Annotated in this window: 54 protein-coding genes (2 of these 54 running past the window's edge); 52 read left to right on the top strand and 2 right to left on the bottom strand. The window is 43.2% G+C overall.

Features of this window, described 5'->3' with window-relative positions; translation table 11 throughout:
• The 18 genes from ACIQ0C_RS09415 to pyrE all read left to right on the top strand — a co-directional run.
• Nucleotides 1-399, top strand: the 3' portion of a protein-coding gene (locus ACIQ0C_RS09415) for a YggS family pyridoxal phosphate-dependent enzyme (RefSeq protein ID WP_402839673.1). Its footprint begins 273 nt before the window's first position; the window shows 399 of its 672 coding nt (coding positions 274-672); its start codon lies beyond the left edge, outside the window; the stop codon is at nucleotides 397-399.
• 21 nt (nucleotides 400-420) lie between these two features.
• Nucleotides 421-885: a cell division protein SepF gene (locus ACIQ0C_RS09420; RefSeq protein ID WP_402839670.1), complete on the top strand. Its 465-nt coding sequence runs from the start codon at nucleotides 421-423 to the stop codon at nucleotides 883-885.
• Nucleotides 886-891: 6 nt separating this feature from the next.
• Nucleotides 892-1,158: a YggT family protein gene (locus tag ACIQ0C_RS09425; RefSeq protein ID WP_053534342.1), complete on the top strand. Its 267-nt coding sequence runs from the start codon at nucleotides 892-894 to the stop codon at nucleotides 1,156-1,158.
• 134 nt (nucleotides 1,159-1,292) lie between these two features.
• Entirely contained in the window at nucleotides 1,293-2,066 is a 774-nt protein-coding gene (locus ACIQ0C_RS09430) for a YlmH family RNA-binding protein (RefSeq protein ID WP_403059230.1), read from the top strand.
• 85 nt (nucleotides 2,067-2,151) lie between these two features.
• Complete coding sequence (locus ACIQ0C_RS09435; protein WP_402839664.1) at nucleotides 2,152-2,667, top strand: DivIVA domain-containing protein; 516 nt, start codon at nucleotides 2,152-2,154, stop codon at nucleotides 2,665-2,667.
• 394 nt (nucleotides 2,668-3,061) lie between these two features.
• On the top strand, nucleotides 3,062-5,830 hold the full coding sequence (gene ileS, locus ACIQ0C_RS09440; RefSeq protein ID WP_403059444.1) for an isoleucine--tRNA ligase: 2,769 nt from the start codon (nucleotides 3,062-3,064) through the stop codon (nucleotides 5,828-5,830).
• 198 nt (nucleotides 5,831-6,028) lie between these two features.
• Nucleotides 6,029-6,499: a signal peptidase II gene (lspA, locus tag ACIQ0C_RS09445; RefSeq protein WP_034313851.1), complete on the top strand. Its 471-nt coding sequence runs from the start codon at nucleotides 6,029-6,031 to the stop codon at nucleotides 6,497-6,499.
• Complete coding sequence (locus ACIQ0C_RS09450; RefSeq protein ID WP_402839660.1) at nucleotides 6,492-7,409, top strand: RluA family pseudouridine synthase; 918 nt, start codon at nucleotides 6,492-6,494, stop codon at nucleotides 7,407-7,409. The genes lspA and ACIQ0C_RS09450 overlap by 8 nt, the downstream gene beginning before the upstream one ends.
• 195 nt (nucleotides 7,410-7,604) lie before the next feature.
• Nucleotides 7,605-8,147 carry a bifunctional pyr operon transcriptional regulator/uracil phosphoribosyltransferase PyrR gene (pyrR, locus tag ACIQ0C_RS09455; RefSeq protein ID WP_402839658.1) on the top strand — a complete coding sequence of 181 codons (543 nt, stop codon included), beginning with the start codon at nucleotides 7,605-7,607 and terminating at the stop codon, nucleotides 8,145-8,147.
• Between the two features lie 176 nt (nucleotides 8,148-8,323).
• Nucleotides 8,324-9,613 carry a solute carrier family 23 protein gene (locus ACIQ0C_RS09460; protein ID WP_402839655.1) on the top strand — a complete coding sequence of 430 codons (1,290 nt, stop codon included), beginning with the start codon at nucleotides 8,324-8,326 and terminating at the stop codon, nucleotides 9,611-9,613.
• 199 nt (nucleotides 9,614-9,812) lie between these two features.
• A complete protein-coding gene (locus ACIQ0C_RS09465) occupies nucleotides 9,813-10,748 on the top strand; it encodes an aspartate carbamoyltransferase catalytic subunit (RefSeq protein ID WP_403059232.1) in 936 nt (311 codons plus the stop codon).
• The gene (locus ACIQ0C_RS09470) at nucleotides 10,711-11,997 is read left to right on the top strand and encodes a dihydroorotase (protein ID WP_403059234.1); all 1,287 of its coding nucleotides are present in this window, start codon (nucleotides 10,711-10,713) and stop codon (nucleotides 11,995-11,997) included. Before ACIQ0C_RS09465 ends, ACIQ0C_RS09470 begins: the two co-directional genes overlap by 38 nt.
• Nucleotides 11,994-13,100 carry a carbamoyl phosphate synthase small subunit gene (locus ACIQ0C_RS09475; RefSeq protein WP_402839647.1) on the top strand — a complete coding sequence of 369 codons (1,107 nt, stop codon included), beginning with the start codon at nucleotides 11,994-11,996 and terminating at the stop codon, nucleotides 13,098-13,100. The genes ACIQ0C_RS09470 and ACIQ0C_RS09475 overlap by 4 nt, the downstream gene beginning before the upstream one ends.
• A complete protein-coding gene (gene carB, locus ACIQ0C_RS09480; protein WP_403059236.1) occupies nucleotides 13,079-16,285 on the top strand; it encodes a carbamoyl-phosphate synthase large subunit in 3,207 nt (1,068 codons plus the stop codon). The genes ACIQ0C_RS09475 and carB overlap by 22 nt, the downstream gene beginning before the upstream one ends.
• Complete coding sequence (locus ACIQ0C_RS09485) at nucleotides 16,282-17,061, top strand: dihydroorotate dehydrogenase electron transfer subunit (protein WP_048684621.1); 780 nt, start codon at nucleotides 16,282-16,284, stop codon at nucleotides 17,059-17,061. The genes carB and ACIQ0C_RS09485 overlap by 4 nt, the downstream gene beginning before the upstream one ends.
• Nucleotides 17,058-17,999, top strand: a complete 942-nt coding sequence (locus ACIQ0C_RS09490; RefSeq protein ID WP_403059239.1) for a dihydroorotate dehydrogenase — start codon at nucleotides 17,058-17,060, stop codon at nucleotides 17,997-17,999. The genes ACIQ0C_RS09485 and ACIQ0C_RS09490 overlap by 4 nt, the downstream gene beginning before the upstream one ends.
• Nucleotides 17,971-18,687, top strand: coding sequence for an orotidine-5'-phosphate decarboxylase (pyrF, locus tag ACIQ0C_RS09495; RefSeq protein ID WP_402839635.1), 717 nt, complete (start codon nucleotides 17,971-17,973; stop codon nucleotides 18,685-18,687). Before ACIQ0C_RS09490 ends, pyrF begins: the two co-directional genes overlap by 29 nt.
• Nucleotides 18,681-19,316, top strand: a complete 636-nt coding sequence (gene pyrE / locus ACIQ0C_RS09500) for an orotate phosphoribosyltransferase (RefSeq protein WP_402839632.1) — start codon at nucleotides 18,681-18,683, stop codon at nucleotides 19,314-19,316. Before pyrF ends, pyrE begins: the two co-directional genes overlap by 7 nt.
• A 46-nt stretch (nucleotides 19,317-19,362) precedes the next feature.
• On the opposite strand, the gene ACIQ0C_RS09505 is transcribed toward pyrE, so the two are convergent.
• Nucleotides 19,363-21,084: an Rqc2 family fibronectin-binding protein gene (locus tag ACIQ0C_RS09505; RefSeq protein WP_403059241.1), complete on the bottom strand. Its 1,722-nt coding sequence runs from the start codon at nucleotides 21,082-21,084 to the stop codon at nucleotides 19,363-19,365.
• A 412-nt stretch (nucleotides 21,085-21,496) separates the two neighbouring features.
• Here ACIQ0C_RS09505 and ACIQ0C_RS09510 point away from each other — a divergent pair, with 412 nt between their 5' ends.
• The 17 genes from ACIQ0C_RS09510 to spoVM all read left to right on the top strand — a co-directional run bounded on the left by ACIQ0C_RS09510 (nucleotide 21,497) and on the right by spoVM (nucleotide 39,480).
• Nucleotides 21,497-24,175: a calcium-translocating P-type ATPase, SERCA-type gene (locus ACIQ0C_RS09510; protein ID WP_403059447.1), complete on the top strand. Its 2,679-nt coding sequence runs from the start codon at nucleotides 21,497-21,499 to the stop codon at nucleotides 24,173-24,175.
• Nucleotides 24,176-24,331: 156 nt separating this feature from the next.
• Nucleotides 24,332-25,207, top strand: coding sequence for a YicC/YloC family endoribonuclease (locus ACIQ0C_RS09515; protein ID WP_402839626.1), 876 nt, complete (start codon nucleotides 24,332-24,334; stop codon nucleotides 25,205-25,207).
• Between the two features lie 53 nt (nucleotides 25,208-25,260).
• Nucleotides 25,261-25,524, top strand: coding sequence for an extracellular matrix/biofilm regulator RemA (gene remA, locus ACIQ0C_RS09520; protein ID WP_034313813.1), 264 nt, complete (start codon nucleotides 25,261-25,263; stop codon nucleotides 25,522-25,524).
• Nucleotides 25,525-25,534: 10 nt separating this feature from the next.
• Nucleotides 25,535-26,149 (top strand): guanylate kinase, encoded by a 615-nt coding sequence (gene gmk, locus ACIQ0C_RS09525; protein ID WP_034313809.1) that lies wholly within the window; start codon nucleotides 25,535-25,537, stop codon nucleotides 26,147-26,149.
• A 3-nt stretch (nucleotides 26,150-26,152) separates the two neighbouring features.
• Nucleotides 26,153-26,356 (top strand): DNA-directed RNA polymerase subunit omega, encoded by a 204-nt coding sequence (gene rpoZ / locus ACIQ0C_RS09530; protein ID WP_076366615.1) that lies wholly within the window; start codon nucleotides 26,153-26,155, stop codon nucleotides 26,354-26,356.
• A gap of 221 nt (nucleotides 26,357-26,577) precedes the next feature.
• Entirely contained in the window at nucleotides 26,578-27,786 is a 1,209-nt protein-coding gene (gene coaBC, locus ACIQ0C_RS09535; RefSeq protein ID WP_402839620.1) for a bifunctional phosphopantothenoylcysteine decarboxylase/phosphopantothenate--cysteine ligase CoaBC, read from the top strand.
• Nucleotides 27,787-27,792: 6 nt separating this feature from the next.
• Nucleotides 27,793-30,204, top strand: coding sequence for a primosomal protein N' (gene priA, locus ACIQ0C_RS09540; protein WP_403059243.1), 2,412 nt, complete (start codon nucleotides 27,793-27,795; stop codon nucleotides 30,202-30,204).
• A 95-nt stretch (nucleotides 30,205-30,299) separates the two neighbouring features.
• Nucleotides 30,300-30,785 (top strand): peptide deformylase, encoded by a 486-nt coding sequence (def, locus tag ACIQ0C_RS09545; RefSeq protein ID WP_403059245.1) that lies wholly within the window; start codon nucleotides 30,300-30,302, stop codon nucleotides 30,783-30,785.
• Nucleotides 30,782-31,741: a methionyl-tRNA formyltransferase gene (fmt, locus tag ACIQ0C_RS09550; protein ID WP_403059247.1), complete on the top strand. Its 960-nt coding sequence runs from the start codon at nucleotides 30,782-30,784 to the stop codon at nucleotides 31,739-31,741. Before def ends, fmt begins: the two co-directional genes overlap by 4 nt.
• Nucleotides 31,728-33,080 carry a 16S rRNA (cytosine(967)-C(5))-methyltransferase RsmB gene (gene rsmB / locus ACIQ0C_RS09555; protein WP_402839610.1) on the top strand — a complete coding sequence of 451 codons (1,353 nt, stop codon included), beginning with the start codon at nucleotides 31,728-31,730 and terminating at the stop codon, nucleotides 33,078-33,080. The genes fmt and rsmB overlap by 14 nt, the downstream gene beginning before the upstream one ends.
• Nucleotides 33,080-34,174 carry a dual-specificity RNA methyltransferase RlmN gene (gene rlmN, locus ACIQ0C_RS09560; protein ID WP_402839607.1) on the top strand — a complete coding sequence of 365 codons (1,095 nt, stop codon included), beginning with the start codon at nucleotides 33,080-33,082 and terminating at the stop codon, nucleotides 34,172-34,174. The genes rsmB and rlmN overlap by 1 nt, the downstream gene beginning before the upstream one ends.
• 4 nt (nucleotides 34,175-34,178) lie before the next feature.
• Complete coding sequence (locus tag ACIQ0C_RS09565) at nucleotides 34,179-34,928, top strand: Stp1/IreP family PP2C-type Ser/Thr phosphatase (protein ID WP_063596293.1); 750 nt, start codon at nucleotides 34,179-34,181, stop codon at nucleotides 34,926-34,928.
• A 5-nt stretch (nucleotides 34,929-34,933) separates the two neighbouring features.
• Nucleotides 34,934-36,967 carry a Stk1 family PASTA domain-containing Ser/Thr kinase gene (gene pknB / locus ACIQ0C_RS09570; RefSeq protein ID WP_403059249.1) on the top strand — a complete coding sequence of 678 codons (2,034 nt, stop codon included), beginning with the start codon at nucleotides 34,934-34,936 and terminating at the stop codon, nucleotides 36,965-36,967.
• 23 nt (nucleotides 36,968-36,990) lie between these two features.
• On the top strand, nucleotides 36,991-37,872 hold the full coding sequence (gene rsgA / locus ACIQ0C_RS09575; protein WP_403059251.1) for a ribosome small subunit-dependent GTPase A: 882 nt from the start codon (nucleotides 36,991-36,993) through the stop codon (nucleotides 37,870-37,872).
• A 1-nt stretch (nucleotide 37,873) separates the two neighbouring features.
• Nucleotides 37,874-38,521: a ribulose-phosphate 3-epimerase gene (rpe, locus tag ACIQ0C_RS09580; RefSeq protein WP_402839596.1), complete on the top strand. Its 648-nt coding sequence runs from the start codon at nucleotides 37,874-37,876 to the stop codon at nucleotides 38,519-38,521.
• Between the two features lie 102 nt (nucleotides 38,522-38,623).
• Nucleotides 38,624-39,277 (top strand): thiamine diphosphokinase, encoded by a 654-nt coding sequence (locus ACIQ0C_RS09585; protein ID WP_403059253.1) that lies wholly within the window; start codon nucleotides 38,624-38,626, stop codon nucleotides 39,275-39,277.
• A gap of 122 nt (nucleotides 39,278-39,399) precedes the next feature.
• The gene (gene spoVM, locus ACIQ0C_RS09590) at nucleotides 39,400-39,480 is read left to right on the top strand and encodes a stage V sporulation protein SpoVM (RefSeq protein ID WP_034313769.1); all 81 of its coding nucleotides are present in this window, start codon (nucleotides 39,400-39,402) and stop codon (nucleotides 39,478-39,480) included.
• Between the two features lie 185 nt (nucleotides 39,481-39,665).
• On the opposite strand, the gene rpmB is transcribed toward spoVM, so the two are convergent.
• Nucleotides 39,666-39,854: a 50S ribosomal protein L28 gene (rpmB, locus tag ACIQ0C_RS09595; RefSeq protein ID WP_034313767.1), complete on the bottom strand. Its 189-nt coding sequence runs from the start codon at nucleotides 39,852-39,854 to the stop codon at nucleotides 39,666-39,668.
• A gap of 252 nt (nucleotides 39,855-40,106) precedes the next feature.
• Here rpmB and ACIQ0C_RS09600 point away from each other — a divergent pair, with 252 nt between their 5' ends.
• The 17 genes from ACIQ0C_RS09600 to ACIQ0C_RS09680 all read left to right on the top strand — a co-directional run.
• Complete coding sequence (locus ACIQ0C_RS09600) at nucleotides 40,107-40,469, top strand: Asp23/Gls24 family envelope stress response protein (RefSeq protein ID WP_048684651.1); 363 nt, start codon at nucleotides 40,107-40,109, stop codon at nucleotides 40,467-40,469.
• A 17-nt stretch (nucleotides 40,470-40,486) separates the two neighbouring features.
• Nucleotides 40,487-42,157, top strand: coding sequence for a DAK2 domain-containing protein (locus tag ACIQ0C_RS09605; RefSeq protein WP_402839590.1), 1,671 nt, complete (start codon nucleotides 40,487-40,489; stop codon nucleotides 42,155-42,157).
• Between the two features lie 207 nt (nucleotides 42,158-42,364).
• Nucleotides 42,365-43,027: an L-serine ammonia-lyase, iron-sulfur-dependent subunit beta gene (gene sdaAB / locus ACIQ0C_RS09610; protein WP_098371044.1), complete on the top strand. Its 663-nt coding sequence runs from the start codon at nucleotides 42,365-42,367 to the stop codon at nucleotides 43,025-43,027.
• A gap of 37 nt (nucleotides 43,028-43,064) precedes the next feature.
• Nucleotides 43,065-43,949 (top strand): L-serine ammonia-lyase, iron-sulfur-dependent, subunit alpha, encoded by an 885-nt coding sequence (sdaAA, locus tag ACIQ0C_RS09615; RefSeq protein ID WP_403059255.1) that lies wholly within the window; start codon nucleotides 43,065-43,067, stop codon nucleotides 43,947-43,949.
• Entirely contained in the window at nucleotides 43,946-45,997 is a 2,052-nt protein-coding gene (gene recG / locus ACIQ0C_RS09620) for an ATP-dependent DNA helicase RecG (RefSeq protein ID WP_403059257.1), read from the top strand. The genes sdaAA and recG overlap by 4 nt, the downstream gene beginning before the upstream one ends.
• A gap of 118 nt (nucleotides 45,998-46,115) precedes the next feature.
• The gene (gene fapR, locus ACIQ0C_RS09625) at nucleotides 46,116-46,673 is read left to right on the top strand and encodes a transcription factor FapR (protein WP_034313744.1); all 558 of its coding nucleotides are present in this window, start codon (nucleotides 46,116-46,118) and stop codon (nucleotides 46,671-46,673) included.
• A 24-nt stretch (nucleotides 46,674-46,697) separates the two neighbouring features.
• Nucleotides 46,698-47,684 (top strand): phosphate acyltransferase PlsX, encoded by a 987-nt coding sequence (gene plsX / locus ACIQ0C_RS09630; RefSeq protein ID WP_402839577.1) that lies wholly within the window; start codon nucleotides 46,698-46,700, stop codon nucleotides 47,682-47,684.
• A gap of 27 nt (nucleotides 47,685-47,711) precedes the next feature.
• Nucleotides 47,712-48,659 carry an ACP S-malonyltransferase gene (gene fabD / locus ACIQ0C_RS09635; RefSeq protein ID WP_402839574.1) on the top strand — a complete coding sequence of 316 codons (948 nt, stop codon included), beginning with the start codon at nucleotides 47,712-47,714 and terminating at the stop codon, nucleotides 48,657-48,659.
• Complete coding sequence (fabG, locus tag ACIQ0C_RS09640; protein ID WP_402839571.1) at nucleotides 48,656-49,399, top strand: 3-oxoacyl-[acyl-carrier-protein] reductase; 744 nt, start codon at nucleotides 48,656-48,658, stop codon at nucleotides 49,397-49,399. The genes fabD and fabG overlap by 4 nt, the downstream gene beginning before the upstream one ends.
• A 57-nt stretch (nucleotides 49,400-49,456) precedes the next feature.
• The gene (locus ACIQ0C_RS09645; protein WP_034313729.1) at nucleotides 49,457-49,690 is read left to right on the top strand and encodes an acyl carrier protein; all 234 of its coding nucleotides are present in this window, start codon (nucleotides 49,457-49,459) and stop codon (nucleotides 49,688-49,690) included.
• Between the two features lie 262 nt (nucleotides 49,691-49,952).
• Nucleotides 49,953-50,696 (top strand): ribonuclease III, encoded by a 744-nt coding sequence (gene rnc / locus ACIQ0C_RS09650; protein WP_403059259.1) that lies wholly within the window; start codon nucleotides 49,953-49,955, stop codon nucleotides 50,694-50,696.
• A gap of 20 nt (nucleotides 50,697-50,716) precedes the next feature.
• On the top strand, nucleotides 50,717-54,280 hold the full coding sequence (gene smc, locus ACIQ0C_RS09655) for a chromosome segregation protein SMC (protein ID WP_403059261.1): 3,564 nt from the start codon (nucleotides 50,717-50,719) through the stop codon (nucleotides 54,278-54,280).
• A gap of 27 nt (nucleotides 54,281-54,307) precedes the next feature.
• Nucleotides 54,308-55,324, top strand: coding sequence for a signal recognition particle-docking protein FtsY (gene ftsY / locus ACIQ0C_RS09660; RefSeq protein WP_034313721.1), 1,017 nt, complete (start codon nucleotides 54,308-54,310; stop codon nucleotides 55,322-55,324).
• A gap of 218 nt (nucleotides 55,325-55,542) precedes the next feature.
• A complete protein-coding gene (locus tag ACIQ0C_RS09665) occupies nucleotides 55,543-55,875 on the top strand; it encodes a putative DNA-binding protein (protein ID WP_403059264.1) in 333 nt (110 codons plus the stop codon).
• A gap of 11 nt (nucleotides 55,876-55,886) precedes the next feature.
• Nucleotides 55,887-57,227, top strand: coding sequence for a signal recognition particle protein (gene ffh / locus ACIQ0C_RS09670; protein WP_034313716.1), 1,341 nt, complete (start codon nucleotides 55,887-55,889; stop codon nucleotides 57,225-57,227).
• A gap of 153 nt (nucleotides 57,228-57,380) precedes the next feature.
• Nucleotides 57,381-57,653, top strand: coding sequence for a 30S ribosomal protein S16 (rpsP, locus tag ACIQ0C_RS09675; RefSeq protein ID WP_048684918.1), 273 nt, complete (start codon nucleotides 57,381-57,383; stop codon nucleotides 57,651-57,653).
• A 13-nt stretch (nucleotides 57,654-57,666) separates the two neighbouring features.
• A protein-coding gene (locus ACIQ0C_RS09680) for a KH domain-containing protein (protein ID WP_048684915.1) crosses the window boundary here: on the top strand, nucleotides 57,667-57,671 show its 5' portion. It continues 226 nt past the right edge of the window; 5 of the gene's 231 nt are visible here — the first part of the coding sequence; it begins with the start codon at nucleotides 57,667-57,669; the stop codon falls past the right edge of the window.

Genomic DNA, 57,671 nt, shown 5'->3' on the forward strand with positions numbered 1-57,671 from the left:
ATTTCATATATCCATTCATTGGATCGCATTTCTTTGGCAGAAGAAATTCAAAAACGCGCAAATGAGCCGATAAACTGTTTAGTGCAGGTGAATGTTTCAGGTGAGGAATCAAAACATGGTCTGAATCCTGAGGCGACAATTGATTTCATAAAAGGGTTATCTGATTTTGATAAGGTGAATGTTGCAGGATTGATGACGATGGCTCCATTGACCGATGATGAACAGATTTTGCGGGAATGTTTCCGGAAACTGAAAGGCATCCAGGTTGAAATACAAGATTTAGAGTTGAAGCATGCCCCCTGTACTGAATTGTCCATGGGTATGTCCAATGATTTCATGATTGCCATTGAGGAAGGCGCTACAATGATAAGGATTGGTACAGCACTTGTTGGCGAATAATTTTAAGGAGGTACGCTATAGATGTCGTTCGTATCAAAATTTAAATCTTATTTCGCGCTGGATGATGAGTACGAGTACAGGGATGAAGTGGTGGAAGAAGAGGAGGCTGAACCGAAAGTCGTGAAGTCAGCTAAACAGCAACAGTCCGCTTCTGCAGGGAATAATGCCAATCAGAATATCGTAAGTTTGCAAAGCGTACAGAAATCTTCTAAAGTAGTATTATTGGAGCCGCGTGCTTATGCAGAAGCCCAGGAGGTAGCTGACCATTTGAAAAACAGGCGCGCAGTAGTCGTGAACCTTCAACGAATCCAGCATGACCAAGGAAAGCGAATCATCGATTTTCTAAGTGGGACTGTTTATGCAATCAGCGGGGATATCCAAAAAATCGGAACAGATATATTCTTATGTACCCCGGACAACGTCGATGTTTCCGGTAATATTACCGGCTTCGCCGCCGAAGAGGAGTACGAAGAAGCGAGGTGGTAATGGTTAATGGGTTTAGTGCTTCAGGGTTTATATTATTTAATTGAAATTTATTCAATGGCATTAATCGTTTACATATTGATGTCATGGTTCCCCAATGCAAGGGAGACATCAATCGGTCAATTTTTGGAAAAAATTTGCGAACCGTATTTAGAACCGTTCAGAAAGTTCATTCCGCCGCTTGGCATGATTGACCTTTCACCTCTTGTGGCCTTGCTGGTTCTTAATTTTGCCAGCGGTTATGGAATCCATTACTTACAGACCTTAATAGGATGATCAGCAATTAACCTGACATGCATCTTACTACACAGCCGGAACATTTTCCGCTGTGTAGTTGCAACGCAGAATGAGTTTAATCAATTCCTTATGATCGACCATTAATTTGATAACTAAGGAGCATTTATTCAATCATGAGTATTTATCAGCATTTCAGGCCGGAGGAAAAAGATTTTATTGACCAGGCTTTGAATTGGATTGATCAGGTTAAAAATTCCTACGCTCCGAAACTATCTGATTTTCTTGATCCGCGTCAGCAGGAAATCCTTACTTCCCTAATGGGGAATGATCCGGAAGCGAAACTGCAATTCAATGGCGGGAGCGATTTCGTAGAGCGAAAACGTGTGCTCATTTACCCTGATTATTACTCTCCTGAACCATCTGATTTCAATATCTCCTTATACGATATCTCCTATCCAAAAAAATTTGTAACGCTTGAACATAGGCAAATACTTGGAACCTTGATGTCACTAGGGGTAAAACGTGAAAAATTTGGTGATATAATAGTGACGGATGAGCATATTCAATTTATAGCTGCCGAAGAGATGGATTCATATCTCGTTGGGAATCTGGATAAAATAGGTAATGCTTCCGTTTCCATCAAACGGCTTCCAATCGAGAATATCGTCCAAGTTAAGGAAAAATGGGAAGAGCAAGTAACCACCGTCAGTTCTCTTAGGCTTGACAGTGTGCTATCGGCCGTCCTGAATTTGTCCCGTCAAAAAACCCAGTCCTTGATAACGTCAGGAAAAGTAAAGGTGAATTTCAAGCAAACGGAAAGCGTCTCGGAAGAATGCCGTGAAGGTGACACACTTTCCATCCGAGGTTTTGGCAGATGTAAAATAGCTTCGATCGATGGGAAAACCAAGAAGGATAAGTGGAGAATCTCGTTAGGCAGACAAAAATAATTCAAGAAAAAGCAGGATTCATAAATATATTGTCGAATATAGAGTTTTAACATACAAGAGTAGAAACCGTTCTGGAGGTGCCGTAATGCCCTTAACCCCGATAGATATACATAACAAGGAATTTAGCAAAGTATTTCGAGGGTATGATGAAGATGAAGTAAATGAATTTCTCGACCAGGTCATTAAGGATTATGAACTGATTTTGAGGGAGAAGAAGGAACTGGAAGATAAACTGAACGAGACTTTTGATCGTTTGGGACATTTTACGACAATTGAGGGTACACTTAACAAGTCGATTATTGTCGCTCAAGAAGCAGCCGAAGAATTAAGGCGCAATGCCCAAAAAGAAGCGAAACTGATCATAAAGGAAGCAGAGAAAAATGCTGACCGGATTGTAAATGAGTCACTTGTGAAAGCAAGGAAAATAGCGATGGATATCGAAGATTTGAAAAAACAATCCAAAGTATTCCGGACACGTTTCAAAATGCTTGTCGGTGCACAGTTGGATTTGCTGGACAATGACGATTGGGATCATCTTCTGGATTATGAAGTGGATGCGACTGAAATAGAATTAAATGAGAGAGTGGAAGAGGAAATTTAAACGATTCCTTGACTTTGAACACTTTTTTCGCATATAATTTTTTAACAATACTATTCATTATGAAATTAGACGATGACAGGGAAAGTAAATTCTTCACACACTTATTTTTAGCGAACCGGGGATGGTGAAAGCCCGGAATAAGCGAAGATATTGAAGATCACCCTTGAGTTCTGAGTTGAACCTGCTTTTGCAGTAAGTAAATGAAGCGTTTCATTCACGTTACGAATGCTCGAGAGGTTGGATTCACTTCGTGAATCTTTCTAGCCAGGGTGGTACCGCGGGAAGCAAAGCTTTCTCGTCCCTTATTTAGGGATGAGAGGGCTTTTTATTTTGGCCGGATATCAAGTCATCGGTTCGAATGAATTTTTTTAAAAGACGGATGGAGGATTTTATGATGGAATACAAAGATACCTTATTGATGCCTAAAACTGAATTTCCAATGCGGGGGAATTTGCCGAAACGTGAACCGGAAATCCAAGAAAAATGGAAAGAAATGAACATCTATAAAAAAGTGCAAGAACAAACTGAAGGACGTCCTTTATTCATTTTGCATGATGGACCTCCATATGCCAACGGCGATATCCACATGGGCCATGCAATGAATAAGGTTTTAAAGGATTTCATTGTCCGATTTAAATCGATGAGCGGTTTTCAAGCACCGTATGTACCTGGCTGGGATACACATGGGCTTCCAATCGAAACGGCATTGACGAAAAAAGGCGTGAAACGGAAAGAAATGAGCGTTGCCGAATTCAGAAAGCTTTGTGAAGAGTATGCTTATGGTCAGATTGACAATCAACGTGAGCAGTTTAAGAGAATAGGGGTCCGTGGTGATTGGGAAAATCCTTATATCACATTGAAGCCTGAATATGAAGCACAGCAAATCAAGGTATTCGGTGAAATGGCGAAAAAAGGCTACATTTATAAAGGGAAAAAACCTGTTTACTGGTCCCCATCAAGTGAATCAGCGCTAGCCGAAGCTGAAATTGAATATCAAGACAAACGCTCTGCGTCGATCTATGTTGCTTTTGAAGTCACAGATGGCAAAGGTGTAATCGATGAAGGTGTCAAAATCATCATCTGGACGACAACTCCATGGACGATTCCAGCTAATCTTGGTATCTCATTGCATCCGCAATTAAATTATGTAGTGGTGGCTGTCGAAAATGAAAAATTCTTACTTGCTGAGGCACTGCTTGAATCGGTTACGGAAACATTAGGCTGGGAGAACCCGTCTATCCAAAAAACAGTAAAAGGGAGCGAGCTTGACCGTGCTGTTGCCAAACATCCTCTTTATGACCGCGAATCTTTAGTGATGTTAGGTGAGCACGTAACGACTGAAGCTGGAACGGGTTGTGTTCATACTGCACCTGGTCATGGTGAAGATGACTTTATCGTTGGGCAAAAATATGGCTTGGACGTACTTTGTCCTGTAGATGAAAAAGGGGTCATGACGGAAGAAGCAGGGGAATTTGCCGGATTATTTTATGATCAAGCGAATAAACCGATTACCGAAAAATTAACTGAAGCAGGCGCGTTATTGAACTTGACGTTCATCACGCACTCATACCCACATGACTGGCGGACGAAGAAGCCAACGATCTTCCGTGCAACAGCACAATGGTTCGCGTCGATCAAGGACTTCCGTAATGAACTTCTGGAAGCGATTGAAGAAACGAAATGGGTACCGGCTTGGGGCGAAACGCGCCTATTCAATATGGTCCGTGACCGTGGGGATTGGTGTATATCCCGCCAACGCGCTTGGGGCGTTCCAATTCCAGTGTTTTATGCAGAAAATGGCGAGCCGATCATTACGGATGAAACCATCGACCATATTTCAAACCTATTCCGCGAACAGGGTTCAAACATCTGGTTTGAGCGTGAAGCGAAAGATCTTCTGCCTGAAGGCTATACACATGAAGGCAGCCCGAATGGTATCTTCACGAAAGAAACGGATATCATGGACGTATGGTTCGATTCCGGATCTTCTCATCAAGCGGTACTTGAAGAAAGAGACGACTTGCAACGCCCTGCTGACCTTTATTTAGAAGGGTCCGATCAATATCGCGGCTGGTTTAACTCATCACTTTCAACAAGCGTTGCGGTTACAGGCAAAGCACCATATAAAGGTGTACTTAGCCACGGGTTCGCATTGGATGGCGAAGGCCGTAAAATGAGTAAGTCGATTGGGAACGTTGTACTGCCATCCAAGGTCATGAACCAACTTGGTGCAGATATCTTACGCCTTTGGGTAGCTTCGGTGGATTACCAATCGGATGTCAGGGTTTCCGATCCTATTTTAAAACAAGTTTCGGAAGTTTACCGTAAAATCCGTAATACATTCCGCTTCCTGTTAGGGAACTTGGATGGATTCAATCCAAAAACCGATAAAGTGGCAGTTCAAGAATTGCCTGAAGTCGATCGATACATGCTGGTTAAATTAAATAAACTGATCAAACAATCGAAGCTAAGTTATGAAAATTATGAGTTTGCTACTATTTATAATATGGTCAATAATTTCTGTACACAGGATTTAAGTTCGTTCTACCTTGATTATGCAAAAGACATTCTTTATTGTGAAGCACCAAATGGTAAAGAGCGTTTGGCCATTCAAACGGTCCTTTACGAATCATTGGTCAGCTTAACCAAATTGGTGTCACCGATCCTCTCTCATACAGCTGATGAAGTATGGGCGTTCATTCCGGGTGTAACGGAAGAAAGTGTACAGTTGACATTGATGCCTGAAGAGATTTCCATTGATGATGCTGAGGTCATTGAGTCAAAATGGACGGCGTTCATGGATGTCCGTGATAATGTTCTGAAAGCATTAGAAGAAGCCCGTAACCAGAAGGTCATCGGAAAATCACTGAACGCTAAAGTGATGGTATATGTTAATGAAGAAACGAAGAATCTGCTTGATGGCATCAAGGAAAGCTTTGAACAGCTATTCATCGTATCCGAATTCGAAATCGCTGGCGATGTGGCAAGTGCCCCGGCAGAAGCGGTTAAACTTGAGGATATAGCGATCCTTGTTACAAAAGCAGAAGGTGAAACGTGTGAACGTTGCTGGAATGTTTCGAAGGAAGTAGGCCAAGTGGAAGATCATCCAACACTTTGCCCACGTTGTGCTACAGTCGTGAAAAAGCATTACGTGAATCAATAATTCCTGCAAAAAAGCCGGTCCCTATATGAAGGGCCGGCTTTTTTGTGGTAATGAAAACTAAAACCCCAAACGGGAATTTTGCTTTTATCCAACCTTCCCGATATTCTTCAGGTACAGTTCTGTTTTTCGGATTAGTCATTATTTCTAGTTTATGCTACAATTCAAAAGTGAAGATTTGATTAGTTTGGGGGAAAAAATGTGTTTTATTATTTGATTGCCCTTTTGGTCATAGCTCTCGATCAGCTGACAAAATGGATGATTGTGAAAAAAATGGAGTACGGAGAAAGCATTGAAATTATTGAAAACCTTCTATATATCACCTCGCATCGTAATCGTGGGGCAGCATGGGGAATTCTACAAGGTCAAATGTGGTTTTTCTACATCATCACCATCGCTGTCATTATTGGACTTGTCTATTATATTCAGAAAATGGCGAAGGAAAGCATTTTGCTTGGAGTTGCACTTGGTCTCATGCTAGGCGGTGCGATTGGTAATTTCATCGATCGTGTTGCTCGTCAGGAAGTAGTGGATTTCGTTCATACCTATATTTTCAGCTACAGTTTCCCTGTATTCAATGTTGCTGATGCCGCGCTTTCAATTGGTGTCGGACTGCTCGTGATTCATATGTTTTTAGAAGAAAAAAACGCTAAGGAGAAAGATAATGGATAAAAGGTTATACAGCATCGATGAAACACTAAAAGGAGTTAGGATTGATAAGGCCCTTTCCACTTTGAATGAGGAATGGTCTCGCACTCAGGTCCAGCAATGGATCAAGGATGATCATGTTTTGGTAAATGGCGCGGTTATTAAGACGAATTACAAAGCTGTTCCTGGCGATACAATCGAAGTGACGATTCCAGACCTTGAGGAATTGGATGCGGTAGCAGAGGAAATGGATTTGGATATCTATTATGAAGATGCAGATGTACTCGTGGTTAATAAACCGAGCGGTATGGTCGTCCATCCGGCACCGGGGCATGTATCTGGTACGCTTGTAAATGGATTGATGGCTCACTGCAAGGATCTTTCTGGAATCAACGGTGTCATGCGTCCTGGAATCGTCCATCGGATCGACAAAGATACATCAGGTCTATTGATGGTTGCCAAAAATGATATGGCACATGAGAAACTGGTACAGCAGCTCGTTGACAAAACGGTTACACGTAAGTATCAAGCTGTAGTTCATGGTGTGATCCCTCATGATTTCGGAACGATCGATGCACCGATCGGCCGCGATAAAAAAGATCGCCAAAGCATGACTGTCACAGATTCGAATGCCAAAAATGCTGTCACGCATTTCCGTGTCATCGAACGCTTCAAAGATTTCACTTTGGTGGAATGCCAGCTTGAAACAGGAAGGACACATCAAATCCGTGTTCACATGAAATACATTGGCTTCCCACTGGCGGGTGATCCGAAATATGGTCCGAAAAAGACCCTGAAATTAGATGGACAAGCGTTACACGCCGGTCTTTTAGGTTTCATTCATCCACGTACAAATGAGTATATGGAATTCGAAGCTCCGATTCCGGAAGAGTTTGAGAATTTAATTAATCAATTACGTAGAAGTAAGGATTGACAAATTCATTTTTCTGATATATCATAATAACAACTTAATAAGAACCTTTAACACAGTTCAGAGAGACTGAGAAGGAAACGGATACGCAAAGTGGGATATTTATGCCCATTGCGATAAAATCCTCATGCCTTCTTGGCATGAGGATTTTTTGTTGAAATTGACTTATCAGAAAAAAGAATCGGGGTGGCCGACGTGTTGAATGAGAAAGCCATAGTACTTGATGAGCAGGCCATTAGAAGAGCCTTGACGAGAATTGCCCATGAAATTATTGAGAAAAATAAGGGGATTGAGGATTGCGTCTTAATCGGGATACGTACACGCGGGATTTTCCTCGCTGACCGACTTGCAAAGCGCATCAATCAAATAGAAGGCAAGGAAATAGAACTGGGTGAACTGGATATTACACTTTATCGCGATGACCTTTCGAAAAAGACCAATGATGGGGAACCCATCGTAAAAGGCTCAGATATTCCGGTCAATATCACTGACAAGAAAGTGATTTTAGTGGATGATGTTCTTTTCACAGGCAGAACCGTTAGAGCGGCAATGGATGCTCTGGTGGATTTGGGAAGACCTTCGCAGATCCAGCTCGCCGTATTAGTGGATAGGGGACACAGGGAATTGCCGATTCGCGCGGATTTCGTCGGCAAAAACGTTCCGACTTCCCAATCTGAAAAAATTACAGTTACTTTAACAGAAGTGGATGAAGTAGATCAAGTTACTATATTAGAAAACTAAACACCATGAAAATTTCATATTACCCTTTTAAAGACAGTCCAGAGAGGCTGGCAAAGGGGAGTCAATCGGGAGAGCTGTGCCTATGTATAGGCATTTACCTTCTGAGAAACCCTCTTTGTATAATGCAAAGAGGGTTTTTACAGTTTTGATGGAATTTTCATGAGGGGGATACGAAAATGGAAGAAATGAAAAGGGACATCGTACTGGATGTCGAGGACGTGCCAAAGGCTGGCCAGTGGATTACGTTAAGTATCCAGCATTTGTTCGCAATGTTCGGTGCAACGGTGCTGGTGCCATTTCTGGTAGGATTAAGCCCGGCGGTAGCACTGGTTTCAAGCGGCTTGGGCACACTTTCATACTTATTGATAACGAAAGGTCAGATACCGGCTTATCTCGGTTCATCTTTCGCTTTCATTACACCAATCATCGCGGCTAAGGCTTTGGGAGGTCCGGAAGCGGCCATGATCGGCTGTTTTGCGGCAGGGTTCATATATGGGATTGTAGCTTTGATCATCCAAAAAGTCGGATTGCGCTGGTTAATGAATATACTTCCTCCGGTTGTGGTGGGTCCGGTGATTATCGTAATCGGATTAAGCCTTGCCGGAACGGCAGTGGACATGGCAATGTATGATCCACAAGATAAATACAGCGTCACATATATAGTTATAGCGCTGATCACATTAGCGGTAACCATCATCTGTAACGTGTTCTTCAAGGGATTCATTAACTTGATCCCCATTTTAATGGGAATCATAGTGGGCTACGGCTGTTCGGCTGTTGCAGGAATAATAGATTATGAACCGATCAAGGCAGCAAAATGGTGGGAAATGCCTGAATTCATGTTTCCCTATGTAACCTATACACCGTCCTTCTCATGGGAAGTCATTGCCATCATGGTACCGGTTGCCATCGTAACTTTATCAGAACATATCGGACACCAGATGGTACTGAGCAAAGTGGTAGGCAGGAACTTTTTGGAAAAACCAGGTTTGCATCGCTCAATTTTAGGAGATGGCGCAGGAATCATGATTGGTTCCTTCATCGGTGGGCCGCCGCTGACTTCATATGGTGAAAATATTGGGGTCCTGACAATGACTAAGGCGTACAGTGTGTATATCATCGGAGGGGCAGCATTGACTGCAATCATCTTTGGCTTTAACGGTAAGATTTCAGCAGTCATCAGCTCGATACCTACAGCTGTGATGGGCGGCATTTCCATCTTGCTCTTCGGTATCATCGCTTCAAGTGGATTGAGGATGCTGATTGATAATAAGGTCGACTTTGACAAGAAAAGAAACCTGATGATAGCTTCAGTCATCTTGGTGTTAGGAATCGGAGGAGCGTTCGTACAACTATCGGAAACGGTATCGCTTTCCGGAATGGCACTTTCAGCCATCGTCGGAATCCTTCTTAACTTGATTCTTCCGGACCGGGAAAAAATATCCGGAGATATATTTGGAAAGTAAGATATTGCATCAAAATAATAGATCACCTTTTAAAAGAAGTCCAGAGAGGCTTAAAAGGGTGTTGCTGTAAAGATGAATGAGAAACGGGATAAAGTGTTAACCATTCCGTGCCCTCCCAATCTTTATGACCTACACCCTGTCCTTATTGGCGGGGTGTTTTTTTATGCCCTGCATCACAAATGTGAAAGGAGCAGGATCGATGAAAAAATTATTGACCATGAATGAATTGACATTAAGTGAAATTGAAAGGATTTTACATGAGGCAGAGTGTTTCGCCAACGGAACTAGCTGGATTCCAAAGCAGTTGACAACCGTTGCCAATCTCTTCTTTGAACCAAGCACACGTACAAAATCAAGCTTTGAAATGGCTGAAAGAAAATTGGGACTCGAGGTGATTCCTTTTGATGCGGGTACATCATCCGTGTTAAAAGGCGAAACCTTATATGACACAGTTAAAACGTTAGAAGCGATAGGCGTAAATGCCTTGATCATCCGACATGAACAGGATAATTATTTTGACGAATTGAATGAGAAAATCGGGATTCCAATAATCAATGCAGGGGATGGCTGCGGAAATCACCCAACCCAATCATTACTGGACTTATTGACGATAAAACAAGAGTTTAAAAGTTTCAAAGGTCTGAAGATTGCGATAATCGGTGATGTGAGGCATAGTCGGGTTGCGAAATCGAATGCAGAAGCATTGACCCGCTTAGGAGCGAATGTCGTATTTTCGGGTCCGCCTGAATGGTTTGACAGAACAAACAGTTTAGGAAGGTATGAAGACATCGACCATGCGGTAGCTACATCGGATGTGGTCATGCTGCTCAGAATACAGCATGAAAGGCATATTGAAAAATACGATCAGGCAAATGGAGATTATCTAAAAAGATTCGGCCTGACCAAACAACGTGAAAAAAATATGAAACCGGATGCGATCATCATGCATCCTGCACCAATAAACCGCGGTGTTGAAATAGACAGTGATTTAGTCGAATGCAGCCGCTCAAGAATTTTTAAACAAATGGAAAATGGCGTGTTCATTAGAATGGCCGTATTAAAAAATGTGCTTGAACAATCCGAAGGGGGAAACATCCATGAAAACAGTAATCAAAAATGGAGTATTGCTAGATAATCAAAACTCATTCATAAAAGCGGACATTGAAATGGAAGGCAAGGTCATCACAAAAATCGGCGAGAACTTGGCGACGGAAAATTGTAAAGTAGTTGACGCTGAAGGGTTGCTTATTACACCAGGACTTGTTGACCTGCATGTCCATTTACGCGAACCGGGCGGTGAACATAAAGAAACAATCGCAAGCGGAACGCTTGCAGCGGCAAGAGGCGGTTTCACAACGGTAGCGGCGATGCCTAATACAAGGCCAGTTCCCGATACAGTGGAAAACCTTGAAGCGCTAAACAGGAAAATTGAAGAAACGGCTCATGTCAGGGTACTCCCATATGCATCCATCACGATTAGGGAAGCAGGCAAGGAGCTGACCGACTTTTCTTCATTAAAACAAACGGGTGCTTTCGCCTTTACGGACGATGGTGTGGGGATTCAAGAAGCAGGGATGATGCTGGAAGCGATGAAACGGGCAGCCGCTCAAGAAATGGCCATAGTTGCTCATTGTGAAGACAATAGCTTAATCAATAAAGGCTCCGTCCATGAAGGAAGATTCTCGAAAGAACAGGGAATCAATGGAATTCCGTCCGTATGTGAAGCTGTACATATTGCCCGGGATATCCTCCTTGCTGAAGCGGCGGATTGCCATTATCACGTTTGCCACATTTCCACGAAGGAATCGGTAAGGACGGTAAGGGATGCCAAACGCGCCGGTATCCGCGTCACAGCCGAAGTTACACCGCATCACTTATTATTGTGTGAAGATGATATACCGGGACTTGATACGAATTATAAAATGAACCCGCCATTAAGGGGCCGTGAAGATCGGGATGCATTGATAGAAGGACTGCTTGACGGAACCATCGATTTTATAGCAACAGACCATGCCCCGCATGCGGCTGAAGAAAAAGCGCAGGGAATGCAGCTGGCCCCTTTCGGAATCGTAGGGTTGGAAACGGCCTTCCCGCTACTTTACACCGAATTGGTTAAAACGGGCGTCATTACTTTAAAGCAATTGATCGATTTCATGACAATCAAACCATCTGAAAGTTTCTCCCTTCCTTATGGAGAGTTAAAAGAAGGTGCTGCTGCGGATATCGTGCTCATCGATTTGGAAACGGAAAAAGAAATTAATGCTGAAGAGTTTGCTTCAAAAGGTAAAAATACACCTTTTAATGAAAAGAAATGTTATGGCTGGCCAGTCATGACGATTGCGGAAGGAAAAATAGCTTGGGAAAAAGGACGTGTTCAAGGATGAAAAGACAGCTAATTTTAGAAGACGGGACAGTATTCCATGGGGAAGCATTCGGTGGGGACGTAGAAAAAATCGGTGAGGTCGTTTTTAACACGGGGATGACGGGATACCAGGAGATTCTATCCGATCCATCGTATTGCGGTCAAATCGTTACACTTACGTACCCATTAATCGGGAACTACGGGATAAACCGTGATGACTTTGAATCCATCAATCCAGCGATAGCAGGATTCGTCGTTAAGGAAACGGCAGAACTTCCTTCCAACTGGCGAAACCAATTATCGCTTGATGAATATCTGAAAATGAAGAACATACCTGGAATAAGCGGAATCGATACGAGAAAGCTGACAAGAATCATCAGGAAATCAGGTGCACTTAAAGGGGCGCTCTGCAATATCAACAAAGATGCAAATGAAGTGGTTTCCCAGTTGAAAGCAACGGTGATACCTTCTAATCAAGTGAAACAGGTTTCAACAAAAGCACCTTATTCCAGTCCGGGCAGAGGCCCGCGGGTAGTCCTTGTAGACTATGGTATGAAGCATGGGATTTTACGTGAGTTGACGAAGCGCGGCTGTGATGTCGTGGTTGTGCCTTATAACGTCACGGCCGAAGAAGTGATGCAATATCATCCGGATGGCGTGATGCTTTCAAACGGTCCTGGAGATCCGAAAAGTGTTCATGAGACGCTTGAAATGATCCGTTCAATCCAAACGCAAGTGCCATTATTCGGAATCTGTTTAGGACATCAATTATTCGCACTTGCAAACGGGGCGGATACGGCAAAATTGAAATTCGGTCATCGAGGTTCGAATCATCCGGTTAGGGACCTTCGTACCGGAAAGGTATCCATCACATCTCAAAATCATGGATATACAGTTGAAGAGCTTTCCATAGAAAGTACAGATCTTATTGTGACGCATACAGCATTGAATGACGATACGATTGAAGGTCTGCGCCATAAAAAGTATCCAGCGTTCACCGTACAATATCACCCGGAAGCATCACCAGGTCCAGAAGATGCCAACTACTTATTCAATGAATTCTTACAAATGATTGAAGCTGCAACCAACAAGGGGGAAAAAACATGCCAAAACGCACTGATATAAAAAGCATCCTAGTAATCGGTTCCGGTCCGATCGTCATCGGACAGGCCGCCGAGTTCGATTATGCAGGAACCCAAGCGTGTATAGCCTTAAAAGAAGAAGGCTATCGAGTGATCCTGATTAACTCTAATCCTGCGACAATCATGACAGACACTGAAATGGCTGACGCGGTTTATATCGAACCGATCACATTGGAATTTGTCAGCAAAATCATTCGTAAAGAGCGCCCGGATGCACTGTTACCTACCTTGGGCGGACAGACTGGCTTGAACATGGCCGTTGAGCTTGCCGAATCAGGAATCCTGGAAGAATGCAATGTCCAGATTCTTGGGACAAAACTATCGGCAATCCAACAAGCGGAAGACCGTGACCTTTTCCGTACGCTAATGAACGATCTTGGGGAACCAGTGCCTGACAGCGACATTATTCATAACTTGGAAGAGGCTTATACATTCGTTGAACGAGTCGGCTATCCGGTCATTGTTCGTCCTGCCTTCACGCTTGGCGGAACAGGCGGTGGGATTTGCGATAACGAAGAGCAGCTGATCGAGATTGTTGAGGGTGGCCTGAAAAGCAGCCCGGTTCACCAATGTCTGCTTGAGAAGAGCATTGCCGGTTTCAAAGAAGTGGAATATGAAGTGATGCGTGATTCCAATGATAATGCAATAGTCGTTTGTAATATGGAAAACTTCGACCCTGTCGGTGTCCATACAGGCGATTCAATAGTGGCCGCACCAAGCCAAACATTAAGTGACAGAGAGTACCAAATGCTTCGTAATACGTCTCTGAAGATTATCCGTGCCCTGAAAATTGAAGGTGGATGTAATGTTCAGCTTGCGCTAGATCCGAACAGCTATCAATATTATGTCATTGAAGTGAACCCAAGGGTCAGCCGTTCATCGGCACTTGCTTCAAAAGCGACTGGATATCCAATTGCAAAGCTTGCAGCAAAGATAGCCGTTGGTTTGACGCTCGATGAAATGATGAACCCTGTCACTGGGAAAACCTATGCCAGCTTTGAACCGGCACTGGACTATGTCGTTACGAAAATTCCGCGCTGGCCTTTCGATAAGTTCGAAAGCGCCAACCGTAGGCTCGGTACCCAAATGAAGGCGACCGGAGAAGTCATGGCAATCGGCCGTACATTTGAGGAATCAATTTTAAAAGCTGTCCGTTCCCTTGAAGCGGGTATATACCATCTTAATTTGAATGACGAGTTTGAGGATGGAAAGATAGAGAAACGGATCCGAAAAGCGGGAGATGAACGGTTATTCTATATCGGTGAAGCGTTAAGAAGGGGAAAAACGATCGAAACCATCCACGAATGGAGCCAGATCGATTTATTCTTCTTGCATAAGTTGAAAAAGATAATCGACTTTGAAAAGCAGCTAAAAGAACATTCTTTTGATTGTGAAGTATTGCAAAAGGCTAAAGAACTAGGGTTTTCTGACAAAACGATCGCAGAAATATGGGGAGTTCCCGAAATTGATGTCTATGAATTCCGGAAACAGCAAGGAATCATCCCTGTTTACAAAATGGTTGATACATGTGCTGCCGAATTCGAATCGGAAACACCGTATTTTTATGGGACATACGAAGATGAGAATGAATCCATCGTTACTGACAAGAAAAGTGTCATTGTCCTGGGATCAGGCCCAATTCGGATCGGGCAAGGAGTAGAGTTTGATTATGCGACCGTACACTCGGTATGGGCCATTAAGGAAGCGGGATATGAAGCGATCATCATCAACAACAATCCCGAAACGGTTTCGACGGATTTCAGTATCTCCGACAAACTTTATTTCGAACCATTGACTATTGAAGATGTCATGCATGTCATCGATTTGGAAAAACCGGAAGGGGTCATCGTCCAGTTTGGCGGACAGACGGCAATCAACCTTGCAGATGGTCTTGTTGAAAGAGGAGTGAAGATCCTTGGTACTTCACTTGAAGACCTGGATAGGGCGGAAAATCGCAATAAATTCGAAAGAGCGCTTAAGGATTTAGGCATTCCTCAGCCAAAGGGTAAAACCGCAACATCGGTTGATGAAGCGATCGTCATCGCTGAAGATATTGGTTACCCGGTTTTAGTAAGGCCATCGTATGTTCTCGGAGGCAGAGCGATGGAAATCGTTTATAAACAAGAAGAATTACTGCATTACATGAAAAATGCCGTGAAAATAAATCCGGATCATCCTGTCCTGATAGACCGCTACTTAACGGGTAAGGAAATCGAAGTAGATGGTATTTCCGATGGTGAAACGGTCGTGATCCCTGGAATCATGGAGCATATCGAACGCGCTGGCGTCCATTCAGGTGATTCAATTGCAGTTTATCCGCCGCAAAACTTAACGGAAAAACAAAAAGAAGTAATCATCGATTATACGACCCGATTGGCAAAAGGCTTGAATATAATTGGTCTCTTGAACATTCAATATGTCATCAGCAATGAAGAAGTGTATGTGATTGAGGTAAATCCACGTTCAAGCCGAACCGTTCCATTCTTAAGTAAAATTACGAATGTGCCGATGGCTAACCTAGCCACGAAGGTCATCTTGGGCCACACGCTTGAAAGCCAAGGTTACAAATCGGGGTTAGTGCCAGAACAAACTGGGGTCTATGTGAAAGTGCCGGTCTTCTCTTTTGCAAAATTAAGAGGTGTGGACATCTCACTCGGACCTGAAATGAAATCGACCGGTGAGGTAATGGGGAAAGATAGCACCCTTGAAAAAGCTTTATATAAAGGGTTGGTCGCTTCCGGTTTCAAGATCAAGGGACATGGTTCGGTGTTATTGACGATATCGGATAAAGATAAGCAAGAAGCGCTTCTTTTAGCAAGGCGTTTCCATAATATCGGCTTCAAGCTGATAGCCACCAGCGGAACTGCTGCCCTATTGGAGCAATCCGGGATCCCGACTGCGATCGTCGGAAAAATTGGCGAAGAAGGTACAAACCTGCTGGATGTCATCCGGAACGGGGAAGCGCAATTTGTCATAAATACTTTGACAAAAGGTAAGCAGCCGGCCCGGGATGGTTTCAGAATCCGACGTGAATCGGTTGAAAATGGAGTGACATGCCTAACATCACTTGATACGGCAGAAGCCATTTTAAGAGTGATAGAATCCATGACCTTCTCGGCAGAAGCAATGGGAAAAACGGAAAAAAGTCGTGAGGTGAGCTATATATGATCAAGAAGGAAAGAATGAAGGTGTTAAATCATAAGGAACTGGCCCCATCCATCTTTGAACTTACCCTGCAAGGTGAATTGGTTTCAGAGATGAATCAACCAGGCCAGTTTGTCCAAGTCAAGACAACAGAAGGCACTGAGCCATTGTTAAGACGCCCGATTTCGATTTCTTCTTACAACAGCAGTGAAAAACAGTTCACGATGATATACCGGGCTGAAGGTAAAGGAACGACGCTGTTATCACAGCGTAAAGAGGCGGAAGCGGTCGATATCCTTGGACCCCTTGGCAACGGATTTCCCGTTCATGAGGCTAAACAGGGCGAAACGGCATTATTGGTTGGCGGCGGGATTGGTGTCCCGCCCCTGTATCAATTATCACAAATGTTGGTTGCGAAAGGTGTTACGGTAATCCATGTATTGGGCTTCCAGACCAAGTCAGCCATTTTTTACGAAAAAGAATTCAGTGAATTAGGTGATACCTATATTGCCACGGTGGATGGTTCATACGGGACAAAAGGATTTGTCACGACTGTAATAGACAATCTGGAGCAAGAGTTTGCAACGATCTTTTCATGCGGGCCTACACCAATGTTAAGAGCCTTGGAAGCGGGCTATCGTGAGAAGAAGCTTTTCCTGTCCCTTGAGGAAAGGATGGGATGCGGCATCGGTGCATGCTTTGCTTGCGTGTGTCATACAGGGGATGATCCAACTGGTTTCAGTTATAAAAAGGTTTGCAGTGATGGACCCGTATTCCGGGCAGGAGAGGTGGTATTATGAGCAGGCTTTCAGTTGAATTACCAGGATTACATTTGAAAAACCCGGTCATGCCAGCATCTGGATGCTTTGGATTCGGCCGTGAATACAGTCAATTTTTCGACTTGGATATTCTTGGGGCGATCATGATCAAAGCGACCACTCCTGAGCCGAGGTTCGGCAACCCGACTCCGCGTGTTGCGGAAACCTCTTCGGGAATGCTGAACGCCATCGGTCTGCAAAATCCAGGTTTAGAAAAGGTCATCAGTGAAGAACTTGACTGGTTAGGTAAGTTTGATGTTCCCATCATCGCCAACGTTGCAGGTTCGCAAATAGATGACTATGTAAAGGTTGCCAAGGAAATAAGCAAGGTGGGGAATGTGAAAGCACTTGAATTGAATATCTCTTGTCCGAATGTAAAAGAAGGAGGCATTGCTTTCGGTACGGTACCGGAAGTTGCCAAAGAGGTAACCAAGGCGGTAAAGGAAGTATCTTCAGTCCCTGTTTATGTGAAGCTTTCACCGAATGTCAGTAATATTGTGGAAATGGCCAAAGCAGTTGAAGATGGCGGGGCCGACGGGTTGACAATGATTAATACATTAGTCGGCATGCGATTGGATTTAAAAACGGGCAAACCGATCCTTTCTAACAGAACGGGTGGATTATCTGGGCCTGCAATAAAACCTGTAGCGCTCCGGATGATTTATGAGGTTAGCCAGCAAGTGTCCATTCCAATAATCGGAATGGGCGGCATCGCCACGGCGGAAGACGTCATTGAATTTTTCTATGCGGGTGCCAGTGCTGTTGCGGTGGGAACCGCGAACTTCGTGGATCCGTTTGTATGCCCGACCATCATCGAAGAATTACCGAAATTATTGGATGAGCTGGGATTTGACCATATTTCAGAATGTATCGGAAGGAGCTGGAAGCAAAATGAAACAGTCACTAATAATCGCTCTTGACTTCCCTGACCTCCTTCAAACGGAGACATTCCTAAAACAGTTCCATTCGGAAAAATTGGCTGTAAAAGTGGGGATGGAATTATTTTATCAGAATGGTCCATCAATAGTTTCTTTCGTAAAGGAGCAAGGCCACGATGTGTTTTTGGACTTGAAGCTTCATGATATTCCAAATACCGTTAAAATGGCCATGACAGGATTGGCAACTTTAGGCGCTGACATGGTCAATGTACATGCGGCGGGTGGACAAAAGATGATGGAAGCAGCAATGGAAGGTCTGGATAAGGGAACGTCCGCTGGTAAAAAACGTCCGTTATGCATAGGGGTTACCCAACTGACGAGCACGTCACAAGAACAAATGAATGCTGAGCAAAACATTGCCGGATCTCTGGAAGATTCGGTCCTCCATTATGCAAAACTTACTAGACAGGCAGGATTGGATGGCGTCGTCTGTTCCACCCATGAAGTAAAGAACATACATGAACGCATCGGTCATGAATTCTTAACCGTCACACCTGGAATCCGAAGTGCAGGTGGACAGACGCATGATCAAAAGAGGATTGCCACGCCTGAACAGGCTAGGGATTTTGGAGCGGATGCCATCGTTGTTGGGAGAGCCATAACGGGGGCGGCAGATCCATTAAGGGCGTATTTGGAAATGAAAGCAGCTTGGGAGGGCATATCATGTTAAATAATAAGATAGCTGAACATCTATTGGAAATAAAAGCAGTGTACCTACAGCCGAATGACCCCTTTACTTGGGCATCTGGAATTCAATCACCCATTTATTGTGACAACCGGTTAACCCTTTCATACCCAGAGGTTCGCAATGAAATTGCGGAAGGATTGAAAGGTTTGATTGAACAGCATTTCCCTGAGGCTGAACTGATTGCAGGCACAGCAACTGCAGGCATTCCGCATGCTGCTTGGGTGAGTGAAAAATTAAATGCACCGATGTGCTATGTTCGATCCAAAGCCAAGGAGCACGGAAAGGGCAATCAAATCGAAGGCCGCGCAGTTCCAGGACAAAAAGTGGTGGTTGTGGAAGACTTGATTTCAACCGGCGGAAGTGTTATTACTGCTGTTAACGCGCTGAAAGAGGCAGGCTGTGATGTTCTTGGAGTCGTTTCGATCTTTACTTACGAATTGGAAAAGGGAAAAGAAAAATTCGAAGCTGAGGGCATTATTAACCATTCGTTGAGTGACTACTCGACTTTGATAAAAGTCGCTAATGAAAAAGGGTACATCACCGCAGAGGAATTGGAAAAGCTAAAAAAATGGCGGGAGAATCCGGCTGATACAGCTTGGATTTCAGCATGAAAATAGAGGCGGCCCAATCACGCACGATTGGGCCGCCTCTATTTTTTTACTCCTTCTCCGCTTCCTTTAAGCGTATGACAGTATCGGCATCCGGTGTAATATAAATGGTCTGCTGATGGTCATAGATCACGAACCCGGGCTTGGAACCGTTCGGTTTCTTAACATGGCGAACTTGTGTGAAATCAACGGGCACTGAACTCGATTGCTTTGCTTTACTGAAGAAAGCTGCTAATACGGCTGCCTCTTTTATCGTTTTTTCACTTGGCGATTCATTTCGAATCACAACATGTGAGCCGGGTATATCTTTCGTATGAAGCCATATTTCATCACGGCGTGCAAACTTATTCGTTAAATAATCATTTTGTTTATTATTCTTCCCGACAAAAATGAGATCTCCGTCTGTAGCATAATATGTTTCAAGCTGCGGTTTTGCATTTGCAGGCTTTTTCATGCCTTTTTTCTTTTTTTGCCTAATGTATCCTTCTTCCTGAAGTTCTTCGCGAATCTCCTCTATATCTCTGGGTGACGCTGATTGGAGCTGCTGATGCAAGGCTTCAAAGTAGGCCAATTCCAATTTTGTTTTATCGATTTGTTCTTGGACGACTCCGACTGCATTTTTGGACTTTTGGTATCTGGAAAAGTATTTTTGTGCATTATCTGATGGGTTTTTTAATGGGTCAAGCGGGATGGTGACCACACTTTGTTCTTCATCATAATAATTGACGACTTCTATTTCCTTCATGCCTTTTTTCATCTGATATAGATTAGCTGTAAGCAGCTCACCGAACAACTGATATTGTTCTCCGCGTTCCGTATCTTTTAATGTACGTTCAAGCTTCCCGATTTTCTTTGAGTTCTTTTCGATTTCATTAGTAATGAAACGTTCTACATCCTGGCTCTTTTGCTTAACCCGATCTCTTTCTGCCTTCCCGAAGTAATAGCGGTCGAGCATTTCGCTCAATGAAGAAAACGTACGTTGATTCCCAGTCAGATGCTCTAGTGAAAGCATATAAAAAACTTCTTTATTTCCATCTTGTTTGATCGTGGCAACATATTTCTGTTCCGAGATTTCTTGGATAATTTTTAAAAAAGCTGTTGGAAGGGTCGTGCTGTTGGCAAGTCCAGCCCGGTAGACGGCTTCCTTTGCAACTAATGGTGAAACTCCTGAAAAATGGGCAACAAGCTGTCGATCCAGCTTTCCTGCATTGAAGTCTATGTTCTTCCTGATATCGTCCTCGGTAGCCTCGAAGGGGTCATTCTTTTCTTGTGCGGGTGGAGCATTATATTCCTGGCCGGGCAATATCGCCCGATAACTGTTAACGGCATGTGAAACATGCTTAATGCTGTCCAAAATCATATTTCGTTCTTTATCGACTAAAACAATGTTGCTATGTCGCCCCATGATTTCGATGATTAACTGCTTTTGAGAGACATCGCCAAGCTCATTGCGGCCCTTCACTTCAAAAATGATCATCCTATCAAGTTCATATTGATAAATATTTTCTATCGTATAACCTTCGAGGTGCTTCCTAAGAAGCATGCAGAACATGGGTGCCTCTTTGGGATTTTCATAACTTTCTTCGGTCATTTGAACCCTCGAATAACTTGGGTGGGCTGATAATAAGAGCTTATGGTTCTTACCTCCAGCACGAACAACCAGTATTACTTCATTTTTATAAGGCTGATGTACCTTATTGATTCGTCCACCTTTTAATAAAGAAGCGATTTCTTCCGTCATCGCCTTCGTAAATAATCCATCAAATGACATTCTATTTTTACTTCCTTTACATAAGATTTTCTAAGAACTCATTTTTGCCGGGCGTTATAAATTGATCGGGGCTGCCCATTTTAGTTAATCACAATTTTTAGCGAACTGGTTGAAAGCAGGAGTTGCAGTTCAGTGAATGGATTCTTTTTTTATTTCCTGATATTTTTTCAAAATTGGTCCATTCATCATGATTACAGTTCGTTCATTCAAAAAATTAACCGGATCGTTCTTCTTTCCGCAATTCTGTTTAATTATAGCATTATTTTGGACGAGTCTGAATAATCATGGAAGAAGAGCAGGTTGTTTTATGTATCGGTAAGCAGGCAGGTGTTGGGTGAGTAAAGCAAAAAGCGCCTGTTGAGATGTATACAGGAGCCTATTTCATTCTATTCAAAGGGATGTGTGATACTTGATGGAGTTTAGGGAAATGAATAATCAAGAAATGGAGAAAGCGCTTCAAACAAACGTTACACACGGTTTGGACGATGATGAAGTAAAGGACAGGCTGCGAAAGAATGGTTTTAACGAATTGAAGGAAGGAGAAAAACAGTCAGCCATTCTTTTATTTTTCGCCCAATTCAAAGATTTCATGGTCATTGTTTTACTTGCCGCGACATTGGTCTCCGGGATATTGGGTGAATATATCGATGCGATTGCCATCATGGCGATTGTTTTTTTGAATGGATTACTTGGTTTTTTTCAAGAACGGAAGGCAGAAAAATCCTTGGATGCCTTAAAGGAAATGGCTGCACCTCAAGTTAACGTGCTTCGAGATGGCCAGTGGCTGAAAATCCCATCGAGAGAAGTTGTTGTAGGGGATATCCTGAAGTTTTCGAGCGGTGACCGTATTGGTGCCGATTTACGGATCATCGACCATTCAAGCCTTGAAATAGAAGAGTCGGCACTTACCGGCGAGTCACTCCCGGCCGTTAAATGTTCTGATCCATTGATGAATGAGGTTGAAGGTATCGGTGATCAGGAAAATATGGCGTTTATGGGAACGATGGTGACAAGAGGGAATGGAGTCGGAATCGTAATCGCTACAGGAATGAATACGGCGATGGGGAAGATTGCGGATCTCCTGCAGACCGCAGAAACAAAAGAAACACCGCTTCAACGGAGGTTGGAGCAGCTGGGAAAAATTTTGATCGTCACGGCTTTAATATTAACTGTAATCGTGGTCCTGACTGGTGTCATTCAAGGACATGACCTTTATACGATGTTTTTAGCCGGGGTATCTTTGGCAGTTGCGGCGATTCCGGAAGGCCTGCCGGCCATTGTGACCGTAGCCTTGTCTTTAGGTGTTCAGCGTATGATCAAACAAAAAGCGATTGTCCGTAAACTTCCTGCCGTAGAAACGCTTGGCTGTGCAACGGTGATTTGCTCAGATAAGACAGGTACACTGACACAAAACAAAATGACGGTGACGAAGGTTTGGAGTGGGGGGAAAACTTGGGATGTCGGTGGTTCTGGTTACAATCCGGTCGGAGAGTTTTCTTTAGAAGGAGTTTCAGTTGCCCCGAAAAACCATAATGCCTTGCTTCAAATAATTACATTCGGCATGCTCTGTAATAAAGCTGAGTTAAAGGAGAATGGTAAACAATATATTTTAGACGGTGATCCGACAGAAGGGGCGATGTTGGTCGCGGCAATGAAAGCGGGATTGACGAGGGAACACCTATCTAAGAGGTTTACGATAGTGAAGGAGTTTCCATTTGACTCTAGCCGCAAAATGATGAGTGTCATAGTGAAGGATGATAAAGATAATCATTTCGTTATCGTAAAAGGTGCCCCGGACGTATTGATCGCCCAGTCCGACACGATTCTTTGGGAAGGAAGGTCGGAAATATTAAATCGGGAGAGTAAGGAAAGGGTGCAACAGGACATGAATGGGCTTGCATCGCAGGCACTTAGAATGATTGCTGTGGGTTATAAACCTCTTTCAAAAGGAACGATTTTGCTGCATGAAACCGAAGCAGAGCGCAATTTGACCTTCATGGGACTGCAGGGCATGATCGATCCCCCGCGTCCGGAGGTGAAGCAGGCAGTTAAGGAATGCCGGGATGCCGGGATCAAAACTGTCATGATTACAGGCGACCATGTTATAACCGCAAAGGCAATTGCTAAAGACCTCGGAATTTTAAAAGGAAAAGACCGTGTACTTGAAGGACGGCAATTGGCGGACATGGAAGTCGGGGAACTTGAGGAAGTTGTTGAAAGTGTTTCGGTATTTGCCCGCGTTTCCCCGGAACATAAGTTAAAAATCGTAAAAGCCTTGCAAAATAAAGGGCATGTTGTTGCGATGACAGGGGATGGTGTCAATGATGCCCCTGCGATAAAATCAGCCGATATTGGTATATCCATGGGCATCACGGGGACTGATGTCGCTAAGGAAGCTTCTTCCTTGATATTGGTTGACGATAATTTTGCCACAATTAAATCAGCCATAAATGAAGGCAGGAATATTTATGAAAATATCAGGAAGTTCATCCGTTATCTGCTAGCATCCAATGTTGGGGAGATTTTGGTCATGTTTTTTGCGATGCTATGTGCCTTGCCATTACCTTTGATACCAATCCAGATCTTATTCGTGAACCTTGTAACTGACGGACTGCCTGCGATGGCATTGGGCCTGGATTCCGCAGAAGAAGATGTAATGAAAAGAAATCCAAGAAATGCTAATGAAGGTGTTTTTGGAAGAGGGCTTGGCTGGAAGATCATCTCACGTGGTTTTCTGATCGGGGTTTCTACATTGATTGCATTTTATGTTGTATATCGTGCAAATCCGGATAACCTTGCTTATGCACAAACGATTGCGTTCGTTACCTTGGTCCTGGCTCAGCTTATACATGTATTCGATTGCCGAAGTGAACGTTCGATCTTCTCGAGAAATCCATTCGGTAACCTTTATCTAGTGGGGGCGGTGATATCCTCCCTATTATTGATGGTAGCCGTCATGTATGTGCAGCCTTTACAAACAATCTTTCATACCGTACCGATTTCGGGCAGGGATTGGTTATTAGTAATAGGAATGGCATCCATTCCAACTTTTTTACTGGCTGGAACCTTTTTAGCAAGAAAAGCACAATGATATATGATATAATCTTTAAGGTGGTAGAGTCTTGCTCTATTGCCTTTTTATTTTTGTAGTATTTTATTTGTGAGCTAAAGTTTTTGTTCTTTAGCTAATATATAATGAATGTTTAAGGCCAAATTACTACATTATGTTTTGATAGGATGTGGAACCATGGTTACCAGTATGACGGGCTATGGAAGAGAAGAAGCGGAAAACGAACAGGTTAGGGTTTTTGCTGAAATCAAGACCGTGAACCATCGTTTTTGTGAATATATGATTCGAATGCCGCGCCAGCTTTTGGTTTTGGAAGAAAAGGTGAAGAAGAAGGCGAATCAATACATAAGAAGGGGACGGGTGGAAATCTTCATTACAGTCGAAGGTGAGAGCCTTGTTTCCAAAAAGGTGAAGATCGATTGGGATCTTGCTGATCAATATGTGGGATTGATGGATGAAGTCAAGGGAAAATACAATCTGGAAAGTTCAATTACATTACAGGATATGCTGCAACTTGAATCGATTTTCATGACGGAAGAAGTACCCGCTGTTCCTGACGATTTGGAATCCCTGTTAATGAAGGCTGTCACGGGGGCATTGGAAAATTTGAAAAAAATGCGGAATCTGGAAGGTCAAGAACTTGCCTTGGACATGAAACGCCAGCTTGAAAAGTTTGGTGAGATTGTAGCAGGGGTCAAGATGCATGCACCTTCAGTCGTCGAAAAATATAAAGCCCGGTTGGAAATCAAACTGGGCGAGTTGACTGATGGATTGATAGAAGATAGCCGCATTGTGACAGAAGCGGCAATTTTTGCTGATAAATGTGATATAAATGAAGAACTGACCAGACTCGATAGCCATGTACAGCAATTTTCAAGGACCCTTACCCATAGTGAACCAATTGGAAGGAAACTTGACTTCCTTGTTCAGGAAATGAATAGGGAAGTCAATACGATTGGATCAAAGGCAAATGATTCGGCCATTACCAAAGAAGTGGTGGAAATGAAAAGTTTGCTTGAAAAATTAAAGGAACAGGTTCAAAATATCGAGTAGTCGGTTTATGATGAACCTAACAAGGTGACAATAGATATGAATGGGGGACAAAAATGTCAATTAAGCTCATTAATATTGGTTTTGGGAATATCGTTTCCGCGAACCGGATTGTATCCATCGTGAGCCCTGAATCGGCTCCGATCAAAAGGATCATCCAAGACGCCCGAGATCGCGGATCCTTAATAGATGCTACATATGGTAGAAGAACTAGGGCCGTTATAATTACAGACAGCGACCATGTTATCTTATCTGCCGTTCAACCGGAAACGGTTGCCGCACGGCTTCAAGATAGAGATGACAGCGTAGAAGAGGGGTAACTGAAACAATATGAGAGAAAAAGGTTTATTAATCGTTTTGTCCGGACCATCCGGTGTTGGTAAAGGAACTGTTAGGAAGGCGATTTTTTCTCAGCCAGGAACGGCATTCGAATATTCAATTTCGATGACGACAAGGCTGCCTCGCCATGGTGAAGTGGACGGAGTGGACTATTTCTTCAAAAAACGCGAGGAATTCGAAGCACTGATCGAAGAAGGCAAATTGCTGGAATATGCTGAGTTCGTCGGTAATTATTATGGAACACCCGTGGATTATGTCCGTGAAACAATCGATTCCGGAAAAGATGTATTTCTGGAAATAGAAGTTCAAGGAGCTAAACAGGTCCGGGAGAAATTCCCTGAAGGACTTTTCATTTTCCTTGCTCCTCCGAGTTTGACTGAACTCGAAAGCCGCATCGTTACTCGCGGAACCGAGACGGAGGAAGCGATAAAAGGCCGGATGAAAGTGGCCAAGGAAGAAATAGAACTTATGGATCTGTACGATTATGTTGTTGAAAATGATCATGTGGATGCAGCATGTGCTAGAATTAATGCAATTGTAATTGCCGAGCATTGCCGTCGGGAAAGAGTTGCAGTTTTATATAAAAAAATGTTGGAGGCGGAATAAATCATGTTATATCCATCAATTGATTCTCTATTACTAAAAATCGATTCTAAATACTCACTTGTATCGGTGGCAGCTAAACGCGCCAGGGAAATGCAAATTAAAGATAATTGCCTTGTAAAACCGGTTTCCCATAAAGCGGTAGGTCGTGCCCTTGAAGAAATTCATTCCGGTAAATTGACTTACGATAATTCTTACGAGGAAAACTAAGAGAACACAGAGCTTGACCTATCGGGCCTGACACCCTAAAGCAAACAGGAGCGTTACATTTGGAAAGTGCTTCCTTCCTGCGGCCAAGGTGTCAGGCCTGTTTGTTTTGATTTTTTTAAATTAATGGGGGAATACATTGGTTATTGCGCATTTCAAATGAAATTTCTTCGGTTTTCCGTCATAATTAGAAAAAATAGAATGTACAGTTAGGGGAAATTTGCATGCTTATCGATAAAAAAGTACTTCTTTGTGTCACCGGCGGGATTGCTGTATATAAGGCTGCTGCCCTGACAAGTAAATTAACTCAGGAAGGTGCTCATGTTAAAGTGATCATGAGTGAATCGGCACGTAAGTTCGTGACGCCGCTCACCTTTCAAGCACTTTCGAGAAATGATGTGTACACAGATACTTTTGATGAGAAGGATTCTTCAGTCATTGCCCACATCGACTTGGCTGATTGGGCTGATATCATCCTTTTGGCTCCAGCTACAGCCAATGTCATCGGCAAAGTAGCCAATGGAATCGCGGATGATATGATTACTACCACACTATTGGCAACGGAAGCACCTGTTTGGGTTGCGCCGGCAATGAACGTGCACATGTACGCGCATCCAGCGGTTCAGAAAAATATGGAGACACTTCGGTCGTTTGGATACCAATTCATTGAACCAGGTGAAGGGTATTTGGCCTGCGGATATGTAGGAAAAGGGCGATTGGAGGAACCTGAAACAATCGTAGAACACCTTAATCGATATTTCGGTGAACGCAAATCACAGCAACAGCCTCTTAAAGGAAAGAAATATTTGATAACGGCAGGACCGACACGTGAAGCGATTGATCCGGTGCGTTACGTGACGAATCATTCCAGCGGCAAAATGGGCTATGCCCTTGCCGAAGAGGCAATTGAAATGGGCGCTGAGGTGACTTTGATTACTGGCCCAGTGAACTTGACGCCACCTCCCGAGGCTAGAGTAATACCAGTGGAATCAGCAGCAGATATGTATGATGCGGTATTTGATCAGTTCGATACCATTGACGTTGTAATCATGACGGCTGCAGTGGCGGACTATAAACCGAAGATTTATCATACTCAAAAGATGAAAAAGCAGCCAGGGGAAAATGTGATTGAATTTGAACGGACAAAGGATATCCTTAAGGAACTCGGTGAAAATAAAACTCATCAGATTTTGGTTGGCTTTGCGGCTGAAACGAACAACGTTGAAGAATACGCAAGAGGAAAACTAGTCAAAAAGAATGCAGATATGATCGTTGCCAATAATGTTACCGTCGCAGGAGCAGGATTTGGAACGGATACGAACATCGTGACCATTTACGATAAAAATGGAAGTGCGACCGAACTTCCAAAAATGAGTAAAGCGGATATAGCTAAAAGCATCCTGGCAGAAGTATCTCGCATGCAAAAGGAATGATATCTTATGGATATAGCATCCGTCATCGTGGATGTACCTGCTAAACAAACGGATCGAGAATTCGACTATCGCATCCCTGAAAAGTGGAACCAAGTCATCAAGCCCGGAATGAGAGTCATCGTCCCATTCGGTCCAAGAATGGTGCAGGGGTTCGTCACAGGTTTAAAAGCTAAAAGCGATTTTGCGAAATTGCGCTTTATAAAGGAACCAATGGATTTGGAGCCCATCCTTAATGATGAATTGCTTCAGCTCGGTGACTGGTTGACCAAAAAGGCGATGTGTTTTAAAATTTCAGCGCTACAGGCCATGCTTCCGGCAGCGATGAAAGCAAAGTATGAAAAAGTTATTAAAGTCGTTGAAGATAAAGAGGATCAGCTCCCTCCCTTCATTCAAAACCTTTTCGGAAAAAATGATTCAATATCTTGGAAAGATGTGATTGAAGGGGAGAATGCCTCCCTCTTCCAAAAGGAAATGCAAAATGGCAATCTTGAGCTCGTATATAATGTGAAAAACCGACTTAACAAGAAGACGGTCCGTGTCATTAAATCTTTGCTTTCCCCTAAGGAACTGAAAGAAATGGCATCAGCCATATCCAGCCATGCAAAAAAACAACAGGAACTCCTTCAATACTTTATTGAACATCAAGAACCCATTCCGTTAAAAGAATTGCTTGAATTGATGAACACATCAAGCGGTACCGTCAAATCCCTAGTGTCAAAAGGGGCCTTGGCTGAAATGGATCAAGAAATATACCGTGATCCTTATGAGAACCGTGTGTTCGAAAAATCCATTCCCTTTACACTAACAGCTGAACAAACAGCTGCATTGAAGCCTATCCAAGAGAAAATACATCATGATGAACATGATGTATTCCTTCTATATGGTGTAACCGGCAGCGGGAAGACGGAAGTGTATCTGCAGGCAATTGCCTCTGTCATTGAAAAAGGGAAGGAAGCCATCATGCTTGTACCTGAAATCTCCTTAACGCCACAGACGGTGAAGAGGTTTAAGGAACGATTTGGGGAGCAGGTAGCTGTCTTGCATAGCGGTTTATCCGTAGGTGAAAAATATGATGAATGGCGGAAAATTCACCGTAAAGAAGTAAAAGTGGTGGTGGGGGCGCGTTCCGCCGTGTTTGCTCCTTTTGAAAACCTGGGTCTGGTCATCATTGATGAAGAGCATGAATCCAGTTATAAGCAAGAAGAAACGCCAAGGTACCACGCGAGGGATGTTGCCATCGAAAGAGCAAAATCATATGGTTGCCCGGTTATTCTTGGCAGCGCCACACCTACACTTGAATCTTTTGCGCGAGCCAAGAAAAATGTCTATAAATTATTGACCCTTAGCCAGAGGATGAATAATAATGCGTTGCCAGCAGTGGATATTGTAGATATGAGGGAAGAACTAAGAACTGGAAATCGTTCCATGTTTTCGGAGCTGCTCTTCACCAAGCTGAAAGACCGGCTTGATAAGGGGGAGCAAACAGTCCTGATGCTAAATAAAAGGGGGCATTCTTCCTTTGTGATGTGCCGAAGCTGCGGATTGGTCATCAACTGCCCTAATTGTGACATTTCACTCACATATCATCGCTTTAATGATATAATGAAATGCCATTATTGTGGGTTTGAAGAGGGAATGCCTTCCGTTTGCCCTGAATGTGAAAGTGAACATATAAGGTTCTTCGGAACAGGCACTCAAAAGGTTGAAGAAGAACTTGCAAAAATCCTCCCGGAAGCAAGGGTCATACGAATGGATGTTGACACGACGAGTAAGAAGGGTTCACATGAGCGATTGCTGAATGCCTTTGGTGAAGGAAAGGCCGATATATTGCTAGGTACCCAAATGATAGCCAAGGGTCTTGATTTTCCTAATATCACTCTTGTTGGAGTCCTTTCAGCCGATACAATGCTGCATCTACCTGATTTCCGTTCTTCGGAAAAGACATTTCAGCTGCTGACACAGGTCAGCGGAAGGGCGGGACGTCATCAGCTTCCGGGTGAAGTGGTCATCCAAACCTATACGCCTGAACACTATAGCATCGAGCTTTCTGCCCTGCAGGATTATGATGCTTTTTATGAACGGGAGATGCATCTAAGGAGGCAAAGTCATTACCCTCCATATTATTATGTTGTCCTTATAACCGTTTCACATGAAGACTTAATGAAGACGGTGAGTGTTACTGAGAAAATCACCAATTATTTAGGCTCGCGATTGAATCGGGATTCTATCGTACTAGGTCCGGTTGCTTCGCCCATTAGTCGAATCAACAATAGATATCGCTATCAATGTCTGATAAAATACAAACGAGAGCCGGACCTGAATCAGCATTTACGCACACTTTTAGAGCATTACCAAAAAGAAACCGCTCAGAATCATCTGCAGATTTCAATAGATTTAAATCCACAGATCATGATGTAATTATTTAAGAGATGGATGATTACCGCGAGCTGTTACAGCTTGCGTTTTTATATAATGAAGTGTTGTTTTTCATATCTAGGAGGGTACCTTTAATTTTGGCTATTTTACCGATTGTTTTGTTTCCTGAAAAAATTTTACAACAAAAATGCGATAAAGTAACAAGTTTTGATAAAAAGTTGGCAAAGCTGTTAAATAACATGTATGAAACGATGGTGGAGGCGGATGGCGTTGGACTTGCAGCACCTCAAATTGGCGTTAAAAAGCAAGTGGCCGTCGTTGAAATAGAGGAAGGATCAGGTGCAATCGAACTGATTAATCCGGAAGTGCTGGAATTGGAAGGCGAACAGACAGGTGTTGAAGGATGCTTGAGCTTCCCGAGTTTATATGGTGAAGTATCGCGTCCTTACCGTGTCAAAGTCCAGGCACAAGACCGAAAAGGATCTTATTTCGAGATAGAAGCGGAGGATTTCCTTGCAAGGGCCCTTCTACACGAAATCGATCATCTGCAAGGAGTTTTATTTACAAGTAAGGTTTCCCGGTATATTTCGGAAGAAGAGTTAGAAAGGTATGGAGAAGAATGACAAAAATAATTTTTATGGGTACACCGGACTTTTCAGTGCCGGTCTTGAAAAGAATCATAGATGAAGGGTATGATGTGATCGCTGTTGTCACACAGCCCGATCGTCCAGTAGGCCGAAAAAAGGTGCTAACGCCGCCGCCAGTTAAAGTCGAAGCCGAAAAGCATGGGATACCCGTTTATCAGCCTGAAAAAATCCGTGAAAAAGAAGAACTTGAAAAAATCATTGCATTGAATGCTGACTTAGTGGTGACGGCGGCTTTCGGACAAATCCTTCCGAATGAATTGCTGGATGCCCCTAAGTACGGCTGTATTAATGTACATGCCTCCCTGCTTCCTGAACTGCGCGGAGGGGCGCCTATTCATTATTCCATTTTACAGGGGAAAGAAAAGACTGGGATAACCATAATGTATATGGCGGAAAAATTGGATGCCGGTGATATATTGACTCAGGCGGAAGTTACTATAGAGGAAGAAGACAATGTTGGTACACTGCATGATAAATTAAGCAAGATAGGATCGGATTTACTTGCGGAGACACTTCCAAAACTTATAAATGAAGAGTTACAGGCAATCAAGCAAGATGATGCTAAAGCATCTTTTGCGCCTAACATCAAACGGTCGGAGGAAAAAATCGACTGGTCGAAATCAGGGGAAGACATCTATAACCATGTCCGCGGCCTGAATCCTTGGCCTGTTGCTTATACAACCTTAGACGGTTCCATTATGAAAATTTGGCAAGTAAAGAAAATGGAAGATGGCAAACAGGCCTTGCCGGGCACGGTCATCGATGTACAAAATGATGGTTTCATCGTTTCGACAGGCAATGAGACGGCAATACTAGTAACAGAACTGCAGCCTTCAGGAAAGAAAAAAATGCCAGCGAAAGATTACTTGCGCGGAGCCGGATCGTTCATTAAAGCAGGCATGAAGTTAGGAGAACAGAATGAAGCAAACTAAAAAGGGAGTACGTGAAATCGCTCTCGATATTTTGGAATCTGTAGAGAAAAACCAATCTTACAGTAACCTATTATTGAACAACTTGATTAAAAAGCACCAGTTATCCGTCGTGGACAGTGGTTTGCTTACAGAAATAAGCTACGGTACCATCCAGCGGAAAATGACTTTGGATTATTTTTTGAACCCGTATATTAAACAACCTAAAAAAACGCAAAGCTGGGTCATCAATTTACTTAGACTTTCCGTTTACCAAATGGTCTATTTAGATAAAGTGCCTGACCATGCAATCATTTTCGAGGCTGTCGAAATTTCCAAAAAGCGCGGGCACAAGGGTACATCTTCGATGGTCAATGGTGTGCTTCGTAATATTCAAAGAAATGGTGTTCCTTCTTTAGGGGAAATTAAAGATGATCTGGAACGGCTTTCCATAGAAGTAAGTCATCCTATTTGGCTGGTCCAGCGTTGGGTAGAGCAATTTGGTTATGAAAAAACCAAGGAAATGTGTGAAATCAACTTAACTGCACCATTACAGACAGGACGGGTTAATCTAAAGAAGATTTCACGCCGTGAACTGATCAGCATATTAACGGAAGAAGGATATGATGTTGAAGCAAGTGAAGTCGTTCCCGAAGCAATCGTCAGCTATAAAGGGAATCTTGCTCATTCAGAAAGCTATAAAATGGGGTATTTATCGATTCAGGACGAGAGTTCAATGCTTGTTGCCCATGCATTGGGTGCGAATGAAAATGATGCTGTTCTCGATTGCTGTGCTGCACCTGGAGGGAAAACGACACATATCGCAGAAGGCTTGACCACAGGACAAGTATATGCGCTCGACCTTCATGAGCATAAGGTCAAGCTCATTAAAGAGCAGGCGGAGCGCCTGAAACTCAGAAACAATATTAAGACAATGGCCCTTGATAGCAGAAAAGTGCAAGAGCACTTTAATAAGGAAGGGTTTGACAGGATCTTGATCGATGCACCATGTTCCGGGTTGGGAGTAATGCGCCGGAAGCCTGATGTAAAGTATACTAAAACAAAAGATGATATAATGAAACTCTCAAGTATACAAAAACAATTATTGGAATCGGCTGCCCCGCTTGTTAAGCAAGGCGGACGGTTAGTATATAGTACCTGTACGGTGGATAAAGAAGAAAATGACAAAGTCGCTGCAGCATTTTTGGAAAGCCATCCGGATTTTGAAAGCGATGCAACCTTGTCCACAAGAATGCCTGAAAGCGTTCAGCCATATATCGAGGGTCATACGCTGCAAGTTTTTCCGCAATATTTTAGCAGTGACGGATTCTTTATTGCGAGTTTTAGAAAGAAGGTGCTGTAATGGCAGAAATCACTAAATCATCTAGAGTAAGAAAAGACACGACACCAGAAAAACCATCGATCTACTCATTGGAGCTTCACCAAATTAAAGAATGGCTTATTCAAAATGGAGAGAAGGCATTCCGGGCCGATCAAGTATATGACTGGCTTTATAAAAAGCGTGTCTCCAGCTTTGAAGATATGTCCAACCTCTCGAAATCACTACGTGATAAGTTGGAGTCACAATTCACCTTCACTACATTGAAGACTTTAATTCAGCAAACGTCCAATGACGGAACGATGAAGTTTTTATTTGAACTCCATGATGGATACTCGATTGAAACGGTGCTGATGCGTCATGAATATGGAAACTCCATTTGCGTGACAACGCAGGTGGGGTGCAGAATTGGCTGTACATTCTGTGCGTCGACACTAGGCGGTTTAAAGCGGAATCTTGAATCAGGGGAAATTGTTGCCCAGGTCGTTAAAGTTCAGCAAGCACTTGATGAATCGGATGAACGTGTTAGTTCTGTCGTCATCATGGGAATCGGTGAACCGTTTGATAACTACGATAATATGATGTCATTCTTGAAGAATATAAACCATGAAAAGGGCTTGAACATCGGGGCGCGTCATATTACCGTTTCCACAAGTGGAATCATTCCTAAAATCTATAAGTTTGCCGAAGAAAGCATGCAAATAAACTTTGCTGTTTCCCTTCATGCACCGAATACGGAATTGAGAAGTAAATTGATGCCGATCAATAAGGCCTACAAACTTCCAGACTTGATTGAAGCCATCAAATACTATACAGAAAAAACAGGTCGTCGTGTAAGTTTTGAATATGGTCTATTCGGTGGCGAAAATGATACAGTGGAGCACGCTGAAGAATTAGCAGCTTTAATAAAAGGGATAAAGTGCCATGTAAACTTAATACCGGTTAACTATGTACCGGAACGCAACTATGTACGAACACCTCGGGACCAAATTTTTGAGTTTGAAAAAACATTGAAGAAGCGCGGCATTAATGTAACGATCCGAAGGGAACAAGGCAGTGATATTGACGCAGCCTGCGGCCAGCTTCGGGCCAAGGAGCGTAAAGAAGAGACGAGGTGACCCTATGAGGGCAATATTTAAGACAGACCGTGGAAAAGTCCGCCAGCACAATGAAGATAATGGCGGAATCTTTAAGAACTCGGAAGGCGTTCGCCTTGCCATCGTTGCAGATGGCATGGGCGGCCACCGTGCCGGGGATGTAGCCAGTGCAATGACGATAGACCTTCTGAAAAAGGGCTGGGAAGTATCCAACGGAATCGAAACGGCAAATGATGCCGAAGATTGGCTTAAGCAGCAAATCTTCACGGTCAATCAGTTGCTTTTTGAACATGCAGAAGCGAATACGGAATGTAAGGGCATGGGGACCACCATTGTTGCGGCCATTTGCACCGACAAGTTTGCCACCATTGCCAACATCGGGGACAGCCGGTGTTATTTGTATAATGAGAGCGGTTTTAAGCAGGTCACGGAAGATCACTCACTCGTTAACGAATTGGTCCGTTCCGGTCAGATTTCGAAAGAAGATGCCGAAAACCATCCACGGAAAAATGTTTTATTACGAGCCTTGGGGACAGAAATGCAAGTGGAAATGGACATTATGACGGTCATCTTCGAAGAAAATGATTTACTATTGCTTTGTTCGGATGGATTGACGAATAAAGTGAGTGAACTGGAACTGGAAGAAACGGTAACCAATGCACAGTCACTTGAAGAAAAGGCGAATTCATTAATAGATAAGGCCAATCACTACGGTGGGGAAGATAATATCACCCTTGTGCTTGTTCAATTTACTGAAGAAAGTGAAAGCAGGTGAATTGAATGTTGATTGGTAGAAGAATCAACGGCCGTTATAAACTGATCGAGATGGTCGGCGGCGGCGGTATGGCGAATGTTTACCTTGCAAGGGATATGATCTTGGATAGGGATGTTGCATTGAAAATACTTCGCATGGATTTTAATAATGACGAAGAGTTCATCAAGCGCTTCAATCGGGAAGCCCAATCGGCAACCAGTTTGGCCCATCCCAATATCGTAAGCATTTATGATGTTGGTGAAGAAGATTCCATCTATTATATTGTAATGGAATACGTTGACGGTTTTACACTTAAGCAATACATACAAAAATATTATCCAATTCCAGTTGATGAAGCCTTGGATATCATGAGGCAAATCACGGCAGCGATTTCCCATGCCCATCATAATGGGATCATCCACCGTGACATCAAGCCACAGAACATTTTGATTGATAAAGAAGGAACCGTCAAGATTACGGACTTTGGCATTGCATTGGCCCTAAGTGCCACAAACATAACGCAAACCAACGCAGTCTTGGGCTCGGTACATTATTTATCTCCGGAACAGGCCAGAGGCGGTATGGCAAATAAGAAATCGGACATTTATTCACTTGGCATCGTCATGTTTGAATTGTTGACGGGGAGATTGCCTTTTTCGGGTGAATCAGCCGTGTCGATAGCTCTTAAACATTTACAATCGGAAACTCCTTCGCCAAAACGCTGGAACCCTGAAATACCCCAGAGTGTGGAAAATATTATCTTGAAAGCGACAGCCAAAGATTCATATTACCGCTATGAGAGCGTGGACTCGATGGAAGATGACATACGGACGTCACTTAATCCGGAGCGTTCAAATGAACTGCCTTTTGCGATTCCCGAAGACCATGATGCAACAAAAGCCATCCCTGTCATTACGGATGATCAGCTTTCAAGCATCGATGAGACAATCATAAGGGGTCCTGAAAAAAATACTTTAGTTTATGCGGACGATGAGGAAAGTGAATCAGAAGCAGAGAGTAAATCGAAAAAGAAACAGAAGAAACAAAAGAAACAGAAAAAACAAAAAAACAAGTCGGAACACAAAGGTAAAAAACGAAAGAACATGCCTGCAATCTTGGTGTCCACCTTTTTAGTTCTCGCACTGCTTGCTGTTTTATCTGTCACTGTTTTACCTCCCCTTCTTGTCTCGAAGGAAGTGACGATCCCTGACCTTAAAGGGGAAGAATTGGATGACGCCATTACTGAATTGCTTGAATTGGATTTGGTCATTGGAGATACGATCGAGATTGAAGATGAAGAGGTTGAAGCTGGTCTTGTTATCAAAACCAACCCTAAGGAAGGTAAGACGGTGAAGGAAGGCGCAGAAATCGATATTTATCAAAGCGTTGGTAAAGAGACGATTTCATTGTCCAGCTATGAAGGTCGAGACTACTCAGATGTTAAATCCCTGCTTGATAAAATGGGATTCAAAAACATAAGCGTGACTGAAAAATATGATGACAGTGCAGCCGGCACGATCATAGATCAATCGCCTTCGGGTGCCACTGAAGTCGTACCATCCGAAACGGAGCTTGAGCTGACGGTCAGTAAAGGGGAAGATCTGCTGAGTTTGAAGAACTTAACGGGGTTCAATGAAGCTGGCCTTAATGATTATTCAAGCGAAAGTGGAATAAAGATTGATGTCGAAGAAGAAATCTATCACGATTCCGTGGCAGAGGGGCTAGTCATTTCCCAGTCACCCGAACCTGATACGAAGGTGGAAAAGGGCAGTACAGTGAAAGTGGTCATTTCAAAAGGGAAAGAAGAAATTCCTCCCAAGAGTGTTACGGAGGAAGTCAAAATCGAGTATGATCCGGTTGAGCCAGGCAAAGCGCAAAAAATCCAAATTTTCATCGAGGATATCAACAATAGCATGACTGAGCCTAAAGAAACATTCTTTATCGTGGAAGATGCCAAGAGAACGATCGAATTAACGGTTTCCCCGGATAAGAAAGCAGGATATAAAGTCATGCGGGACAATCAGGTCATCATCGACCAAGCCGTTTCATATCCAGAATAAATCTAAGAATTAGGAGTGTGGTTATGCCCGAAGGAAAAATTATCAAAGCATTAAGTGGATTTTATTATGTGCTTGATGGTGAAGAGGTCTATCAATGCCGCGGACGGGGTTTGTTCAGGAAGAATAAGGTAACGCCCCTTGTAGGTGATTATGTGGTTTTTGAAGCGGAAAATAAAACGGATGGGACCGTGACCGAAATAAAACCGCGAAAGAATGAATTGATTCGTCCGCAAATCTCGAATGTAGATCAGGCGATCCTTGTCTTTTCAGCAGTAGAACCTGATTTCAGTCCAGCCTTGCTTGATCGATTTCTTGTATTGATCGAGGATAACGAAATCGAACCGATTATCGTCGTGACGAAACTGGACTTGGTTACAGCCGATAACCAAAAGAAATTGTCTCAGTATATTAAAGACTATCAGAAACTTGGCTATACTGTACTTGAGACATCTTCAGTTACCGCTGGAGGAATTGAAGAACTAGTGCCGTATTTAGAAGGAAAAACCAGTGTATTTGCCGGTCAGTCCGGGGTTGGGAAATCGTCTTTGCTGAATGCAATCAATCCAGAATTGGCTTTAAAGACGGATGATATTTCTTCACACCTGGGACGCGGGAAGCATACGACCCGGCACGTTGAGTTGATTCATATTGGCTCTGGACTTGTCGCGGATACTCCAGGGTTCAGTTCACTTGAATTCATGGAAATGGAAGCTGAACGGCTATCCTATTGCTTCCCGGAAATGCATAAGCATGGGGAAGACTGTAAATTCAGGGCCTGTCTGCACGATAAAGAACCGAAATGTGCAGTGAAGGAAGCGGTTGATTCCGGGGAAATTCCACGTTATCGATATGAGCATTATATGCAATTCTTAGAAGAAATAAGAGATAGAAAGCCGAGGTATTAAAATGGTTAAAATCGCACCATCCATTTTATCAGCTGACTTTGCAAAATTGGGAGAAGAAATTCTTGATGTGGAAAGGGGCGGAGCGGATTTGATCCATGTGGATGTCATGGATGGGCATTTCGTGCCGAATATAACGATAGGCTCACTAATTGTTGATGCTATCCGCCCAGTAACGAAGCTTCCGCTTGATGTTCATTTAATGATCGAACAACCTGATCGTTATATCGAGGCCTTTGCGAAAGCGGGAGCCGATTATATTACTGTACATGTAGAGGCCTGTACACATTTGCATAGGACGGTTCAATTGATTAAATCTTTTGGTGTAAAGGCAGGCGTGGTGCTTAATCCAGCCACTCCGGCTTCCTTGATACAACCTATAATCGAAGATATTGACATGGTATTGTTGATGACGGTCAATCCGGGTTTTGGCGGCCAAAAGTTCATTAAATCCGTTCTGCCCAAAATTGCCGAAGTGAAGGCGATGGCAGGAAAGTATAATCAAAATCTCGAAATAGAGATTGATGGTGGAGTAAATGAAGAAACGGCTAAACTATGTATTGAACAAGGGGCGACAATCCTGGTGGCCGGCTCGGCAATATATAATCAGGAAGATCGACACGCAGCGATTCAAAAGATTCGGGGAAAGTGATATAAGCCGACACTATCATATTCGTATGATGGTGATCGGCTTTTTTCATCAATTAAACTAGGGCACCTTGGATATGATTATATATGGAAAAGGATGATTTCGATGATTATCAGTATAATGGCTGGAGGTCCGGAATGTTTTTGGCCGGATTTAACATGGTATAAGGAGAAGACAGATCTTTGGGTCGGGGTTGACAGGGGAGTATGGTCTCTGCTTGAAAAAGGTATCGAACCTAGGTACGGTTTTGGGGATTTTGATTCAGTTTCGGAAGATGAATACCAGAAGATTGAGCAAAAGCTGGAACAAATCAATCTATATTCTTCGGAAAAGGATGAAACGGATTTAGAGATCGCATTTAAATGGGCAATAGGGCAAAAGCCAAGAGAAATTCACATTCTGGGCGCAACAGGGGGAAGAATGGACCATTTTCTCGGGAATATCCAGCTGCTCCAAAAAGAAAGTGTCCTCCCTCATCATGGCGATATGGATATATACATAGTCGATCGGCAAAATATAATCACAGTAAAGACAGCAGGTTCATATGAGGTCACTGATTTGAAAGATAAGAAATACTTGTCATTGCTCCCCGTAACGGCTGAAGTCACCGGCATTACACTTTCGGGTTTCAAATATCCGCTGGACGATGCAAGCTTGGAAATAGGTTCGACGCTTTGCATCAGCAATGAACTAATTTCCGAATCTGGGAATGTTTCATTTGAGAAAGGCATATTAATGGTGATAAGAAGCAGTGATTAAAATTCATGCTTAGAGCAGATTCGGATATAATTACGATCATCCTATATCCGCTTAAAAGCTTATGTTGTAATAGAAAAATTCCACTTCATCTTTAATTGTGGGATGCAAAGAGGAGGGGCATGATGAAATTTTATACGATTAAATTGCCAAAAGTTCTGGGCAGTTTGGTAAGGGCTATGCTCGGAGCGTTTAAAAAAGGCTGATACTTATCTCCATGACACCTCTCAAATTAAGGGAGGTGTTATTTTTCGGTAAAAAGGGCGGCCATCCATTAATGGGTGAAGGCATCCTTTCTTGATGCAGACTAGAACTGATCAAAGATTGAAACCATCCCCATTAAATACCGGCCATTACAAGTAAAAAGGCATCCTAAGAGGATGCCGTAACATTATACGCGTTCTACTTTGCCCGATTTAAGAGCTCTTGCAGAAACGTATACACGTTTAGGTTTACCGTCAACTAAAATACGTACTTTTTGAAGGTTAGCGCCCCATGTACGCTTGCTAGCGTTCATTGCGTGAGAGCGGCTGTTACCAGAACGAGTTCTTCTTCCAGTGATTACACATTTACGTGCCATGTCAAATTCCCTCCTAACTACAACAAGCTTAAGTTTTTCGCAGTCGTCTTAAGTCTTTGTAAAATACTTTAATAATTTATCATACCTACCGTTAGAATGCAATACTTCAGTTAATTACTTTCAAGAAAAAAACCTTGACATACATACTTCAAAATTGAATTATATAGAGTACCGTAAGACATTTACTTTTAAAACCAAAGACATTATAGTAAAATGTCTTTAGTTGATTTGATTTTTGGGAGGGAAAAGAAAATGTCTATCGAATTACAAACGAAGTATGGACAAATTGATATCTCTAATGATGTTATCGCTACTGTAGCAGGCGGCGCAGCCGTGGATTGCTACGGAATTATAGGAATGGCTTCCAAAAAACAATTTAAAGACGGCATTGCCGAAATTCTAAGAAAAGAAAACTTTACTAAGGGTGTAATTGTCCGTCAAGAAGAGGAAGAAGTTCATATCGATATGTATATTATCGTAAGTTATGGAACGAAAATCTCGGAAGTTGCACATAATGTGCAATCAAAGGTAAAGTACACTCTGGACAAAACTGTAGGATTAGCTGTTGATTCCGTTAACATTTTTGTACAGGGAGTTCGTGTGACGAACCCTTAAGTATAGGAGGAAAGTTTGTGTCAATTACAAGTTTGAACGGTAAGCGCTTTGCAGAAATGATCATTCAAGGTGCCAACCATTTAGCGGCTAATGCCCAAATGGTTGATGCGTTGAATGTTTTCCCTGTTCCGGATGGAGATACAGGAACGAATATGAATTTATCGATGACTTCGGGAGCGAAGGAAGTGCAAAATAACGTCCAGGAACACATCGGGAAAGTGGGTGCGTCCCTTTCAAGAGGACTGCTAATGGGTGCACGCGGCAATTCGGGAGTTATCCTTTCGCAACTGTTCCGCGGTTTTGCTAAAGCGATTGAACATAAATCGGAAATCAATAGTGAAGAATTTGCCCAAGCTTTTGAAGCAGGGGTTCAGACAGCTTATAAAGCCGTTATGAAACCTGTTGAAGGAACCATTTTAACGGTTGCCAAAGATGCAGCCAAGCAAGCGGTTTCATCAGCAGCAAAGCATATAGACCTTATTCAGGTAATGGAAGAAATCGTTACGGAGGCCAATGCTTCATTAAAACGCACACCTGATCTTCTTCCAGTCTTAAAAGAAGTGGGAGTCGTAGATAGCGGCGGGCAAGGGTTGGTGTTCGTATATGAAGGTTTCCTTGCTGAACTGAAAGGTGAAGCCCTTCCAGTCCGATCTGCAAATGGTCCAAGCATGGATGACATGATCAGTGCCGAACATCACATGAATGTACAAGGGCATATGAACACGGAAGATATCGTGTATGGCTACTGTACGGAATTCATGGTCCGATTGGAAAGTGAAAAACTTGCCAATAAATCATTTGATGAAGAAAAATTCAGAAATGATTTAAGTGAATACGGAGATTCTTTACTAGTCATCTCAGATGATGAAGTCGTTAAAGTACATATTCACTCTGAACAGCCTGGCACGTGCCTGAATTATGGACAGCAATATGGAAGTTTAATAAAAATGAAAATCGATAATATGCGTGAACAGCATACTGCGATTGTAGGTGAGACGAATACACCGCTTCAAACTAAACCGTCCACCAAAGAGAAGTACGCTGTAGTGTCAGTGGCGATGGGGTCTGGCATCAGCGAATTATTCAAAAGCATCGGCGCTAAGTCCGTCATCGAAGGCGGGCAAACGATGAATCCTAGCACGGAAGATATCGTTAAAGCTGTCGAAGGGGCATATGCAGATCATGTGATCATCTTGCCCAACAATAAAAATATCATCATGGCGGCCAATCAGGCTGCAGATGTACTTGGGGATCATGTGACTGTCATTCCAACGAAAACAGTACCACAGGGAATGGCTGCATTGTTGGCTTTCAACCCTTCACTTGATGCCGAAGAGAATAAGAAAGCGATGATCGAAGCCCTTTCGCATGTGAAAACGGGCCAGATTACTTATGCTGTCCGGGATACCAACATTGACGGTCTTGCAATCGAGACCGGGGACTTCATGGGAATTGCTGAAGGCACCATCAAGGTGAAGGATAAAGACATGACTAAAGCGGCACAAGATCTTCTCTCCGATATGATTGACGAAGATTCAGAAATCCTTACCATTTTATATGGCGAAGATGCCACTGCTGAAGATGTCGAGAGCCTTGTTGTGTTTTGTAATGAGAATTTCGAAGACGTTGAAGTAGAAGTCCATAATGGGAAACAACCTTTATATTCTTTCATTTTTTCAATTGAATAAGTAGAGAACCATGAAGATAAGGGAGACCTATTCGTCACAATGTTTGGAGGATCCCGAAAAAAATAAAAGGCAATAAACTGCATATGTCATTAGGCTATGCAGTTTTATTTTTATGAAAAGAAGGATTACGGACAGCATAATTGTAATTACAATATATCAGGCTTTATTATTAAACTGACTCCCAGTGAATAGAAGGAGGAGCTAACCATGAAATTTAGAAGTGTATTCGATATAATTGGTCCTGTTATGATCGGCCCCTCTAGTTCCCATACAGCAGGAGCTGCAAGGATCGGTAGGGTTGCCAGGAATTTATTCGACCGGGAACCAAAATGGGCCCATATTTCTTTTTACGGATCGTTTGCCAAAACCTATAAAGGCCATGGAACGGATGTAGCCATTGTAGGAGGCTTACTTGATTTTGATACATTTGATGAGAGAATCAAAGAATCGCTGGAATTAGCACGCAAAAAGAAAATGAAAATTACATTTCGAGAAGAAGAGGCGGTACCGGAACATCCAAATACAGCAAAAATAACAGTTGGTGATGATGATGGTGAACTGGAACTTGTCGGAATATCGATTGGCGGGGGAAAAATCGAAATCGTCGAATTGAACGGGTTTAAATTGAGGCTGTCCGGGCACAACCCTGCCATACTCGTCGTTCATGATGATCGATTTGGTGCCATTGCCAATGTTTCAAACATATTAGCCAAGCATCAAATCAATATTGGCCAAATGGAGGTCTCCCGAAAAGAGAAAGGGAAGATGGCCTTGATGACGATCGAAGTGGACCATAACCTGGAGGATCATGTCATCGCTGAAATTACAGCACTCCCCAACATCACTCAAGTAGCAAGGATTGTGGATTGATAGAGCAATCGTTTCCACTTAGGAAGGAGAAGAAATCATGTTTCGAAATGTAGCGGAATTAGTAGAATTAGCTGAATCAAAGCAGAAAAAAATTTCAACGCTGATGATAGAGCAGGAAATGGAAGTAACGGGAAAAAGCCGTGAAGAAATCATCCGCCAGATGGGAGTCAACCTGGATGTAATGGAACAGGCAGTTGAAAAAGGACTTCAAGGTGTGCGGTCCGTTTCCGGCCTGACTGGAGGAGATGCAGTCCTTCTTCAAAATTACATTAAATCAGGAAATTCCTTATCCGGTGATCTGCTGTTGGATGCGGTAAGCAAAGCCGTGGCAACAAATGAAGTGAACGCAGCCATGGGAACGATTTGTGCGACACCGACTGCCGGATCAGCTGGTGTTGTGCCAGGGACCCTTTTTGCTGTGCAAAATAAATTAAAACCGAATCGGGATCAGAAAATTGAGTTCCTATTTACAGCAGGGGCGTTTGGTTTTGTAGTAGCGAATAATGCTTCTATCTCTGGAGCCGCAGGGGGCTGTCAGGCGGAGGTCGGTTCTGCTTCGGGTATGGCAGCGGCAGCCATCGTTGAAATGGCAGGAGGGACACCGGCCCAAAGTGCAGAAGCGATGGCAATCACATTAAAGAACATGCTTGGTCTTGTGTGTGATCCTGTTGCTGGGCTTGTGGAGGTGCCTTGTGTGAAGCGTAATGCCATGGGTGCAGCCAATGCCATGGTTGCAGCAGATATGGCGTTAGCTGGTATCACAAGCCGCATACCGTGTGATGAAGTGATTGATGCAATGTACAAAATCGGACAAACGATGCCATCGGCTCTTAGGGAAACTGCACAAGGAGGTTTAGCGGCTACACCGACTGGGCGGGAGTTGGAAGCGAAAATCTTTGGCTTACCGCTAAATAAGAAGTGAACTCGGCTTTACGGGAACCCATAACAGCAGTAAAAGGCATTGGGGCCGAAACGGCAGCAGCATTGGGGGAAATGGAGATCCATACCGTCGCGGATCTCCTTGAGCACCTCCCATATCGCTATGAAGATTACCGATTGAGGGATTTAGAAACAGTCGAGCATGATGAGCGGGTTACTGTCGAAGGCAAAGTTCATACGGTACCCACGTTAGGGTACTTCGGAAAGAAAAAATCCAGGCTTACGATTAAAGTTTTGACTGGGAGATATTTAATAAATGTCATTTTTTTTAACCAGCCCTATCTGAAGCCAAAGCTTGCGATAGGCGAAACCGTAACGGTAACAGGAAAGTGGGATCGTCATCGCCAAACCATTACAGGTTCGGAATGCCATGTTGGTGATCGTAGCAGGGAAAAAGAGTTCGAACCGGTGTACACGGTGAAGGGCAGCATTACTGTCAAAGGGCTCCGCCGCTTTATCTCCAATGCATTTTCTGAATATGGGACAATGATAGAAGAAAATCTGCCCCCGCAATTATTGGCATCATACAAACTGATGCCGCGTAACGATGCTTTTCGAACCATGCATTTCCCTCAATCGGCAAATGAGGTGAAAAAGGCCCGACGCCGTTTTGTGTATGAAGAATTTTTATTGTTTCAACTTAAAATGCAGGCACTTCGTAAAGTGCAGCGGGAGCAGTCAAAAGGAATAGGACAGGAATTTGACATGGAGCGGCTGGAAGCCTTTGTTGAAACCCTCCCATTTCCTTTGACGAACGCTCAGAATAGGGTCGTCGAGGAAATCCTGAATGACATGAAATCTCCCTACAGGATGAATCGTCTGCTTCAAGGGGATGTCGGGTCTGGGAAAACGGTGGTTGCCGCCATATGCCTGAAGGCGACGATTACAGCAGGTTTCCAAGGTGCACTTATGGTCCCGACGGAAATCTTGGCTGAGCAGCATACACAATCGCTGAAGGCCATGTTGGAACCGAGTGGAGTAAAGGTCGCATTGTTGACAAGTTCGGTAAAAGGCAAAAAGCGCAAGGAACTATTGCAAATGCTGGAATCCGGGGAGCTGGATCTTTTGATAGGAACTCATGCGTTGATTCAAGATGAAGTGAATTTCCGGAACTTAGGTCTTGTCATAACGGATGAACAACATCGTTTCGGAGTGGAACAGCGCCGCATCCTTCGTGAAAAAGGTACAAATCCAGATGTACTTTTCATGACGGCTACACCAATTCCGCGAACACTCGCAATTACAGTGTTTGGGGAAATGGACGTTTCGACAATCGATGAAATGCCTGCCGGGCGTAAAGCGATAGAAACCTATTGGGCGAAACACCAAATGCTTGATCGGATCTTAACCTTTGTCGAAAAGGAATTAAAGAAAGGGAGGCAGGCTTACGTCATCTGTCCATTGATTGAGGAGTCGGAGAAACTCGATTCTTTACAGAATGTTCTTGATGTTCATGCAATGCTGACGCAATACTTTGCGAACAGGTACAAAGTGGGTCTTATGCATGGACGGCTGCCTGCGGATGAAAAAGAAGAAGTGATGCAGCAGTTCAGTGCCAATGAAGCACAAATCCTTGTTTCCACGACGGTCGTCGAGGTTGGGGTGAATGTTCCAAATGCAACGGTAATGGTCATTTATGATGCGGAGCGCTTTGGGCTTTCACAGTTGCATCAGCTACGCGGAAGGGTTGGACGGGGGAGCGATCAGTCCTTTTGCATCCTGCTGGCTGATCCGAAAACGGAAGTCGGCAAAGAGCGTATGAAAATCATGACTGAGACAAATGATGGTTTTGCCCTTTCCGAAAAAGATTTGGAACTTCGTGGCCCCGGGGACTTCTTCGGTAAAAAACAAAGCGGCCTTCCCGAGTTCAAGGTAGCCGACATGGTCCATGATTACAGGACCTTGGAAGTGGCAAGGATGGATGCTGCAAAATTGATCGCCTCCCAAAGCTTTTGGCATTCCCCGGAGTATGCACCTTTGCGGGACTATTTAGAGGGAACGGGAGTATTTACGGGAGAAAAGCTGGACTGAACTGAATAAAAAACCAATAGCAGATTGTGAGATTTTACGCTATATCTTGCAATCTGTTTTTAAAATATATATACTACTATTAGTACCTAGTCATAATACTACGGATGGTGACCTTCAAATGCGAAGAAATAAGAAGGAACGCCAGCAATTATTAATCGAAACGATTAAACAGAATCCTTTTGTAACGGATGAGGAGCTGGCTGAAAAATATTCGGTGAGCGTCCAGACCATTAGGCTTGACCGTCTTGAATTATCGATACCGGAACTGCGTGAACGTATTAAAAGCGTGGCCGAGAAAAAATTCAGTGACGAAATCAGGGCATTGCCTTTGGATGAAATCATCGGGGAAGTAATTGATCTTAATTTAGATGATAATGCAATTTCGATTTTGGATATAAATAAAGAGCATGTCTTTAAGCGGAATGGAATCGCAAGGGGACATCACCTTTTTGCCCAAGCAAATTCATTGGCTGTGGCAGTCATAAATGATGAATTGGCATTAACTGCGAAAGCATCCATTTTATTTACCCGTTCTGTAAAGGAAAATGAAAGAGTGGTAGCTAAAGCGAGGGTTAAAAACGTGGACCACACCAACGATCGTTCCGTTGTGGAGGTTAGAAGCTACGTAGGTAATGAACTGGTTTTTAAAGGCGAGTTCGAAATGTATCGCTCTTAACTTGCTAGTAAAGGATGAAAGAAAATGAAGATAACGATAGATGCAATGGGTGGCGATAATGCTCCCAAGGCACAGGTTTTGGGAGCGATGAAAGCTGTCGAGACTTTTCCCGATGTGGAAATCACCTTGATAGGCAATGAATCCGAGATTAACCAATACTTAGCGAAACACGGCCGAATAAGAGTTATACATACTGATGAAAAAATATTAAGTACCGATGAACCTGTTCGTGCGGTTCGCCGCAAGAAAAGTGCCTCGATGGTATTGGCTGCACAGCAAGTGGCTGACGGTGAAGCGGATGCATGCATTTCTTCAGGCAATACGGGGGCGCTAATGGCTGCAGGTTTGTTTGTGGTCGGAAGGATAGAAGGCATTGAACGTCCGGCATTGGCTCCCACCCTGCCGACAATCGATGGCAAAGGTTTTGTACTACTGGATGTAGGCGCGAACTCCGATGCGAAACCGGAGCATCTCCTTCAATTCGCCATAATGGGGTCTGTTTATGCCCAAAAAGTGCGGGGAATCGAAAAGCCCCGTGTCGGATTACTTAATATCGGAACAGAAGAAAAAAAAGGGAATGAACTGACTAAGCATGCCTTTACATTATTGCAGCAATCATCGGAGATATCCTTTATAGGTAACGTAGAGGCAAGGGACCTCCTAAACGGAGCGGCGGATGTTGTCGTGACGGACGGCTTCACGGGAAATATGGTGTTAAAGACGCTTGAAGGTACTGCTATGGGCGTATTCAAAATGGTGAAAGAGGCCTTGATGAGCAACCTCAAGAGTAAGTTGGCTGCAGCAATGGTAAAGCCTGAACTAAAAGTCATAAAAAATAAAATGGATTACTCGGAGTATGGCGGTGCTGGCCTCTTCGGTTTGAAGGCCCCTGTCATTAAGGCACATGGTTCTTCAGATGCGAATGCGGTCTATAATGCAATACGCCAGACTCGCGATATGGTTGGAAATGACGTCATATCGACAATTGCGGAGACAATAGAAAAACAATAATAATTCATAGGGGCAGGGGAGTAACAGATGGGTAAAATTGCTTTTGTCTTTCCAGGACAAGGATCACAATCAATAGGAATGGGGCATGGCTTATTTCAGGAAAACGAGCGTGCTCAGCAAATTTTTCGATCAGCAGATGAAAAACTTGATTTTCCGCTTTCGGAATTGATTTTTAATGGCACACAACAAGAATTAACGGTGACTTATAATGCTCAGCCAGCTTTATTGACCACGAGTTATGCTTTTGTCAAGGAGTTGGAAGAAGCAGGGATCAAACCCGATTATACTGCCGGGCACAGTTTAGGTGAATATACGGCATTAGTGGCATCTGGTGCAATTTCTTTTGAAGATGCCGTTTATACAGTGCGCAAGCGTGGTGAATTCATGGAAGCTGCGGTACCGAATGGTCAAGGCTCAATGGCCGCGATTTTGGGAATGGAACGTGAAGCTCTATCTGAAGTCACTTCTGAAATTACGTCCACAGGTGAATCCGTTCAATTGGCCAATATTAATTGTCCAGGGCAAATCGTCATTTCAGGCACCTCCGAAGGGGTTAAACTTGCAAGTGCAAAAGCCAAGGAAAATGGGGCTAAAAGGGCTCTTCCTCTTGAAGTGAGTGGACCGTTCCATTCGGAATTAATGAAACCGGCAGCAGAAAAGTTACAGGGTGTCCTCGATGAGGTAAGCTTCAAACAGGCAGAAATTCCTGTCATTTCAAACGTAACGGCTAAGCCCATTACAGCACCTGCCGAAATAAAAGAGAAATTAATCGAACAGCTGTATTCACCGGTCCTTTGGGAGGACAGTGTGAAAAATCTACTTGAATTGGGCGTGGATACGTTCATCGAGGTAGGCCCAGGGAAAGTGTTGGGCGGATTGATAAAGAAAATTGATCGTTCCGTTCAAATTCATTCGGTATCCGATATAGATACTCTAACTAAAACAATTGAAACATTGAAGGGGGTACAAGCATGATCCTCGAAGGTAAAAAAGCACTTGTAACGGGAGCTTCACGAGGTATTGGCAGGGAAGTTGCATTGGAACTTGCCCGTCAGGGAGCAGACGTTGCCATTAACTATTCCGGCAGTGAAGCTAAAGCGAATGAAGTGGTCGATGAAATCAAGGCATTGGGCCGTAAAGCATTCGCCATCCAATGCGATGTTGCAAATAGTGAATCAGTGACAAACATGATCAAAGAGGTCGTCGAACAATTTGACAGAGTGGATATCCTGGTTAATAATGCCGGCATTACACGTGATAACCTATTGATGCGCATGAAAGAAGATGAATGGGATTCTGTGATCAATACGAATCTTAAAGGCGTATTCCTATGCACAAAAGCTGTTACAAGGCAAATGATGAAGCAGCGCAGCGGCAGGATCATCAATATGGCATCGATCGTCGGCGTCAGCGGAAATGCAGGGCAGGCTAATTATGTAGCGGCTAAAGCCGGTGTCATCGGTTTGACTAAAACGACGGCAAAGGAACTTGCTTCAAGAGGCATTACGGTCAATGCGATTGCCCCAGGTTTCATCTCAACGGATATGACTGGAGAATTGCCTGAAGACGTCCAAAAAGCCATGCTGGACCAAATTCCGCTTGCACGTTTCGGTGACCCTAAAGATATTGCTGCAGTGGCGTCTTTCCTTGCTTCCGATGCAAGCAAATATATGACTGGGCAAACACTTCATGTAGATGGCGGCATGGTCATGTAAGTTTTCTTTGATTTTTTTCGAAATTAATTTATAATGTCTTGAGGGGAGGTGAACACATTGGCAGATGTATTAGAAAGAGTAACTAAAATCGTTGTAGATCGTTTGAACGTAGAAGAATCAGAGGTAAAACTTGAAGCTTCTTTCAAAGAAGATCTTGGTGCCGATTCCCTTGATGTAGTTGAACTAGTCATGGAATTCGAAGACGAGTTTGATATGGAAATTTCGGACGATGACGCTGAAAAAATCGCCACAGTAGGTGATGCTGTGAATTACATACAAAGCACTATGTAATGAATTGTCATTTGACTAAAAGCTCCGTTTTTTAACGGGGCTTTCTCTTATTGCTTAAAGAAGTTTGATTCAGCGGCAGATAACGGAATGAGCATCTTCACGGGTATGCTCCGCCTGCATGGCAGTGGTCTTTTGCCTTTAGTTTTCTTTAAGCGGATAATAATGTATGATGGTACATAGGAAAGCTTGACAGGAATTCCTGCCAGGTTTCTTTTTATATATTGGAAAAATATGCTTTTTGAACCGTGGAGGGTTTTGTGTGATGCGTAGGAACGGAAATAATCGTAAACCATCAATCAAGGAAAATAAATTTAAACAGTTGCAAGAAAATCTGGGTTTTCATTTTAAAGATGAAAATTTATTGAAACAAGCTTTTACACATTCATCTTATGTGAATGAGCATCGCCGTAAGCCTTATGAAGATAATGAAAGGCTTGAATTCTTGGGGGACGCTGTACTTGAACTGACCATCTCTAAATACTTATATCAAAAATATCCGATGATGAGCGAAGGTGAACTCACCAAACTAAGGGCAGCCATTGTGTGTGAGCCTTCACTTGTTGCTTTTGCCAATAGCCTTTCTTACGGGGAATATGTATTACTCGGAAAAGGGGAAGAAATGACAGGCGGAAGAGAACGCCCTGCCATGCTTGCGGATGTATTCGAAGCCTATATTGGTGCTTTGTACCTTGATCAAGGATTAGAGCCAGTTGTGCAGTTTTTGAAGAAGGTCGTGTTTCCAAAGATAGACGAGGGTGCTTTTTCTCATGTGATGGATTATAAGAGCCAGCTCCAGGAGCTTATCCAGCGCGATGCCATCGGTGTCCTGCAATATAAGATCTTGCAGGAAAAAGGACCTGCCCATAATCGGGAGTTTGTTTCGACGGTCTCCCTGAATGGGGAAGAACTTGGCTCTGGAATAGGAAGGTCCAAAAAAGAAGCGGAGCAGCATGCAGCCGAGCATGCATTGATCGTTTTAAAAGAAAAAAATCAACAAGATAGTTGAACAGTAGAGGGGGAAAGGTCATGTTCCTCAAACGTTTGGACGTTGTAGGATTTAAATCTTTCGCAGAGAAAATTTCGATTGATTTTGTACCTGGTGTCACGGCAGTGGTTGGACCAAACGGAAGCGGTAAAAGTAATGTGACCGATGCAGTCCGGTGGGTCCTTGGAGAGCAGTCTGCGAAATCACTGCGTGGAGCAAAAATGGAAGATATCATCTTTTCGGGAAGTGACACGAGGAAAGCGTTGAATTTTGCGGAAGTATCATTGACCCTTGATAACGAGACCAATTCCCTGCCGATTGACTTTCATGAAGTCAGTGTGACAAGAAGGGTATATCGATCGGGAGAAAGTGAATTTTTCATTAATAATCAAGGGTGCCGTCTGAAAGACATCATAGACCTTTTCATGGATTCCGGTCTTGGGAGAGAAGCGTTTTCCATCATCAGCCAAGGGAAAGTGGAAGAAATCCTTAGCAGTAAGGCTGAAGAAAGACGAGTGATTTTTGAAGAAGCAGCCGGTGTCCTGAAGTATAAAACGAGAAAACGAAAAGCGGAATCGAAGCTGACGGAAACACAGGATAACTTAAACCGTGTCCATGATATCCTCCATGAATTGGAGGGGCAGGTGGAGCCGTTAAAAATTCAGTCTTCCCTCGCCAAGGAATTTTTGGCGAAGAAAGACGAACTAGAGCAAATAGAAGTGGCTTTAACCGTTTTTGAAATAGAAGAGCTTTATGAAAAATGGGAAAAACTATCACAGGAACTTGAAAAACATAATGAAATGGAACAGGAAATGGCAGGACAGCTTCATGACAGGGAAGCGCATCTCAAAAAGCTAAGGGATAGTCTTGCGACGCTTGAGACATCGATCAATGGACTTCAGGAGATTCTCCTGAATGCCAGCGAAGAACTTGAAAAGCTTGAAGGCCGTAAGGAAGTTTTGAAAGAACGGAAAAAAAATGCCGCCCAAAACAAGTCACAGCTGGAAAAAGCGATTGTGGAAGGTGAGGCCGCTGTCGAGCGTTTGTCTTTGCAAAAGGAAAGGGAAACGGAAATCCTGCATGCACTGAACTTGGAAGTGAAAGGGATTTCTGAAACCTTACATGAAAAACAAAAAAGCATGGGACTATTCAATAGTGATATCGAAGCGATGATCGAAGCGAAAAAGAGTGACTATATCGAGTGGTTGAACAAGCAGGCTTCGGCCAAAAACGAAAAACAATACCTGCTCCAGCAGCTAGCGCAGCAGGAACATAAAAATGCAAAACTTGATATGGAAAATGAAAAGTTCTTAACCGAAAGAATGGATATCACTGCTAAAAAAATGGAATATTCACAGCTGATGGACAATATGACCAAGCAGCTTGAAGAGCATGTCGCTTATTTCCGAAATCAGCAGAATAAATTGAATGCGGCAAAAGATACGTATCAAAAACAAGAAACCACCCTTTATAAGGCCTATCAATTCCTTCAACAGGCAAAATCGCGTAAGGAACTGCTTGAAGAAATGGAAGATGATTATGCAGGCTTCTTTCAGGGTGTAAAAGAGGTTTTGAAAGCGAAAGAAACCCTTCGAGGCATTGAAGGGGCAGTTGCGGAATTGATAAAGGTTCCAAAGGAATATGAAACGGCCATTGAAACGGCTTTGGGCGGAGCGATGCAGCATGTTGTCGTGGAACGCGAAGAGCATGCGCGGGAAGCCATTTCCTTCTTGAAGAAAAATAGGTACGGGCGTGCGACTTTCTTGCCTTTATCAGTCATAAAGGCAAAAGAGATATCAGCTAACCAATTATCGATGCTGAAGAGCCATTCAGCTTTTGTAGGGACTGGTTCCTCATTGATCCAATATGATGATAGGCATGCAGCGATTGCTGAAAACCTGTTAGGGACCGTGATTATCACCACAGATTTAAAAGGTGCAAATGACCTGGCGAAAATGATGCAGCACCGTTTCCGCTTCGTAACACTTGAAGGGGATATCGTCAATCCAGGTGGTTCAATGACTGGAGGAGCATTAAAGCAAAAAACGACCTCCCTGCTTTCAAGGAAAACGGAATTGGAAGAACTCCAACAAAAACTTGCTGCCATGGAAGTTAAAACGAATCAGCTGGAAAAGCAAGTCAAACAGCTCAAAGTGGATGTGGGTGTTCAAGAGCAAACGCTTGAACAAACCAGAAAAACGGGAGAGAGACTTCGATTACAAGAACAAACCCTTAAGGGCCAACTCCGTGAAGTGGAGCTGCAGGAAAGAAATGTGAATGAACGGCTGCATCTTTATGATTTGGATAAAAATTCATATTTGGAAGAACAACAGCAAAAAACGGCAAGACTTGAAGAGCTGGAAGATCTTCTGGAATCATGTAAATCGGAAATTGAAGGGCTGGACCGATTGATTTCCGATATGACCGAACAAAAGCAATCACAACAATCTTCAAAAGAGAGCCTTGCTGAAGAAACGAATGAACTGAGGGTAATGCTGGCTTCCAAACGTGGCCAGCTGCAAAACCAAAAAGAGAAGATGGAACGCATTGAATCGGATCTTTCTAAGGAAACAAGCAGGCTTGCCGAAAACAAAGATGATTTAGGGCTCCTGACCAATGAAATGACAGACAGTTCAAGCGGGGAAGAGTCCTTGGAGGATATGGCTCAGCAGAAATTGCTCGATAAAAATGGAGCAATTGAAGGAATCACCATAAAAAAACAGGAAAAAAACGAACTTCTAATGGAAGTTGAAACCCTTGAACTGTCTTTGAAAGAAGAAAATCGACTTTATAGAGGCATTGTCGAAGTGATAAAGGATGAAGAAGTGAAATTAACTCGTCTGGATGTCGAACTGGAAAATCGCCTCGACCACTTGAGAGAAGAATATACCCTTTCCTTTGAAGGTGCTAAAGAACAGTATCCATTGATGATGCCTGCAGACGAAGCTCAAAAAAGGGTGAAGCTCATCAAGCTTGCAATCGAGGAACTGGGGACGGTGAATTTAGGTGCAATTGATGAATACGCACGTGTAGCTGAACGCTATGAATTCCTTCTTAGTCAAAAGGAAGACCTTCAACAGGCAAAAGATACATTATTCCAAGTCATCGATGAAATGGATGATGAAATGAAGCGGCGCTTTGCGGATACCTTCTATTCGATCCGTAAAGAATTCGAACAAGTCTTCAAAGCTTTATTTGGCGGAGGCAGAGCGGAGCTGAAACTTACGAATCCTGATGATTTGTTAAATACAGGGGTAGACATCATTGCACAGCCTCCTGGAAAAAAACTGCAAAATTTGAGCCTCTTATCCGGCGGAGAACGAGCATTGACAGCCATAGCCCTTTTATTCTCCATTCTAAAAGTGCGTCCTGTTCCTTTCTGTATCCTTGACGAAGTCGAGGCAGCGCTTGATGAAGCGAATGTCGTCCGTTTCAGTCAATTCTTAAGGAAGTTCAGTAGGGAAACGCAGTTCATCGTGATTACTCACCGCAAAGGCACGATGGAAGAGGCGGATGTCCTATATGGCATTACGATGCAGGAGTCAGGCGTCTCCAAACTTGTTTCCGTCCGGATGGAAGAATCAGAAAACTTTATTGAAGTTTAAAATTCATGAATTAGAGGAAGTGGGACAATGAGTTTTTTCAAAAAGCTAAAAGAGAAATTTACGACACAGGAAGAAAAAGAAAAATCAGTTGAAGCAGAAGTATCCATTGGGGAAAAATTCAAGCAAGGTTTGACAAAGACGAGGAATTCCTTTACTGGAAGGGTTAATGAACTTGTTGCCCGTTATCGGAAAGTGGATGAGGACTTTTTTGAAGAACTTGAAGAAATCCTGATACAGGCTGATGTAGGCTTTGATACTGTGATGGAATTGATTGATCAATTAAAAATGGAAGTCAAGCTTCGCAATATCTCTGATACGAGGGAAGTGCAGTCCGTTATTTCCGAAAAGCTTGTTGAAATCTACCAAGGTGATGATGAAGCGACTTCAAGCCTGAATATACAAGAAGAAGGTTTGACGGTCATTTTGTTTGTAGGGGTTAATGGGGTAGGTAAAACGACGACCATTGGTAAACTTGCCCATAAATTCAAAACAGAAGGAAAATCTGTCGTATTGGCTGCAGGGGATACCTTCCGTGCCGGTGCGATTGAACAGCTTGAGGTTTGGGGAGAGCGTGTCGGTGTCAGTGTAATCAAACAGGGTGAAGGCTCTGACCCAGCAGCTGTCATGTTCGACGCCATTCAGGCCGCCAAGGCACGAAAAGCGGATATCCTGATCTGTGACACTGCCGGTCGCTTGCAGAATAAAGTGAATTTAATGAAGGAATTGGAAAAGGTGAAACGTGTAATTGAACGTGAAGTACCAGGTGCACCACACGAGGTGCTGCTTGCCCTTGATGCTACGACTGGGCAAAATGCCCTTATTCAGGCCAAGACATTCAAGGAAGCGACAAATGTTTCCGGTATTGTTTTAACAAAGCTTGATGGCACCGCAAAAGGTGGAATTGTTTTGGCAATTCGCAATGAATTGGCCATTCCCGTTAAATTTGTCGGGCTAGGTGAAAAGATGGATGATCTACAGGAATTCGATGCTGAGAAATATGTTTATGGCCTTTTTGCTGATATCATCGATAAAGAAGAGGTTTAAGGAAAAATTGTAAGCCGGAAGAGATGATTCTCTTCTGGTTATTTTTACAATGATAATTGGGGGAACAATTGCAGAAAGGTCCAAAAAAGAGGCGGAAAAAGAAAAAAATTATGCTTTGCAAACACGTGGTAAGGAGTTTGACTTGACATCAAATAAACAAGGCTTTACAATATAAACTTGTAAAGGGTTTTCACTTAACAGCAGGGAGGCTTGCTAAGATGCTTGAAAAGACAACGCGGATTAATTATTTGTATGACTTTTACCAATCGTTGTTAACAGAGAAGCAGCAGAGCTACATGTCCCTCTACTATCTGGATGATTACTCTCTTGGCGAGATTGCCGATGAATACGAAGTCAGTAGGCAGGCAGTCTATGATAATATAAAAAGAACAGAAGCGATGCTTGAGGAATATGAAGCAAAGCTATTGTTATTTCAAAAATTTCAAGAGCGTAACCAGTGGATTGCGAATATGAAGGGACTCATAGAAAAGGAATCCTTTTCAAAAGAGAAGCTGCTAGACGCAATCAGAACGCTTGAGAAGTTGGATTAGGAGGCGGCAATATGGCATTTGAAGGATTGGCCGACCGACTGCAGAGCACGATGCAAAAGATCCGTGGAAAAGGGAAGGTCAACGAAGCGGACGTTAAAGAAATGATGCGTGAAGTTCGATTGGCCCTGCTTGAAGCGGATGTAAACTTTAAAGTCGTGAAGGATTTTGTAAAACGTGTCAGTGAACGTTCGGTAGGTCAGGAAGTGCTGAAAAGCTTAACCCCCGGTCAACAGGTAATTAAAGTAGTTAAGGAAGAATTGACTGAGCTGATGGGCGGCGAACAGAGCAAGATTGCCGTAGCCTCGAAACCACCGACTGTCATTATGATGGTAGGTCTTCAGGGTGCTGGTAAAACGACGACCACCGGAAAGCTTGCCAATCTTCTTAGAAAAAAATACAACCGCAAGCCATTGCTCGTTGCGGCTGATATTTACCGTCCGGCGGCGATTAAGCAGCTTGAAACACTTGGCAAACAATTAAGCATGCCTGTTTTCTCCCTTGGGGACCAGGTCAGCCCTGTTGAAATTGCCAAACAGGCAATTGAAAAAGCTAAGGAAGAACATCATGATTATGTGTTGATTGATACCGCAGGCCGTCTTCATGTGGATGAAAACTTGATGGGCGAACTGAAGGATATCAAAGAGTTGACAAAACCTGATGAAATCTTCCTGGTTGTCGATGCGATGACAGGTCAGGATGCGGTCAATGTAGCCCAAAGCTTCAATGAACAGCTAGGCCTGACAGGAGTCGTATTAACGAAACTTGATGGGGATACACGTGGTGGTGCGGCGCTTTCAATTCGTTCAGTCACCGACACGCCGATTAAATTCGTCGGTATGGGTGAAAAATTGGATGCACTTGAAGCGTTCCATCCAGAACGGATGGCGTCAAGGATCCTCGGCATGGGTGATGTATTGACCCTTATCGAAAAAGCACAGGCCAATGTAGATGAAGAAAAAGCGAAAGAATTAGAGAAAAAGATGCGTACAGCCACTTTTACCTTTGATGATTTTCTTGATCAGCTTGGTCAGGTGCGGAATATGGGACCGCTTGATGATATTCTGAAAATGATTCCCGGTGCGAATAAAATGAAAGGGATGGACAACCTTCAAATCGATGAGAAACAGATCGGTCATGTTGAAGCTATCATCCGTTCAATGACAACGCATGAAAAGGAACATCCGGAAACCATGAATGCATCCCGCAAGAAACGGATTGCAAAAGGAAGCGGCAGATCGATTCAAGAAGTGAACCGTCTACTGAAGCAATTCGAAGAAATGAAAAAGATGATGAAACAGGTTACGAACATGCAAAAAGGAAAGAAAAAGGGATTCAAATTCCCGTTCATGTAAGGTTTATTTTAGGAAGAAACTGAGGCGAAATACGGGTCAACGCCATGTATTTCAACACTTTTTTTGCCTGTTAAGAAAAAAACCTTTACAAACATGCAAGACATTTGATATTATACTATCTTGTGTGAAACTATTCGGAGGTGCTTATTTAAAATGGCAGTAAAAATTCGCTTAAAACGTATGGGAGCTAAAAAGTCTCCTTTCTATCGTATTGTAGTTGCAGATTCTCGTTCACCACGTGACGGACGTTACATTGAAGTGGTAGGAACTTATAACCCGGTTGCTCAACCAGCTAAAGTTGAAATCAACGAAGAACTTGCTCTTAAATGGTTACAAGATGGAGCTAAACCATCTGATACAGTTCGTAACTTATTCTCTACACAAGGCATCATGGAAAAATTCCATGTTGCAAAAAACAGCAAGTAATCGACGGTAGTTGATGAA

Source organism: Peribacillus sp. NPDC096448 (genome assembly GCF_044762675.1).
Lineage (GTDB): Bacteria > Bacillota > Bacilli > Bacillales > DSM-1321 > Peribacillus > Peribacillus frigoritolerans_B.

Excerpts from the sequence above, each read along its gene's own strand:
- ACIQ0C_RS09420 (WP_402839670.1), top strand. The coding sequence starts at position 421 with ATGTCGTTCGTATCAAAATTTAAATCTTATTTCGCGCTGGATGATGAG.
- ACIQ0C_RS09425 (WP_053534342.1), top strand. The coding sequence starts at position 892 with ATGGGTTTAGTGCTTCAGGGTTTATATTATTTAATTGAAATTTATTCA.
- ACIQ0C_RS09430 (WP_403059230.1), top strand. The coding sequence starts at position 1,293 with ATGAGTATTTATCAGCATTTCAGGCCGGAGGAAAAAGATTTTATTGAC.
- ACIQ0C_RS09435 (WP_402839664.1), top strand. The coding sequence starts at position 2,152 with ATGCCCTTAACCCCGATAGATATACATAACAAGGAATTTAGCAAAGTA.
- ileS (WP_403059444.1), top strand. The coding sequence starts at position 3,062 with ATGGAATACAAAGATACCTTATTGATGCCTAAAACTGAATTTCCAATG.
- ACIQ0C_RS09450 (WP_402839660.1), top strand. The coding sequence starts at position 6,492 with ATGGATAAAAGGTTATACAGCATCGATGAAACACTAAAAGGAGTTAGG.
- ACIQ0C_RS09460 (WP_402839655.1), top strand. The coding sequence starts at position 8,324 with ATGGAAGAAATGAAAAGGGACATCGTACTGGATGTCGAGGACGTGCCA.
- ACIQ0C_RS09465 (WP_403059232.1), top strand. The coding sequence starts at position 9,813 with ATGAAAAAATTATTGACCATGAATGAATTGACATTAAGTGAAATTGAA.
- ACIQ0C_RS09470 (WP_403059234.1), top strand. The coding sequence starts at position 10,711 with ATGAAAACAGTAATCAAAAATGGAGTATTGCTAGATAATCAAAACTCA.
- ACIQ0C_RS09475 (WP_402839647.1), top strand. The coding sequence starts at position 11,994 with ATGAAAAGACAGCTAATTTTAGAAGACGGGACAGTATTCCATGGGGAA.
- carB (WP_403059236.1), top strand. The coding sequence starts at position 13,079 with ATGCCAAAACGCACTGATATAAAAAGCATCCTAGTAATCGGTTCCGGT.
- ACIQ0C_RS09485 (WP_048684621.1), top strand. The coding sequence starts at position 16,282 with ATGATCAAGAAGGAAAGAATGAAGGTGTTAAATCATAAGGAACTGGCC.
- ACIQ0C_RS09490 (WP_403059239.1), top strand. The coding sequence starts at position 17,058 with ATGAGCAGGCTTTCAGTTGAATTACCAGGATTACATTTGAAAAACCCG.
- pyrF (WP_402839635.1), top strand. The coding sequence starts at position 17,971 with ATGAAACAGTCACTAATAATCGCTCTTGACTTCCCTGACCTCCTTCAA.
- pyrE (WP_402839632.1), top strand. The coding sequence starts at position 18,681 with ATGTTAAATAATAAGATAGCTGAACATCTATTGGAAATAAAAGCAGTG.
- ACIQ0C_RS09505 (WP_403059241.1), bottom strand. The coding sequence starts at position 21,084 with ATGTCATTTGATGGATTATTTACGAAGGCGATGACGGAAGAAATCGCT.
- ACIQ0C_RS09510 (WP_403059447.1), top strand. The coding sequence starts at position 21,497 with ATGGAGTTTAGGGAAATGAATAATCAAGAAATGGAGAAAGCGCTTCAA.
- ACIQ0C_RS09515 (WP_402839626.1), top strand. The coding sequence starts at position 24,332 with ATGGTTACCAGTATGACGGGCTATGGAAGAGAAGAAGCGGAAAACGAA.
- remA (WP_034313813.1), top strand. The coding sequence starts at position 25,261 with ATGTCAATTAAGCTCATTAATATTGGTTTTGGGAATATCGTTTCCGCG.
- gmk (WP_034313809.1), top strand. The coding sequence starts at position 25,535 with ATGAGAGAAAAAGGTTTATTAATCGTTTTGTCCGGACCATCCGGTGTT.
- rpoZ (WP_076366615.1), top strand. The coding sequence starts at position 26,153 with ATGTTATATCCATCAATTGATTCTCTATTACTAAAAATCGATTCTAAA.
- coaBC (WP_402839620.1), top strand. The coding sequence starts at position 26,578 with ATGCTTATCGATAAAAAAGTACTTCTTTGTGTCACCGGCGGGATTGCT.
- priA (WP_403059243.1), top strand. The coding sequence starts at position 27,793 with ATGGATATAGCATCCGTCATCGTGGATGTACCTGCTAAACAAACGGAT.
- fmt (WP_403059247.1), top strand. The coding sequence starts at position 30,782 with ATGACAAAAATAATTTTTATGGGTACACCGGACTTTTCAGTGCCGGTC.
- rsmB (WP_402839610.1), top strand. The coding sequence starts at position 31,728 with ATGAAGCAAACTAAAAAGGGAGTACGTGAAATCGCTCTCGATATTTTG.
- rlmN (WP_402839607.1), top strand. The coding sequence starts at position 33,080 with ATGGCAGAAATCACTAAATCATCTAGAGTAAGAAAAGACACGACACCA.
- ACIQ0C_RS09565 (WP_063596293.1), top strand. The coding sequence starts at position 34,179 with ATGAGGGCAATATTTAAGACAGACCGTGGAAAAGTCCGCCAGCACAAT.
- pknB (WP_403059249.1), top strand. The coding sequence starts at position 34,934 with ATGTTGATTGGTAGAAGAATCAACGGCCGTTATAAACTGATCGAGATG.
- rsgA (WP_403059251.1), top strand. The coding sequence starts at position 36,991 with ATGCCCGAAGGAAAAATTATCAAAGCATTAAGTGGATTTTATTATGTG.
- rpe (WP_402839596.1), top strand. The coding sequence starts at position 37,874 with ATGGTTAAAATCGCACCATCCATTTTATCAGCTGACTTTGCAAAATTG.
- ACIQ0C_RS09585 (WP_403059253.1), top strand. The coding sequence starts at position 38,624 with ATGATTATCAGTATAATGGCTGGAGGTCCGGAATGTTTTTGGCCGGAT.
- spoVM (WP_034313769.1), top strand. The coding sequence starts at position 39,400 with ATGAAATTTTATACGATTAAATTGCCAAAAGTTCTGGGCAGTTTGGTA.
- rpmB (WP_034313767.1), bottom strand. The coding sequence starts at position 39,854 with ATGGCACGTAAATGTGTAATCACTGGAAGAAGAACTCGTTCTGGTAAC.
- ACIQ0C_RS09600 (WP_048684651.1), top strand. The coding sequence starts at position 40,107 with ATGTCTATCGAATTACAAACGAAGTATGGACAAATTGATATCTCTAAT.
- sdaAB (WP_098371044.1), top strand. The coding sequence starts at position 42,365 with ATGAAATTTAGAAGTGTATTCGATATAATTGGTCCTGTTATGATCGGC.
- sdaAA (WP_403059255.1), top strand. The coding sequence starts at position 43,065 with ATGTTTCGAAATGTAGCGGAATTAGTAGAATTAGCTGAATCAAAGCAG.
- fapR (WP_034313744.1), top strand. The coding sequence starts at position 46,116 with ATGCGAAGAAATAAGAAGGAACGCCAGCAATTATTAATCGAAACGATT.
- plsX (WP_402839577.1), top strand. The coding sequence starts at position 46,698 with ATGAAGATAACGATAGATGCAATGGGTGGCGATAATGCTCCCAAGGCA.
- fabD (WP_402839574.1), top strand. The coding sequence starts at position 47,712 with ATGGGTAAAATTGCTTTTGTCTTTCCAGGACAAGGATCACAATCAATA.
- fabG (WP_402839571.1), top strand. The coding sequence starts at position 48,656 with ATGATCCTCGAAGGTAAAAAAGCACTTGTAACGGGAGCTTCACGAGGT.
- rnc (WP_403059259.1), top strand. The coding sequence starts at position 49,953 with ATGCGTAGGAACGGAAATAATCGTAAACCATCAATCAAGGAAAATAAA.
- smc (WP_403059261.1), top strand. The coding sequence starts at position 50,717 with ATGTTCCTCAAACGTTTGGACGTTGTAGGATTTAAATCTTTCGCAGAG.
- ftsY (WP_034313721.1), top strand. The coding sequence starts at position 54,308 with ATGAGTTTTTTCAAAAAGCTAAAAGAGAAATTTACGACACAGGAAGAA.
- ACIQ0C_RS09665 (WP_403059264.1), top strand. The coding sequence starts at position 55,543 with ATGCTTGAAAAGACAACGCGGATTAATTATTTGTATGACTTTTACCAA.
- ffh (WP_034313716.1), top strand. The coding sequence starts at position 55,887 with ATGGCATTTGAAGGATTGGCCGACCGACTGCAGAGCACGATGCAAAAG.
- rpsP (WP_048684918.1), top strand. The coding sequence starts at position 57,381 with ATGGCAGTAAAAATTCGCTTAAAACGTATGGGAGCTAAAAAGTCTCCT.